At 56.8% G+C, this 57,671-nt stretch carries 44 protein-coding genes, 1 tRNA gene and 1 CRISPR repeat array (1 of these 46 running past the window's edge); of the genes, 24 read left to right on the top strand and 21 right to left on the bottom strand.

Annotation, left to right across the window (positions count from 1 at the left end; genetic code table 11):
* Positions 1-403: the 5' portion of a hypothetical protein gene (locus GM608_RS00535; RefSeq protein WP_333644817.1), read on the bottom strand. Its footprint begins 269 nt before the window's first position; only the first 403 of its 672 coding nucleotides appear in the window; its start codon is at positions 401-403; the stop codon falls past the left edge of the window.
* On the opposite strand from GM608_RS00535, the gene GM608_RS00530 reads away from it, so the two are divergent.
* From GM608_RS00530 to GM608_RS00490, 9 genes are read left to right on the top strand one after another with little or no spacing between them, the layout of a single operon-like run.
* Positions 380-703, top strand: a complete 324-nt coding sequence (locus tag GM608_RS00530; protein WP_333644816.1) for a phosphopantetheine-binding protein — start codon at positions 380-382, stop codon at positions 701-703. The two genes, GM608_RS00535 and GM608_RS00530, sit on opposite strands and share 24 nt — an antisense overlap.
* The gene (locus GM608_RS00525) at positions 703-2,343 is read left to right on the top strand and encodes an AMP-binding protein (RefSeq protein WP_052349227.1); all 1,641 of its coding nucleotides are present in this window, start codon (positions 703-705) and stop codon (positions 2,341-2,343) included. The genes GM608_RS00530 and GM608_RS00525 overlap by 1 nt, the downstream gene beginning before the upstream one ends.
* Positions 2,343-3,254: a hypothetical protein gene (locus GM608_RS00520; protein ID WP_081562526.1), complete on the top strand. Its 912-nt coding sequence runs from the start codon at positions 2,343-2,345 to the stop codon at positions 3,252-3,254. Before GM608_RS00525 ends, GM608_RS00520 begins: the two co-directional genes overlap by 1 nt.
* Positions 3,255-3,258: 4 nt before the next feature.
* Positions 3,259-3,879: a LolA-related protein gene (locus GM608_RS00515; protein ID WP_103765733.1), complete on the top strand. Its 621-nt coding sequence runs from the start codon at positions 3,259-3,261 to the stop codon at positions 3,877-3,879.
* Positions 3,876-6,194: an MMPL family transporter gene (locus tag GM608_RS00510; protein ID WP_248630799.1), complete on the top strand. Its 2,319-nt coding sequence runs from the start codon at positions 3,876-3,878 to the stop codon at positions 6,192-6,194. Before GM608_RS00515 ends, GM608_RS00510 begins: the two co-directional genes overlap by 4 nt.
* Positions 6,191-7,396 carry a beta-ketoacyl-[acyl-carrier-protein] synthase family protein gene (locus GM608_RS00505; RefSeq protein WP_103765731.1) on the top strand — a complete coding sequence of 402 codons (1,206 nt, stop codon included), beginning with the start codon at positions 6,191-6,193 and terminating at the stop codon, positions 7,394-7,396. The genes GM608_RS00510 and GM608_RS00505 overlap by 4 nt, the downstream gene beginning before the upstream one ends.
* A complete protein-coding gene (locus GM608_RS00500) occupies positions 7,393-8,190 on the top strand; it encodes a beta-ketoacyl synthase chain length factor (protein ID WP_333644815.1) in 798 nt (265 codons plus the stop codon). The genes GM608_RS00505 and GM608_RS00500 overlap by 4 nt, the downstream gene beginning before the upstream one ends.
* The gene (locus GM608_RS00495; protein ID WP_043561832.1) at positions 8,177-8,602 is read left to right on the top strand and encodes a hypothetical protein; all 426 of its coding nucleotides are present in this window, start codon (positions 8,177-8,179) and stop codon (positions 8,600-8,602) included. Before GM608_RS00500 ends, GM608_RS00495 begins: the two co-directional genes overlap by 14 nt.
* A 6-nt stretch (positions 8,603-8,608) precedes the next feature.
* Positions 8,609-9,874: an NAD(P)/FAD-dependent oxidoreductase gene (locus GM608_RS00490; protein ID WP_333644814.1), complete on the top strand. Its 1,266-nt coding sequence runs from the start codon at positions 8,609-8,611 to the stop codon at positions 9,872-9,874.
* Positions 9,875-9,884: 10 nt separating this feature from the next.
* Here GM608_RS00490 and GM608_RS00485 read toward each other — a convergent pair whose 3' ends face one another.
* The gene (locus GM608_RS00485; protein WP_154980887.1) at positions 9,885-10,781 is read right to left on the bottom strand and encodes a LysR family transcriptional regulator ArgP; all 897 of its coding nucleotides are present in this window, start codon (positions 10,779-10,781) and stop codon (positions 9,885-9,887) included.
* 72 nt (positions 10,782-10,853) lie between these two features.
* Here GM608_RS00485 and GM608_RS00480 point away from each other — a divergent pair, with 72 nt between their 5' ends.
* Positions 10,854-11,480, top strand: a complete 627-nt coding sequence (locus GM608_RS00480) for a LysE/ArgO family amino acid transporter (protein ID WP_086431683.1) — start codon at positions 10,854-10,856, stop codon at positions 11,478-11,480.
* Positions 11,481-11,563: 83 nt separating this feature from the next.
* Here the strand turns inward: GM608_RS00480 and GM608_RS00475 are convergent, their stop codons facing one another.
* On the bottom strand, positions 11,564-15,154 hold the full coding sequence (locus GM608_RS00475; protein ID WP_333644813.1) for an autotransporter domain-containing protein: 3,591 nt from the start codon (positions 15,152-15,154) through the stop codon (positions 11,564-11,566).
* A 298-nt stretch (positions 15,155-15,452) separates the two neighbouring features.
* Positions 15,453-15,908 (bottom strand): Rrf2 family transcriptional regulator, encoded by a 456-nt coding sequence (locus GM608_RS00470; RefSeq protein ID WP_043561842.1) that lies wholly within the window; start codon positions 15,906-15,908, stop codon positions 15,453-15,455.
* Positions 15,909-16,095: 187 nt separating this feature from the next.
* Here GM608_RS00470 and cysK point away from each other — a divergent pair, with 187 nt between their 5' ends.
* Positions 16,096-17,097, top strand: a complete 1,002-nt coding sequence (gene cysK / locus GM608_RS00465; RefSeq protein WP_043561845.1) for a cysteine synthase A — start codon at positions 16,096-16,098, stop codon at positions 17,095-17,097.
* A gap of 135 nt (positions 17,098-17,232) precedes the next feature.
* Here cysK and GM608_RS00460 read toward each other — a convergent pair whose 3' ends face one another.
* Positions 17,233-18,003, bottom strand: a complete 771-nt coding sequence (locus GM608_RS00460) for an SDR family NAD(P)-dependent oxidoreductase (RefSeq protein ID WP_043561847.1) — start codon at positions 18,001-18,003, stop codon at positions 17,233-17,235.
* A 486-nt stretch (positions 18,004-18,489) separates the two neighbouring features.
* On the opposite strand from GM608_RS00460, the gene tauD reads away from it, so the two are divergent.
* The 3 genes from tauD to GM608_RS00445 all read left to right on the top strand — a co-directional run bounded on the left by tauD (position 18,490) and on the right by GM608_RS00445 (position 23,340).
* Positions 18,490-19,389 (top strand): taurine dioxygenase, encoded by a 900-nt coding sequence (gene tauD / locus GM608_RS00455; RefSeq protein WP_081562534.1) that lies wholly within the window; start codon positions 18,490-18,492, stop codon positions 19,387-19,389.
* An 8-nt stretch (positions 19,390-19,397) separates the two neighbouring features.
* Positions 19,398-20,753 carry an amino acid permease gene (locus tag GM608_RS00450; RefSeq protein WP_086431680.1) on the top strand — a complete coding sequence of 452 codons (1,356 nt, stop codon included), beginning with the start codon at positions 19,398-19,400 and terminating at the stop codon, positions 20,751-20,753.
* Between the two features lie 82 nt (positions 20,754-20,835).
* Positions 20,836-23,340: a TonB-dependent receptor gene (locus tag GM608_RS00445; protein WP_333644812.1), complete on the top strand. Its 2,505-nt coding sequence runs from the start codon at positions 20,836-20,838 to the stop codon at positions 23,338-23,340.
* 80 nt (positions 23,341-23,420) lie between these two features.
* On the opposite strand, the gene GM608_RS00440 is transcribed toward GM608_RS00445, so the two are convergent.
* From GM608_RS00440 to cysG, 4 genes are read right to left on the bottom strand one after another with little or no spacing between them, the layout of a single operon-like run.
* The gene (locus tag GM608_RS00440) at positions 23,421-23,825 is read right to left on the bottom strand and encodes a DUF934 domain-containing protein (RefSeq protein WP_333644811.1); all 405 of its coding nucleotides are present in this window, start codon (positions 23,823-23,825) and stop codon (positions 23,421-23,423) included.
* Positions 23,812-25,494 (bottom strand): nitrite/sulfite reductase, encoded by a 1,683-nt coding sequence (locus tag GM608_RS00435; protein ID WP_154980885.1) that lies wholly within the window; start codon positions 25,492-25,494, stop codon positions 23,812-23,814. The genes GM608_RS00440 and GM608_RS00435 overlap by 14 nt, the downstream gene beginning before the upstream one ends.
* Positions 25,491-25,832, bottom strand: coding sequence for a DUF2849 domain-containing protein (locus tag GM608_RS00430; protein WP_052349231.1), 342 nt, complete (start codon positions 25,830-25,832; stop codon positions 25,491-25,493). Before GM608_RS00430 ends, GM608_RS00435 begins: the two co-directional genes overlap by 4 nt.
* Complete coding sequence (gene cysG, locus GM608_RS00425) at positions 25,832-27,277, bottom strand: siroheme synthase CysG (protein ID WP_333644810.1); 1,446 nt, start codon at positions 27,275-27,277, stop codon at positions 25,832-25,834. Before cysG ends, GM608_RS00430 begins: the two co-directional genes overlap by 1 nt.
* Before the next feature lie 331 nt (positions 27,278-27,608).
* Between cysG and GM608_RS00420 the strand changes: the two genes are divergently transcribed.
* Both GM608_RS00420 and GM608_RS00415 read left to right on the top strand, forming a co-directional pair.
* A complete protein-coding gene (locus GM608_RS00420) occupies positions 27,609-29,711 on the top strand; it encodes a TonB-dependent siderophore receptor (protein ID WP_333644809.1) in 2,103 nt (700 codons plus the stop codon).
* A gap of 562 nt (positions 29,712-30,273) precedes the next feature.
* Positions 30,274-31,077 (top strand): hypothetical protein, encoded by an 804-nt coding sequence (locus GM608_RS00415; protein ID WP_333644808.1) that lies wholly within the window; start codon positions 30,274-30,276, stop codon positions 31,075-31,077.
* On the opposite strand, the gene GM608_RS00410 is transcribed toward GM608_RS00415, so the two are convergent.
* The 9 genes from GM608_RS00410 to cas3 all read right to left on the bottom strand — a co-directional run bounded on the left by GM608_RS00410 (position 31,078) and on the right by cas3 (position 40,307).
* Positions 31,078-31,374: a hypothetical protein gene (locus tag GM608_RS00410; protein WP_154980881.1), complete on the bottom strand. Its 297-nt coding sequence runs from the start codon at positions 31,372-31,374 to the stop codon at positions 31,078-31,080. It abuts the gene before it with no gap.
* Between the two features lie 5 nt (positions 31,375-31,379).
* A CRISPR array of direct repeats spans positions 31,380-31,775; the repeat unit is 30 nt; unit sequence CGGTTCATCCCCGCATGGGCGGGGAACAGG.
* Between the two features lie 89 nt (positions 31,776-31,864).
* On the bottom strand, positions 31,865-32,146 hold the full coding sequence (cas2e, locus tag GM608_RS00405; protein ID WP_081562540.1) for a type I-E CRISPR-associated endoribonuclease Cas2e: 282 nt from the start codon (positions 32,144-32,146) through the stop codon (positions 31,865-31,867).
* Positions 32,146-33,096, bottom strand: a complete 951-nt coding sequence (gene cas1e / locus GM608_RS00400; protein ID WP_086431675.1) for a type I-E CRISPR-associated endonuclease Cas1e — start codon at positions 33,094-33,096, stop codon at positions 32,146-32,148. The genes cas2e and cas1e overlap by 1 nt, the downstream gene beginning before the upstream one ends.
* Positions 33,093-33,776, bottom strand: a complete 684-nt coding sequence (gene cas6e, locus GM608_RS00395; RefSeq protein ID WP_043561868.1) for a type I-E CRISPR-associated protein Cas6/Cse3/CasE — start codon at positions 33,774-33,776, stop codon at positions 33,093-33,095. Before cas6e ends, cas1e begins: the two co-directional genes overlap by 4 nt.
* Complete coding sequence (cas5e, locus tag GM608_RS00390; protein ID WP_333644807.1) at positions 33,773-34,465, bottom strand: type I-E CRISPR-associated protein Cas5/CasD; 693 nt, start codon at positions 34,463-34,465, stop codon at positions 33,773-33,775. The genes cas6e and cas5e overlap by 4 nt, the downstream gene beginning before the upstream one ends.
* Positions 34,465-35,529 (bottom strand): type I-E CRISPR-associated protein Cas7/Cse4/CasC, encoded by a 1,065-nt coding sequence (gene cas7e / locus GM608_RS00385; RefSeq protein WP_081562543.1) that lies wholly within the window; start codon positions 35,527-35,529, stop codon positions 34,465-34,467. The genes cas5e and cas7e overlap by 1 nt, the downstream gene beginning before the upstream one ends.
* A gap of 53 nt (positions 35,530-35,582) precedes the next feature.
* On the bottom strand, positions 35,583-36,131 hold the full coding sequence (gene casB / locus GM608_RS00380) for a type I-E CRISPR-associated protein Cse2/CasB (protein WP_086431671.1): 549 nt from the start codon (positions 36,129-36,131) through the stop codon (positions 35,583-35,585).
* Positions 36,128-37,615, bottom strand: a complete 1,488-nt coding sequence (gene casA, locus GM608_RS00375) for a type I-E CRISPR-associated protein Cse1/CasA (RefSeq protein ID WP_333644806.1) — start codon at positions 37,613-37,615, stop codon at positions 36,128-36,130. The genes casB and casA overlap by 4 nt, the downstream gene beginning before the upstream one ends.
* 166 nt (positions 37,616-37,781) lie before the next feature.
* A complete protein-coding gene (gene cas3 / locus GM608_RS00370) occupies positions 37,782-40,307 on the bottom strand; it encodes a CRISPR-associated helicase Cas3' (protein WP_333644805.1) in 2,526 nt (841 codons plus the stop codon).
* A 1,636-nt stretch (positions 40,308-41,943) separates the two neighbouring features.
* Here cas3 and GM608_RS00365 point away from each other — a divergent pair.
* The 8 genes from GM608_RS00365 (at position 41,944) to GM608_RS00330 (ending at position 55,409) form a co-directional block, all read left to right on the top strand.
* The gene (locus tag GM608_RS00365; RefSeq protein WP_143539963.1) at positions 41,944-42,510 is read left to right on the top strand and encodes a hypothetical protein; all 567 of its coding nucleotides are present in this window, start codon (positions 41,944-41,946) and stop codon (positions 42,508-42,510) included.
* A 53-nt stretch (positions 42,511-42,563) separates the two neighbouring features.
* Positions 42,564-45,785 (top strand): virulence factor SrfB, encoded by a 3,222-nt coding sequence (locus GM608_RS00360; RefSeq protein WP_333644804.1) that lies wholly within the window; start codon positions 42,564-42,566, stop codon positions 45,783-45,785.
* A 48-nt stretch (positions 45,786-45,833) separates the two neighbouring features.
* Positions 45,834-48,476 carry a virulence factor SrfC family protein gene (locus GM608_RS00355; RefSeq protein ID WP_333644803.1) on the top strand — a complete coding sequence of 881 codons (2,643 nt, stop codon included), beginning with the start codon at positions 45,834-45,836 and terminating at the stop codon, positions 48,474-48,476.
* Entirely contained in the window at positions 48,473-49,480 is a 1,008-nt protein-coding gene (locus GM608_RS00350) for a hypothetical protein (RefSeq protein ID WP_333644802.1), read from the top strand. Before GM608_RS00355 ends, GM608_RS00350 begins: the two co-directional genes overlap by 4 nt.
* A 71-nt stretch (positions 49,481-49,551) precedes the next feature.
* Positions 49,552-51,438, top strand: coding sequence for a vWA domain-containing protein (locus tag GM608_RS00345; RefSeq protein WP_166651637.1), 1,887 nt, complete (start codon positions 49,552-49,554; stop codon positions 51,436-51,438).
* 116 nt (positions 51,439-51,554) lie between these two features.
* Positions 51,555-52,199 (top strand): ATP-binding cassette domain-containing protein, encoded by a 645-nt coding sequence (locus tag GM608_RS00340; RefSeq protein ID WP_333644801.1) that lies wholly within the window; start codon positions 51,555-51,557, stop codon positions 52,197-52,199.
* 37 nt (positions 52,200-52,236) lie between these two features.
* Positions 52,237-53,541: a hypothetical protein gene (locus tag GM608_RS00335; protein ID WP_333644800.1), complete on the top strand. Its 1,305-nt coding sequence runs from the start codon at positions 52,237-52,239 to the stop codon at positions 53,539-53,541.
* A 47-nt stretch (positions 53,542-53,588) separates the two neighbouring features.
* Positions 53,589-55,409: an SUMF1/EgtB/PvdO family nonheme iron enzyme gene (locus GM608_RS00330; RefSeq protein WP_249109164.1), complete on the top strand. Its 1,821-nt coding sequence runs from the start codon at positions 53,589-53,591 to the stop codon at positions 55,407-55,409.
* Positions 55,410-55,477: 68 nt separating this feature from the next.
* Here GM608_RS00330 and GM608_RS00325 read toward each other — a convergent pair whose 3' ends face one another.
* From GM608_RS00325 to GM608_RS00315, 3 genes are all read right to left on the bottom strand, one after another.
* Entirely contained in the window at positions 55,478-56,008 is a 531-nt protein-coding gene (locus GM608_RS00325) for a hypothetical protein (protein WP_143539960.1), read from the bottom strand.
* 113 nt (positions 56,009-56,121) lie between these two features.
* Complete coding sequence (locus tag GM608_RS00320) at positions 56,122-56,637, bottom strand: hypothetical protein (protein WP_333644799.1); 516 nt, start codon at positions 56,635-56,637, stop codon at positions 56,122-56,124.
* 910 nt (positions 56,638-57,547) lie between these two features.
* Positions 57,548-57,624: transfer RNA gene (locus GM608_RS00315), tRNA-Met, on the bottom strand.
* Between the last annotated feature and the right edge of the window lie 47 nt (positions 57,625-57,671).

Below are 57,671 nucleotides of genomic sequence, written 5' to 3'. Positions count from 1 at the left end.
CCGCCCGCAGGGGAGTCCCATGCACGACCCCGGCCAGCCGGGTCACCAATGGGACCTGCCCCCGCCTGAGAGAGCGGACAAACAGCCACAGCATCCCCCACAACATCAACCCGTAAATGGCCAGCTGGTCACACACTCTGGACAGGGCCGGAGCATACCACCCCAGTACCCCTACAACAGGTACGAACACGAACCAGCCCGGATGCCGTCCGGACAGCAGAGCGGCCAGCTGCATCATCAGGCCAAGACAGACACAGCCTGCGGACCAGCCAGCACTTTCCGGCACCAGACTGACCAGCCCAACACCCCCGAGCAGCAGGACCAGCCGCCATGACCGGGTTGCCCACCTCTTGCTGAAGGATAAACCCGATGCTAAACTGTGATAGACCTTCCCTATCATCAATGGATTAACCTCTTAGTGACGACAGTTTCCGCTTCTCACGATCAGACGCCTCTGGAACGTGAATTGGCTGCCCATTTGACAGAGGCCGTCCAGCTGGACATGGATCCCCTAGACATTGATCCCGAAATGCCCCTCTTTGGTGAAGGGCTGGGGCTGGATTCCATCGATGTGCTGGAAATAGCCCTCATGGTCAACACACAATACGGGATCAAGCTGGAATCACATGATGATGACAACCGCAAGATCTTTCACTCCCTCCGGTCTCTTGCACACCATATCAGCACACACCGTCCGGGCTGATGCCTGCCCTGCCTGATCTGTCCCTCATCACGACGCCGGGCCGCCCCGTCTTCCATACGGCTGCGGGGCCTCTGTGCGGCACGCAGCTTCTGTCCCATGCCTGGGCATTGGCCGAGCGGCTGCCAGAGCGCCCCATCATCAACCTGCACACCAATCTGGTCCAGTTCACGCTCGTCTTTCTGGCCGCCATGATGAAGGGGCAGTATTGCCTGCTCTCCAGCAATCATGCCGTTTCCCAGCTCATGGCCCTGCAACAGGCCCATGGAGCCCTCTGCACGGGGCCGTCCCTGCCTGAATCCCTGGCCAGCCTGACCCTGCCCCCCCTTGCCGAACTGACATCATCCCGTCAGGACAACATCCAGCTGCCTGCGGGGCACGAAGCAGCGCATGTCTTTACATCCGGCAGTACCGGGCAGGCCAAAGTCCATAAAAAACGCTGGGGAGAACTGGTTGCCCGCAGCCATGCTGCCCTGCCCCTTCTGGCACCGTCCCGTCCAGACGGGACAACCCTGCTGGGTACCGTACCCCCCTACCACATGTACGGTTTTGAGACACTCATCCTGCAAAGCCTGCATACACCAACCGCCACAGCCAGCGGCCCCTGCTTCTTCCCCGGGGATGTGGAAAAGCTGCTGGACAGCACGCCATCTCCCCACACGCTCATCACCACCCCCATCCATCTGCGCTCTCTCACGACGGCCAGAGCCAGACTGCCTGGGCTGGAACGCATCATCTCGGCATCTGCTCCACTCCCCCGGGAACTGGCTCTGGAGGCTGAAGAACGCTTCCATGCGCCGGTCATGGAAATTTATGGTGCCACCGAGACTGGTTCCATCGCCAGCCGCCGGACTGTCAGCCCCGATCCGTGGCAGCTCTATGACGGGCTGACCCTGACAGCCGACCCGACTGATGACCAGACCCATATCTGCATGGCTCCCCATGCCACGCCACATCCTCTGAATGATGTCATCACCATGCAGGGAGACCGCCATTTCCATCTGGTCGACCGCAAGGGGGACCTGCTCAAGATCGCTGGCAAACGAACCTCCTACGGAGCACTCAACAAGGCCCTGCTCCAGACGGATGGCCTCCTGGACGGCTGCTTTGCTCCCCTGTTCAGCGAGGAAGACCTGAAGGAAGACCAGCCCGAACCGACACGCCTGCAGGCCTTCATCGTTGCGGGAACCGAGGTGACCACCACAGCCATCATGCGGGCCCTCCGCCAGCATGTGGACCCGGTCTTCATGCCACGACGGCTTGTCCGCCTCTCCCGCCTGCCCCGCAACCCTGTCGGCAAACTGACACGGCAGGCACTGGAAGGTCTCATCCGGGACCATGCGGAGAAACGGGCCCATCCACCTTTTTCCATCCCGGCCAGCCATCCGGCCCTGCCCGGCCATTTTCCCGGTAACCCCACCGTACCGGGCATTACCCTGCTGGAACGGATATTCACCCTGCTGGAGCTGGACGTCCGTACGATCAGCACCGTGAAATTTCTCTCCGTCGTCCGGCCGGGCGACCCCATGCAGCTGCTTTCCAGCGCTCTGGGCAATGGACAGATACGCTTCACCCTCCATCACCTTTCCGGCCCCCTGAAAGGAACCGTCATTCTCCGGGGGCAGGCCGGGAGCCAGCCCTGATGCAGCGCAACACATGGCTCCGCCCGGAGAAAGGCAACAGCCTGACCATCCGGCTGCTGATATGGGTTGCCCTGAATCTGGGATACCGGGTCACCGCCCTGCTACGCTGGCCAGCCACACTCTATTATGCAGCTGTCTATTCCTCGGTCCGCCGGGCCTCGTGGCAGTACCTGTCCCACCTGCACCGTGCCGGCGCACTGCGCCGTCCTCACTGGGGCATGGTGCTGCGCCATATCCACGCTTACAGCACCAATACTCTGGACCGCATATACCTGCTCAGTGGCCGCTTCCCACGGGAAAACATCCACATCACCGGGCAGGACATCCTCCATGAAGCCCTGCACCAGAACAGGGGATGCATCATCATGGGGGCGCATATCGGATCATTCGATGCCCTGCGTCAATGCGGCCTGAATGCCTCTGTTCCGTTCCGCATGCTGATGTATCGCCGCTTCATCGGGGCCACATCCCGTTTCATTGAGGCCCTGGCACCGGGCTTCAATGCCGACATCATCGAGCTGGGGCAGCCAGACAGCATGCTGGCAACCCTCAAGGCCCTGCGGAACGGTGAATTCATCGGAATTCTGGCAGACAGGGCCCATGATGGTGGCCGCTCCATACCCATCCGCTTTCTGGGCGAGGAAGCTCCCATTCCCGCAGGTCCATTCCATCTGGCCAGACTGACCGGCGCACCGGTTGTGCTCGTCTCCGCCATAAGGCAAAAAAATGGCACCTACCATATTGCCTGCACAGGTCTGGCTGATACTCTTCTCCCGGAAACAGAGCCAGCCCCCGCACGGGAGGCGCTGCTCTCCCCCATGCAGGCTTATGTCCGCTGGATGGAAGAGCTGTGCCAGCGCCATCCCTACGCATGGTTCAATTTCTTTGATTTCTGGGAAAAAGGCCTCTGACATCATGAAATGCCTGCCCCTCTTCCTCCTTGTGCTGCCCCTCTTCTGGCGGGAGGCACAGGCAGACACTGCGGCCATGTCGCCTCCTGCCAGTGCCATCACCTCGCCCACCGCAGAGGAGGAGGCTCTGGCTGTCAACATCCTGCACCACATTGGTCTGGTCTCGCAGAGGGAAAACCACTTCACGGAGACACGCCAGCTGCACGCTCTCAAAGTGCCACTTCACAGCGAGGGAACACTCCGTTTCATTCCCCCCGATCGGGTGGAAAAACTCACCCTCACCCCTGTGCAGGACAGTTTCATCATGCAGGGGGACACGGCATGGCTCCGCCATGGCCAGACCCCCGCGCGGGCCGTACCACTACACATGAGCCCGGCGCTGCAGGTCATGGCCGCCACAATCCGGGGGCCGTTGCAGGGAGATGTCGCACTGCTCCAGCAGTATTACACGCTCTCCGCCACGGGTGACATGGGACGCTGGACCCTGACAATGACACCCCGCACACACGACACCGGCCAGATCGTCCGGCTCGTCCAGATACAGGGCCGCAACAACTCGCTGGACAGCCTTCATCTTGTCCTGGCCAATGGCGATGTGACCGATACAGCCATCACCTCACCATGAAACGCCGTCTCCCCCTTCTGCTGGCCCTGCTCGGTGCCATCATGGTGGCGGCGGCAACATTCTCTGCCATCCCCCTCCGCATGGGGATGCAGGCCTTCCTGCCCCGCCCCCATGACGCAGCGTCCCAGTTTCTGCTGGATGAGCTGAACCACGGGCCTACCCAGTCCATCATGATCGCCTCCATCAGGGGCAACGATACGGCCAGCCTGCTCCAGACCGGGCACAGATTCCATGAGGCTCTGGCCGCAACGGGGCAGTTCAGCCTCATTCTGGATGGCCCGGCCTCCCTCTCATGGCAGAAGGACCAGCCGCTTTTTTTCGCCCACCGTTATGGACTGGCCCCTCATGACCGGACACGCCTTTTCTCCCCGGACGCCCTGAAAGCCGATACTGCCCGGCTTTATGACCTCCTCCAGTCCATGGCGGCTCCACTGGTGGAGGATATCGGACTGAAAGACCCGACCGGCGCCTATGCCGACTATCTGGCCAGTCTGGAAAGCAGCACACCCCCCGCCAGCCTGGATGGCCTCTGGCTGACAGCAGACCACCATGCCACGCTCATGCTGCTCCAGCTTCGCCAGCCGACACTCGACCCCGCACAGCTGAAACACCTGCACCAGGCCATCCGGCAGGCTTTCGAGAACAGCAGGCCACCCCATGGCGGGGACTGCCAGCTGCTTCTGACAGGCTCCCCGGCTTTCTCCTTCATCGCCGCCCAGTCCCTCCGCCAGGACATGGACCGCCTCGCCCTTCTCTCCCTTCTCGTTGTGGTCGGCATCCTTTACTGGCGCTTCCGCTCTCTCTGGGTGCTGGCCACACTGGGCGTACCTTTCCTGCTCTCACTGTCCCTCTCCATGCTGGTAGTCCAGCTCTGTTTCGGCTGGGTTCATGGCATTGCAGTCGGCTTCGGCATGACCATGCTGGGTGTGTCGCTGGACTACCCTGTCCTTCTGCTGGGGCACCGGGACAGGGGGGAAGCCATTCCTGTCGTTCTGGGCCGCATTGGCACCAGCCTGAAACTGGCCACCCTCACGGCCATTGTCGGGCTGCTGAGCATGATCTTCTGTGGTCTGCCCGGCCTCATGGAACTTGGCCTTTTCTCCGCCACCGGGATTCTGACCGCCGCCTGCATCACTATCTGGATTCTGCCCCATCTGGTCACACAGGCTGACCTGGCCGCCCATCATCAGGGTATATCCCCCTCGCTGCTGCGCTGGGAGGCACTCCGCCGTTACCGTGTGCTCTGCCTTATGGTAGCACCTCCCGCCATGGCCGTGCTTCTGCTCCATCCCTTCAGGATCGAAAGACAGGGGGAAATCCTCAACCCCATCCCACCAGCCCTGCTGGAAGTGGACCATCAGCTGCACGAGCAGCTCGGCTCCCCCCAACCTGGTCTGATTGCCGTTGTCCACGCCCCGGACAGTGAACACATCCTGCAACAGGAGGAAGAGCTGCTCGGCCACCTGCCCGCCAGCCAGGACATGGACGATGCGGCCCGCCTGCTGCCCAGCAGAGCCCGCCAGCAGCAGCGGCTGGCCACCCTGCCCGCAGCGGACAGCATCCGGGCCAACCTCCAGACAGCCCTTCAGGCCTCCCCCTTCCAGCCCGAGGCTTTTGCCAACCTGCCAGAGGATGTGGAACAGGCCCGCCATCTACCACCTCTCGGGCTGGACGACATCGCCCATACAGCCGTGGGCCACCGCATCGATCTGCTGCTCATGGCCCGGCATGGTCTGTGGTATGGCCTCATCCTGCCCCGCTCACCTGCGGCATCTGCCTCTCTCGAGCGGCTTCACCAGCAAAAGCCTGACCTGCTGCTCGTCAACATGAAAACAGCCGTGGGAGACCTGCTGCGCCCCTATGTCCGAAAAGCGGCTTTCTGGCTGGCCACAGGGATTGCCGTTGCCCTGCTTACGCTGCTCGTCTGCCAACGCAGCCCGGCCTGCACGGGGCGTCTTGCCCTCACCCTTGGCCTGACAGGCCTGAGCGTGCTGGCCCTGCTGCGCCTTCACGGCCCTGTCTTTTCCATCATCCATATCGTGGCACTGGCCTTCGTGCTGGGTGTTGGCATAGATTACGCCCTCTTTTTCGGCCGCCCCCAGCTTGATGCCGCTGAGCGGACCCGGACACTCCGCACCCTGCTGACCTGCAACATGATGACCGTTCTCTCCTTTGCCATTCTGGCAAGCTGTCAAACCCCTCTCCTGCGGGAGCTGGGTCTCACCATTTCTTCTGGAGCCTTGTTCGCCATGATCTTCAGCTTCCTGCTGATGGGCACCATCCCAACCTCCTCCCAGCAGGGAGACCACGCATGACCGCATTGATCATCACGGCCGGAACAGCCATCAGCGCCATGGGGCGGGGCATGGAAGCCACCCGGACCTGTCTGCTGGAACAGCGCCAGACCCTCCAGCCTGACACGTTCCAGTCTCCGGGGCATGGCTATATCGGGCGCGTTGCCGGTGTGGAAGACCATCAGCTGCCAGGAGCCCTGCACCGGTTTGACTGCCGCAACAACAGGCTGGCCGACATGGCCCTGATGACCGATGATTTCATGGAGGCTGTCGCCGATGCCCGGGCCCATTATGGCCGCCATCGCCTTGCCGTTGTCATGGGCACCAGCACATCCGGCATCCTGACAACGGAAAAAGCCTATGCTGCCCGCAAAGACCGGGATGAAGCCCTGCCGCCGGATTTCCCCTATGACGGCACGCAGGACCTCTCCTCCCTGCCACGCTATGTGGCAGCCCGGCTGGATGTCACCGGGCCGATGCTGACAGTCTCCAACGCCTGCGCCTCCTCTACCCGTGCTTTCATTGATGCCGCCCACCTTCTGGCTACCGGTCTCTGCGATGCGGCCATTGTCGGCGGGGCGGACAGCCTCTGCCGCATGACACTCCAGGGCTTTGCCTCTCTCGGGCTGGTCTCGGCCCATCCCACCCGCCCCTGCGATGCCGGGCGCAGCGGTATTTCCATCGGCGAAGCCGCAGGCTTTGCCCTGCTGGAACGGGCCGATGGCCGGCCACGCCCTGCCCGGCCAGCCGGTTACCGTCTCCGCCTTCTGGGATATGGAGCCAGCAGTGATGGCCACCACATGTCCTCACCCGACCCGACAGGCAGCGGCGCCGCTCTCGCCATACAGAAAGCCCTGGCCCGGGCCAGCCTGCCACCAGAGGCCATAGGGTACATCAACATGCATGGCACGGGGACACCGGCCAATGACCAGATGGAAGACAGGGCCATGGCTTCCATCTTCGGCCGGGCCGTTCCCTGTTCTTCCACCAAAGGCTGGTCCGGGCACACATTGGGGGCCTCCGGAATTCTGGAGAGCATGATCTGTGCCATAGCCATACAGGACCAGTATCTACCACATTGCATGAACAGTCAGACGGTTGATCCTCTCTTCCAGAGTGATATTCTCCTTGCACCCCGCCACGGCAAGCTGAACTTCGTCATGAACAATTCTTTTGGTTTTGGTGGCACGAACAGCAGTCTCATCTTCGGACCACTGACATGATCATTTCCATCGCAGGTATCGGATGCTGGGGGGACGGCCTGCATGGTTGGGCGGAAGCGAAACCTGTCCTGCGAGGGGACACCCCCCATGACGGAACCAGCCTGACACTGCCCCCACCCGCCAGTCTGCCCGCCAATGAGCGCCGGAGAGCCAGCCAGGTCATCCGGCTGGCCATGCTCTGTGCCGAGGAAGCCTGCCAGCAGGCTGGGTGCCATGCCGGGGACCTGCCTGCCATCTTTGCCAGCTCCAACGGCGATGGTTTCATCATCAACCGTATTCTGGAGTCCCTCGCCAGCCCGGCAGGAGCTGTCTCACCCTCTCTTTTTCACAACTCCGTCCATAATGCGCCTGCCGGATACTGGATGATAAGCCACAAGAGCCACCAGCCTGCCGTCTCACTGGGGCTGCATGACGAAACCCTGCCAGCCGCCCTGCTGAAAGCGGCTGCCGAAGCCCATGCAGAGGAAAAGCCCGTTCTCTTCTGCCTGTATGATGCGCCCATTCCCGGGTCACTCGGCGCGGTCAGGCGGACCAGGGGCTCCTTTGGCTGTGCTCTCATCCTGACACCAGGCCGGGACACGTCACTCCAGCTTGCACTGTCCCTGAAAAATGGCAGGGATGTGCGTGACCCTTTTTCCTCCCTGCCTGAAAGCCTGGCAGACATGGCCCGCCACAATCCTGCGGGCCAGATACTGCCCCTGCTGCAGGCCATTGCCTGCGGGCAGGATCAGTCCATTTCCCTGCCCTACGGGGCCAACCATATGACAATTGCGCTGACCCATGCTCAACCGTGATGCCATCCTCCGCCATATCCCCCACCAGGGAGCCAGCTGCCTGCTGGATGCTGCGAACCATTGGGATGAAACACAGCTTGAAGCCACGACCCACCTCCATAACGACCCGGCCAACCCCTACCGGGTGGCGGGCCAGCTGCCCCCCGTCACCGGCGTGGAAATGGCCATGCAGGCGGCTGCCCTGCATGGCGCGCTGACAGCCCATGAGGCACGGCAGGGGTGGCTGACCAGTATCCGGGATGTCCAGATCCACTGTGACCGGCTGGACAATCCCGACTGGCCGCACCTCATCATCACCGTCATCCAGAAGCACCAGGCCCATGGCGGCATGATCTACGATTTCACCCTGCGGACCCCCTCTGCCAGACTGCTGATGGCCGGAACGGGTACCGTCATGCTCCCAACGGAATAAACCACCATGACCCAGTCCCCTCTCCCCTGTGATGTCCTGATCATCGGCGGTGGCCCCGCTGGCAGCACGGCTGCCACCGTTCTGGCCCGACGCGGGCTGGATGTCATCATGCTGGAAAAAAACCAGCATCCCCGCTTCCACATCGGTGAATCCCTGCTGGCCTGCAACCTGCCCATACTGGAGACGCTCGGTGTGCTGGACGATGTCGCAGCCATGGGGGTCTACAAACCCGGAGCCGAATTCGTGACAGATACCGGGGAAGGACGGCTTTCATTCCCCTTCCGTTACGCCATCGACCCGCAGGCAGATCATGCCTATCAGGTTCGCCGATCAGAATTTGATGAGCTGCTCTTCCGCAATGCCGCCAAAGCAGGCGCAAAGACCTTTGAAAAAACCCGTGTCACGAAGGTCACCTTCCCGACACCGGATGCTCCCCTCGTGGAAGCAAAAACGGATGGAGAAAATCCCCGTTTCTTCACCCCACGATTCATTCTGGATGCGTCCGGCCGGGATACGCTCATGCTCCGCCAGCATGGAAAGAAATACAGCGACCTCCGCAACAACAAGGCCGCCATTTTCAGCCACTTCCGCAATGTCCCCCGGGCAGAAGGCGAAGGAATGGAGGGCTATATTTCCGTCCATCTCGTCAAGGGTGGGTGGTTCTGGATGATTCCCCTGCCGGATGACATCATGAGTGTCGGCTTCGTGGGGGACCATGACAGCTTTAAAAATCACGGTGGCTCGCTGGATACTCTCTTCTGGAAGACCGTACAGTCCAGCCCCAGCGTACGGGAACGCATGAGCCAGGCGGAAGCACTGGCACCACTCACCACGACCGGCAACTACTCTTACAAGGGGAACAAGGCCTGGGGAGAGCGCTATTTCATCATCGGTGATGCTTTCGGCTTTCTGGACCCCGTTTTCTCATCAGGAATCATGCTGGCCATGCAGGGAGCACTCCGCGGCGCCGATGTTGCCAGCGCCTGGCTGCTTGATCCAGCCCGGGGGCGCAGGGCCGCCCGCCAGGCTGAACGTAAAACAAGACAGGAAATGCGGCTGATCGGCTGGCTCGTCTATCGCATCAACGACCCGCTGCTGCGCTACTTCTTCATGCGGCCAAAGAACAGTCCGCTCCGGATGCGGGATGCCATCATCTCGCTTCTTGCAGGCAACTTCTCGCCCTCATGGCGGATCATGCTCCCCTTCCGGGCCTTCACGGCCATTTTCGCTTTTGCCAAGCGCTTCGGCCGCCAGCAGGGGAAAAACGCCTGATCAGACCGGATCAATCAGTCAACCACTCTGCCGCCACACGCTGCACGTTCTGGCTCAGCCGGTTCAATGCCGAACCATAAAGGCGGGGGACTGACCAGAAAAGCGGCATGGAAGGCCGGTGCGCTGGGGGCAGTTCCACCAGGGCACCGCTGCGCAGGTGATGCTCCACAAGCGGCAGAGGATGCATGGCCCAACCAAGACCATGAAGGCAGAGGTCCAGAAACGCTGTGGAAGAACGTATCCAGCAGGCGGGAGCACCCAGCGTGACGCCATATACTGCCTCTGCCCACCGGGCCTGAAACATATCCCGCCGATCGAACCGCAGATAGGGAGCCTTCTGCACGGTTTCGGCCGTCACGCCCTGAGAAAAATGCACCCCCATGAAGGACGGGCTGGCGCAGGCCACATAAACCATGCGCCCCAGCGAGACCGTTCTGCACCACGGGAGCGGATCGGACGATGCCGTCACAGCAGCCATGACATCCCCGGACCGCAGCCGCTCCGCCGTACAGCTCTCATCATCAATGGAAATATCCAGTGTTATGGCAGGGTCCTGCCGGGCAAAGGCCATCATGGCATGAGAAAACCACGTCGTGATGCTGTCTGCGTTGACGGCAAGTTTCACCGTAGCCGGAAGTGTGGCCCCTCTGTCCTGCCAGGCCAGCCGGGCGGCCAGATCACTCTCCAGCACCCTGACACAGTCGAAATGACGGCAGAGCATCGTCCCGAGTTCTGTCAGCCGACATGGCTGCCCACGAATGACCAGAACACCCCCCAGACGTTCCTCAAACCCACGGACACGCTGTGAAACGGCAGACGGTGTCAGCCCGAGTACAGCGGCTGCCCTCTCGAAACTACCTTCCCGCACGACAGCACTAACAGCTGTCAGGGCGGCGTAATCGAACATGATGAAGTTTTCCTTCATTCAGTGAAATAAAATAAGCTGTTCTGTATATACCCTGCCTGTCATAGACGGGCCATGCACACGATCATCACCCCCATCATGACCGGTTTCTGCCTTGGCGCCTCTGCCATCATCGCTGTTGGAGCCCAGAATCTTTTCATTCTGCGACAGGGCCTGAAGCGGGAGCATGTCCTGCCCATCATCCTGCTCTGCGCCAGTGTGGATGCGGTCTTCATCACAGCCTCCGTCCACGGCGTTGGAAAAGTTGTCGCCGCCATGCCGTTCTTTACGGACATCCTGACCTATGCTGGCGCTGCTTTCCTCATCTGGCAGGGCCTCTCTGCCTTACGCCACATGACAACCAGCAGCTCTGTCACACTGGAAGACCAGCCTCCGCAGAGCCTGCGCAAAGTCATTGCCATGACCTGCGGCTTCACACTGCTGAATCCTCATCTGTATCTGGATACGGTGCTTCTCATGGGGTCTGTCAGCCTCACCCAGCCTGAAGGCAGCCGCTCATGGTTCGGACTTGGTGCCGTACTGGCCAGTTTTGTCTGGTTCCCCCTGTTGGGTTACGGAGCCAGAGTGCTGCGTCCCTTTTTCAGCAATCCACTCTCATGGCGAATTCTGGATGGGGTAACTGCCGCCATCATGCTCACCCTGGCAGGAACACTGCTCTATCACGCTGGCCTGGCAGGGTAAGCCTGCGCCCCCCCTGACACGGCAGACACAAAAAAGGCCGCCCATGATGGACGGCCTTTTTCCTGATCCATTCCTGACGCCTGTCAGAACTGCACTTTGACGGACCCTGTAGCACCACTGTCCATGGCATGCTCGCCATACTGCCCCGTGTAGGACAGGTCGAGATCCACAGAATCCGTGACCCGGGCAGCTACACCCGCCTTGATCACAGCAGCATCACGGGACAGCAGCACGCCATTGACATTCATGCCACTGCCATCACCCATGAAACGTTCCGTCCTGCTGGAGCCGAGGCTGCCATAGGCACGGCGGTAAGCCCCCATGGCATGGGCCCGCAGCCACATCTCTCCAATCTGGAAGCTACGTGCCACACGGAAACCAAAGCTGGTGAAGCCCACGCTACGATCCTTGGACTGACCATACAGGGCAGCCACGCCATGCTCCTGGAAACGGCCTGCGTACTGGTTGACGTAGGACCCCTCGAAGAAAGGTTCAAACTGGAACTTGTCAAAGTCAAACTTGTAGCTCAGCTCCGTAAAGGCACGGGCCGTCCCGTTACGGTAATTGCTGGTCTGCCGGCCACCAAAATCAGCCACCTGCACATGCCGACGCATGTTCATCAGGTTCCAGGTGTAGAAGGCCCCCAGACGCAGATTGAAGCGTCCCCAATGAGACCCGGCATAACTGCCCAGGCTGATGTTGTTGCTGTTACCAGACGAGTTGCTCGTCCCATTGGCATTGAACATGGAATGCCCGTAGGCAATCATGCCACCCACACGCCACCGGTCATCAACTGGTGTATCCACACCCATAACGAATCCGGCTGTCTGATGGTGCAGCAGGCTTGCGTTCCCGCCGCCACCATTATGCCCCAGGCTGCCATAAGCCTGACCCCACATGATGGTGTGGTCGCTGTGGCACTGGGATTCCTTGCGCCGCGTGTAGAAATTGTAATGCCCCTGGGCGGACATTTTTCCATCACCATCACAGCCTGCCTCAACCAGACGGTCCAGCACGGCCTGTTCCAGCAGATAGCTGTCCTGGATCAGGGCAGTCCGGGCAGATGCGTGGATGTCACCAGAGAGATTACCCAGTGCACGACGGGCCTCACCAGCGGAACTGACGCCTGTCATGGCCTGCACCACGCTACTGCCACTGGCCATGCCATCAAGTGCATGGCCAACTTCACGCTCGTTCTGGTTCCCCGCCACGCTGCTGAAGGAGACCTTATTACGGGCATAGACCACGTCCACGGCCTGATTCTCGAACGCCAGATAAGGCGACACGAACAGGCCATCTGGCAGATTGCCTGTCAGGGCGTTGTCATGATTGGCACTGACCGTCCCTGTTGCTGTGAGGATACGATAACCATCCCCTGCATAGATACGGTCATTGTCGTTCTTCACAACATTGAGGGTCGCACTGTTCAGCTGGGCATCACCATTCACATGGATCAGGCCACTATTGAGCTGACGGTAGGAGCCTGTCAGCGAACGGCCGGTCGTATCGATCGTACCATTCTGGCGGCTATACCCCTGAACGTTGTTCAGCGTGATGTAGGAGTTGGACGAAACCGGTGTGGAGCTTGCGCCCACGGACAACACAGACTGGTGACCCGCAGTGCCATTCATTGTCAGGGCCGTTCCCTGATGCCCGGCAGCACCGATATTCAGGGTTCCGCTGCTCTGGTTCCAGTTAGCCTCAACGGTACCACCTGCCGCAACTGTCGTGACGGCAGCAGCCCCATTATCTGTTGTGTTACCTGTCAGACGGGCACCATCCTCAACCGTGATCCCGGAAGAAGAAGAATTGTTGCTGTCAGACGCCTGACCATACCCGGAAGCAACGGCCAGCGTCGTGTCCTTGCCCGACACGACCGTCTCACCCTGGTAGCTGTTGTCATGATTGGCCACATACAGCGTACCGCCGCCTGTTGCCGTCAGACCGCCAGTCCCCGTCAACTTGCCTGTCAGATAGGTGCTCTGCTGGTTTGTATCGAATGTCCCATGCCGGACAGCCTCCCCGGAGGGAGTCCCATCGGACAGATAGACATTGGAATCCACATGCAGGTCGCTGCCCTGACGGTTCTGGATGACGCCGTTACCGTACAGGACCACGCCACCATTCTCCTTGGCAGACGTCCCATTCGTCTGGGTGGCATCACTGCTGATACCACTGCTGCCGTTCGTGTCGCCAGCAACCAGAGTACCGGTTGCTGCCCCGGCATTGGACTGATCCTCACCACCAACCCGCAGCTGACCATCGCTCATGATATGAACATTGCCAGCATTGTTGATGGTACCACCAGCAGTCACACCGGCATAATAGCGGGGTGCTGTACCATTGCCCTCACCAATGACCATGCCACCCTGACCAACATTCAGCTGACCACCGGGCTGGGTCACACCACCTTCGGCAGAACCAACAGTCAGAGAGCTGTTAGAGGCCAGGTGCCCGTCCGTGTCCTCGCCACTAACGGCCACGCCATAGGCTGTCACCTCACCACCCTTCTGGATGCTCAGATGACCGGTCCCCTGCTGGCCAACAACGAGGTTCCCCGTGTCGCCGCTACCCGTCAGATCCATTCTGGACTGGACATTGCCACTGGCATTCTGCCCGTCACCGACCGTCACATACCCAACGGACCCAGCCTGATTCCCGAGGGTGACATTGCCATCCGTGGTGACCGTACCGCCATTCCGGACATTCAGCGCCCCCTGGCCCTGGTCACCGACAACCATCTGTACGGCCTGGTCCCCATCCTTCTTGGCTGTCAAGGACGAACCGGAGCCATCAACCGTCACGCTACCCTGGGAGCCAGCACTGCCACCGACAACCACATCGCCACCCACAACGGCCTTGCCGCCCTGCGTGACAGACAGGTTGCCCTCGCCATCAGCCCCAACAAACATGCCACCAGCACCAACGGTCAGACCGCTGCCTGCCCCGGTAACAGACACATCACCCTTGCCGGAGGCCTGGTTGCCGATAGCGACAGTCATGGCACCCACCTGGCCACCATTCTGGACAATCAGACGGTTTTCCTGCCTCGTATCGCTGGCACCGTAGCTCTGATCGCCATTGCCAACAATCAGCTGACCATAAGGCTGCATGACCTTGCCATCACTGTCTGTCTGGCCACGCAGCAGCAGGATGCCATCCTTGTCCACTGTCAGCGTACCAGAATCGTTGGCGGCCAGACCAACTATCGTTGCCCCCCCGGAAGTGATGCCACCAACCTTGCCATCACTGCCTGTCAGGGTCAAAGATCCATTACCACGGACAAACGTACGCCCATTATAGACATTCTGCCCCGTGAACGTCACGTTGTTGGGCTGGGTCTGCTGCGTCTGATTGACAGTCTCGCCCGTATTGACATCAACACCACCGGCCTGGTCGATGGCGGCTGTCTGATCAGCACTCCCACGGATGGAACCCGAGAAGGTCTGATCCGTTCCATCTCCTTTGACACGATAGATATCGCTGCCCGTATTGATGACGCTCCCCTGATCGGACAGGTTCGTCACTTCCTTGACGGACGGCTCCTGACCATTGATCGATACCGGCGTGGCCGCCGAGACCGTGTCCGCAGCCTGGGCAGGCGTAAGGACAGGCCCGAAAGGCGTTACCTCCACACAGAACAAAGCTGCTGTAAAGAAAAGTTTATTCCGCATGACTTTCCCCGCACCCGTACTCCATTGCAGTCCTCTCCTCCCAACAATGCCAGAAAACAGACTGCCCCCCCGGAAGGGCACAGTCCAATGAGAAGAGCGACTATGTTCATCGAAAAGTAATATAAAATTAAAATTAATACAAGTTTTTTGTTAAGCCAATAATAACCATAATGAAACCATATTTTCACTCTATTATGACCGAGCGAGCTCGTGATGCCGACATGACAGAGCCCCTCCGGAATCAGCAGAAATGCTGTCCGGACATGGAGAAGCAGTCTCATCAAAAAAGAGAGGGATCTTATATGGTGAAGGAAATGGGCGCCTGTCTGGGCCGCTCCAGCCCTTCACGCTCGGCCTTCTGGAGAAGATCAGCCAAGGTGATCGCTGAAAGCCGATCCTTGATTCCTTCATTCAGATCAGCCCACAATGGTGCAATCACCAAAGACTGGAGGGGACTGCCATCCCGCTCCTGCAAGGCAGCCACCTGGTCCCGCACACCAACAGCACAGACAATCTCGTGCAGGCTGACCACCCGTGGGGACCGTCCCAGCCGGTATCCCCCTTTTGGCCCACGAACACTGTCCAGAAGCTCCGCCCGTGAAAGAGCCTGGAGCACCGGCTCGATTCCACGCCTCAACAGACCGCTGCGCCTGGCTATGTCCGCGCCACTCACGACCCCGGACCGTCCGGCATAAAAGGCCACATCAAGCATGATGGACAGGGCCGTCAGGATACGATCGTTTTTCAGATACATCATTCACTCTTCAGCCATCAAAGCGTCAGCCTCCTTTTAGCCCATCTCGCGTTATAAGAAAGAAAATTATGCGAATGTTTCGCGATCCTTTACCGTTTCTTCTCCAGTCTTTCCAAAGCGACATGACGAATACCGGGCAGACCTGCTAGTCTTGTTCTTACATTCATCATGGCAAGGAGTACCAACGATGACAGAACCTCGCTCATCAGATTTTCCTTTCCCTCTTTCCACGACCCCGTTCGCAGCCCCCCGTGGGCATGTCTATCCTTCTTTCATGGAAGTCGTGGGCGGCACTCCGCTAGTGGCCGTTCCCCGACTGACAGAAAAGGAAGGGTTGAAAGCCAACCTGCTGCTCAAGCTGGAGTTCTTCAACCCTCTGGCCTCCGTCAAGGACAGGATCGGCGTGGCCATGCTGCGGGAAGCACAGGAAAAGGGACTGATCACACCGGGCAAGTCCGTTCTCGTGGAGCCGACATCCGGCAATACCGGCATCGGCCTCGCTTTTGCGGCAGCCTCCATGGGCTACCGGATGATTGTCACCATGCCGGAAAGCGCCTCGATGGAGCGGCGTAAAATGCTGGCCCTGATGGGAGTGACCCTGGAGCTGACCCCCGCCCCACAGGGCATGAAAGGGGCCATCAGCAAGGCACAGGAAATCCTTGAAAAAACCGAAAATGCCTGGATGCCCAGCCAGTTCACGAATCCAGCCAATCCGAAGGTTCATGCCGAGACAACCGCTGAAGAAATCTGGACAGACACGGCCGGTGCCGTAGATGCCGTCGTGGCAGGTCTGGGTACTGGAGGAACGGCGTCCGGCATTGCCCATGCTCTCAAGCCACGCAAGGAAGGGCTGAAAGTGTTTGGTCTTGAGCCCTCCGAAAGTGCCGTCCTCAATGGTGACGATCCTGGCCCGCATGGCATCCAGGGGCTTGGCCCGGGCTTCAAGCCCGATACGCTGGACATCCGTGCGCTGGACAAGGTCATCCCCGTCACCGAGCATGATGCCCTGACGACAGCCCGCCTCTGCGCCCGCACGGAAGGTCTGCCCATTGGCATTTCCGCTGGAGCAGCCCTGTTTGCCGCCATGGAGCTCGCCAAAAAAGACGAATGGGCTGGCAAGACCATCGTAGCCATCGTGCCTGACTTTGCCGAGCGTTACCTTTCAACGGCTCTGTTCTCCGGCCTTTGAGAGACCTGATCCCGCCTGCCAGACCGTAGGCTACTCTCCGGCTGGCAGACATGCAGCGATGAAAAAAGCCTCCGTTCCCGGCATGGGAACGGAGGCTTTTTTTAAAGACTCGCGGGCCTGCTTCGGCCCTGCGCCTTACTCGGCGGTATAACCACCGTCGATCACCAGCTCGGTTGCCGTGACGAACTTGGATTCGTCAGAGGCCAGGTACAGAACACCGTAGGCCACGTCTTCCGGCGTGCCCAGATGACCGACCGGATGGATGTCCACCAGATGCTGATAGGCGGCCTTGTCGGTACGGGTCAGCTCATCAACCAGCGGTGTCTGGATGTAACCCGGGCAGACACTGTTGATGCGGATCTTGTACCCGCTGCGGGCACAATGCAGGGCAGCAGACTTGGTGAGCATCTTCACGCCGCCCTTGGAGGACCCATAGGCAGCCAGATTCGGGATACCAACCAGTGCAGAGCTGGAACACATGTTGACGATGGAACCGCCCTCACCGCCATTCAGCTCCCGCATGATCTCGACGGCATATTTGGTGCCGAGGAACACACCATCCAGATTGATGGACTGCACACGGCGCCAATCCTCCAGAGACGTGCTCTCGATGGTCCCGTCATAGGCGATGCCAGCGTTGTTGACGACAATGTCCAGACGGCCATCATGCTCCTTGATGGCAGCCATCGTCTTCTTCCACTCGTCTTCCTTGGCCACGTTCAGGGGCAGGAAGCAGGCCTTGCCGCCAGCCTTGCGGATTTCTTCCACAACCTCTTCACCACCCTTCGGGTTGAGGTCAGCCACGATGACCTTGGCACCTTCCTTGGCCAGAACCTTGGCAATCCCCTTGCCAATGCCGCTGCCGGCGCCTGTCACGAGTGCAATCTTTCCAGCAATCCGTCCCATCTGTCATCTCCTCAGATAAAGGTGTCTGTTGTCACGCTACTCTCTTTGCATGAAAGGTCTTTGATTTATATCAAATTAACTACTGCCCTCTGCCACTCCATTACTGTTTCCCGTCATCGACTCCATCATGCTCCGCAGTCTTCAGCGCTTTTTCATTCAGCATCCATTAATGCATATCATCCATGCCCTTACAGCACTCCCACATGGCCCGATGGGGAGCCGGTCCCCCATCGCATGCCACAATAACCGGGCCATCAATTAATACGAAATAATATAGTTGTTTATAGAGAGCTGGAAAAAGCACGCTACCAGGCCTTTCACTCAGCAGGATCACTTCACAAAAATATATATAAAACAGTATGTTATGAAAAAATTTACTCAAAATGACATTTTTCACTTTCAAATAAGATGAAATACCCCATTATGACATTCGGATATGTTGTTTTATAAAATAACTATCATAATTCGTTTTATGGAGTTCCTACCATGGCTTCCACCGCTGCTGCTTTCGCTCCGCTACACCATGCCCCGGTCACCCTGAAGGCCATCCCCCTCAGCCCGGCCATCGGCGCCATCGTAGAAGATGTGGATATTTCACAACCCCTGTCTCCGTCGCAGAAGAACGACATCCACGAGCTGCTTCTGCGCCATCAGGTCCTCTTCTTCCGTAAACAGACCATCACACCCAAACAGCAGCGGGACTTTGCCCGCAACTTTGGCAAGCTGCATCTCCACCCCATATTCCCGACCGTCCCCGACGTGCCGGAAGCCATCGTGCTGGATACCGCCAAGAACGACCTGCGGGACAATGCCCTGTGGCATACGGATGTCACCTTCCAGCAGGAACCGCCAAAAGCTGCCGTGCTGACCAGCCGCCTCCTCCCGGAAACAGGCGGGGGAGATACGATCTGGGCCAGTGGTACCGCTGCCTATGATGCCCTTTCCGACGGCATAAAACAGCGCATCGACACGCTGACAGCCCAGCACGACTTTCTCCGCTCCTTTCCTGTCTCCCGTTATGGCCGCACGGATGAAGAACGGAAAAAATGGGCTGAAACACGCAACAATTTCCCACCCGTGACCCATCCTGTCGTCCGCATCCACCCGGAAACGGGAGCAAAGGGGCTGTTTGTCAGTGAAGGCTTCACGACCGAAATCAACGATGTGGACCCCGAAGAAAGCGCTGCCCTGTTGGCTTATCTGACCCGTCATGCCACAAAACCTGAGTTCTCCGTCCGCTGGCGGTGGGAAGAGGGTGACGTTGCCTTCTGGGACAACCGCATCACGCAGCATTATGCCGTGAATGACTATCTCCCCGCCCGGCGGATCATGAACCGCATCACCATCATCGGGGACCGCCCCTATGGCCCCGGTCAGAAAGGATAACGTACCCGATGAGCCAGCCTCCTGCGTCACCGTCATCCTCGTCCGGTGCCCCTGCCGCAAGCCGTTTCAAAGGGCTGCATGTCGCCATGATCTCCATTGGCGGCATCATCGGGGCGGGGCTGTTCGTCGGAACGTCCGCCACCATCGCCGCAGCCGGTCCTGCTGTCCTGCTGTCCTATCTGGCAGCGGGAATCGTCGTCTGGCTGGTGATGCGTCTGCTGGGAGGGCTGGCCATCAACGCACGGGGGCAGGGGTCCTTCATCACCCACATCGCCACCCATAACGGCCCCAGGGCAGCCTTCATTACAGGCTGGAGCTATGCCTTCCTCTGGGCCGTGACGGCCGGAGCACAGGCCGTTGCCGGTGGCATGATCATCGGACGGCTGGCAGGCGTTGCCCCCCTCTGGGGAGCGCTTGTCCTTGTTGCCATTGCCTGGACGATAAACCGTCTCTCCCTGCGCCATTACGGGCAGGCGGAAACAGGTCTCTCCATTTTCAAACTGCTCTTTCTGGGCGGTTTCATCGCCCTCGGCCTGGGCTGGCTGGCTCTCTCCGGCCATCCCTTCGCCATAGCGCTCGACAACATCACCGCACATGGAGGCATCTTCCCCAAAGGAAGCTGGGCTGTCATCGGGGCTGTCCCCATGATCGTGCAGACCTTCACCGGCTGCGAGATTGCCATCATCGCCGCAACGGACAGTGACCGCCCCCTGCGGGCCATTGCCCATACCATGCGGCGCCTCCCTTTGCAGGTCCTGTTCTTCTACGCCGGGTCGGTACTGGTCATCATCTCCCTGTTGCCGTGGAATGGTGTGCATGTAGGGCAGTCCCCCTTCCTGAGCGTGCTGGAATATCTCCGTGTTCCGCTGGCCCGCTACGCCGCCATTGCCGTAACACTGGTCGCTGTCCTCTCCTGCCTCAATTCAGCTGTTTATGTCGTGTCCCGCACCTTGCGGGAACTGGCCGATCTGCGCCTCGCCCCGCAGAAACTGACAGAAGAAACAGACCGGCAGGTCCCCATCTGGTCCCTGCGCCTGACCACCCTGCTGGAGCTGGCTGTCATCGCTGCTGCCATCGGCTCGCCGGAAACACTCTATCCCGTTCTTCTCGGCTCATCAGGCGGGCTGATCCTGTTCATCTATTTCATGATCGCCATCGCCTACTGGCTCTGGGCCCGGCAGTCACAGACAGCCACGGCCCTGCCGCTGGCCAAGGGACTGGCCGTGCTCATCCCCGTTCTTGGAGCCATCCTGCTCATTCTGCCCTCCGCACGCGGGGATGCCCTGCTGTCACTCGCCGTCATTCTGCTTCTGACGCTGACCAGCCTGACTTTCATCACCCGGCGATGTCTGAACAGGGCCTGATACCTCTCTCATAAAACCGGGGTGCCCCAAAGATGGGGCACGACTCCGGCACCTGCCCTTTCACCGTCTCAACGGATCCGTCATGCCATCATATCGCCATCTGTTCTGGATGGGCCTCACCGGCCTGTCCGCACCCTTTGTCGTGCCTGCTTCACTCCAGGCCGCCGGTCTCCATAACAGCCCGGAAACTGACCATCACACCCAGCATCTCACGTCTCGCCATGCAGACGGCAAGACGGGTCGTCTCCGATCATCAGCCCCTCATCCGGGGGGCGCCGCCACAGCTGGGGCCAGCACGAAACGCCATGCCCGCAAGGCCGTTCATGGCGGGTATGAGACCCTGTCCGTCCGCACCCGTCACATCGTGCAGGGCACGCAGCTCGTGCTGGGACACAAGCAGCTGGAACAGCAGGTACCCGGCACCAACCCCCTCCGCACGCTGGCCCAGATGCCGGGCGTGCAGTTCCAGTCCGACGACCCGCAGGGTGTGGACACCTACTCGACCCAGATTTACATGCATGGCTTCATCCAGAACGAGATCGGCATGACGCTGGATGGCCTGCCCCTCGGGGAGCCGACCTTCCGCAACTATAACGGGCTGAACCCGCTACAGGCCATTTCCTCGGAGAATGTGGAACGGCTGGAGGTCACCCAGAGCGCCGGGGCGGAAAGCACGGCCAGCACCAACAATCTGGGGGGCAGCATCAATTACGTCTCCAGCAACCCCAAGAACAGAACGGGAGGGCTGGTTGCCCAAACCTTCGGCAGCAATGCGCTGTTCCATTCCTTCTTCCGGTTCGACTCCGGCAGGCTGAATGAGAGCGGCACGAAGTTCTACGTCTCCTACATGCGCAATCAGGGCGACAAATGGAAGGGCGGCGGAGACCAGTTCATGCAGCAGGTCAATGCCAAGCTGGTCCAGCCCATCGGGGACCGGAGCCAGGTTTCCGCCTTCTTCAACTGGGATGCCCTCCAGATGGTGAACTATCAGGATTACGCCCCCAGCTGGCTGGACCAGGCTGGGTCCCGGCTGGACAATTTCTACGGGCGGCCCGGCGCATGGGCCAGAGCCTACCGGGCCGCACGGGGGCAGTACCCTGCCGCCTATGACCGGCTGTCAGACCCCAAGGATGTTTCCTACTACGACAGTACGGCCAGCTCGTCCGACCTGTTCGGAGGCATCAAGGCTGACCTTGCCCTGACCGACCGCCTGACATGGAAAAGCAGCCTCTATGGCCATAGCGAGACCGGCCACGGCACCTATGCCAGCCCCTATGCGTACCAGAACGGTATCAATACCGTTCAACTCAATGGTGGCCCCATTTTCGAGCAGGTCCGCCATCCTTCCATCGAACGGTTCGGCGGGCTGACTTCCTTCGATTACCGCCTGAAGCGGCATGATCTCTCCGTGGGGTTCTGGTACGAGAACAACCGGTATGATTCCTACGCCTATGCCTACCAGCAGCCCGACAGCCCCAACGGCACACCCCTGAATCCATTCAAAAGCTTCAGGAACGTTCCCGGCCGGACCCTCTGGGGGCAGCGTTACAACACCAACAGCTTCACGGCCTACGTGCAGGACACCTATCACCCCATCAGGTCCGTTGCGCTGCATTTTGGCTTCAAGTCCATTCTCAATACGACCCGTGTGGGCCATGCCACCAACTGGGAACCCCGCTTCCCGGCTCTGGCCAGCGGAGAAAGCCTGACGACCGCCAAGGCCTTCCTGCCCCATATCAGCGGGGACTGGCACTTCCTCCACCATCATGAGCTCTTCTTCGACATTTCCGAGAATGCCCATGCCTACAGCCAGTCCGGCTACAACTCCAGCAACTCACCTTTTGCGGTGTCCCAGCTTGCCTACAACGCCACGAAGAACAGCCTGAAGCCGGAAACGGCCTGGACCTTCGCCGGAGGCTACCGCTACACCGACCATCTCATCCAGAGCAGCCTGTACCTGTACCGCACCAACTTCCATAACCGCCTCCAGCAGATTCTGGGCAGCGCGGGGGCCGGGTCCATCCTCACCAACAACACCTCCACCGTACAGAATGTGGGGGGCGTGACCATGAATGGCGTGGATGGGGCCATCACCATCATGCCGCTGCCCGGCCTCGCCCTGCTCAACAGCATCAGCTACGACAAGGCAACGTACGACCAGAACATACGCAGCGGCGGAACGCTCTATGCCACGAAAGGTCGGCAGGTGGTGGCGTACCCCCGCTTCATGTACAAGGCCCGCCTCTCCTATGAGTGGCGGCATCTGCAGGCCTATGTCGATACCCAGTATTATGGGAAGCGCAGCTATGACTATGTGGGCGACTACAAGCTGCCAACCTACTGGCTGGCCAATTTCGGCCTGATCTACACGCTGGACATGACCCGTCTCGGAATGCGCAACCCTACGGCCGTGAGGAATCTGGTCTTCGCCTTCAACATCTACAATCTGGCCAACACCAGATACGCCTCCACCGTGGGCCAGAACGGCTTCACGATGGATAACCAGGGCGGAGCGGCCTACAACAACCAGTCCATCCTTCTTGGCGCACCCCGCCAGTTCTTCGGCTCCGTCAAGGCGGAGTTCTGAGACACCCCACCTGCAAGAACGGGCCGGAAAGGACAGTCCCTTCCGGCCCGTTTCTGTAGGCTCTCCCAGAAGCCGCCCCCTCAGGCGGGGCTGACGGCGGTATTCTGATAGTAGAACTGATAGCGTCCCAGCTGGTCTTCCCAGTCCTTCACGTTGGCCCCATCCGGCAGAACCACGCTGTCAAACCCGCAACGTCTGAAATGAATGGCCTGATCCGGCAGAAGATGGCCGGACGCCCTGATTTCCCCTTCATACCCCTCATATTCCCGCAGGGACCGGGCCTGCGTGAAAGCCCGCCCGTCCCGGAAGACGGGGAACTCCAGCACGATCAGTGTCAGGCTGCCAAGATGGGAGCGCAGCTCCTCCACCTCGACATCCGGCGCCAGAGAGATGGCCGTGCCCTGCCGGGTTTCCTTCCACTCCGCAAAAGGAACGGGAGAGGCCGCCTCCAGCGGTTTACGCCCGCTGAGATCAAACAGTTTCATAAGCCACCTCCTTGAAAGCCTTCAGGCCACACCGCTTGAGCATCGCAGCGAAGGTCTCCCCCTTCTGACGCTGCCCGAGATAGAACTCCACGATGCGGGCCACGGCATCCACGGCTTCATCCTCTGCAAAGGACGGACCCAGAATTCCGCCAATGGCCGCATTCTCCCCGGCATCCCCACCAAGAAGAATCTGGTAGGTCTCGGCCCCCCGCTTGTCGACCCCCAGAAGACCGATATTGCCCACGTGATGATGCCCGCAGGCATTGATGCAGCCCGACATGTGGATGCTCAAGGCCCCGATCTCGGCCTGCAGGTCGGCATCACCGAAACGGGCCCCCAGCTTCTGCGCCAGTGGCAGGGAGCGGGCATTGGCCAGATTGCAGTAATCCAGCCCCGGGCAGCTCACGATGTCGCTGATGAGACCGACATTCGGTGCGGCAAGGCCCAGTGCCTTCAGGCCCTGCCACAGTTCATGCAGCTGGTCCTTGCGGACATGCCCGAACACCAGATTCTGAAGATGCGTGACCCGTACCTCACCAAATGAATGACGCTCGGACAGATCAGCCAGACCGTGCATCTGCTCGGCCGTCACATCACCGGGAATGGCCCCCGGTGTCTTCAGGGAGATGACGGCACAGATATGGCCTTCATCCTGATGAGGATGGGTATTGCTGGCCACCCAGCGGGCAAAGACGGGATCAGCCTTCTTGTGCTGCTCCAGCACGTCGGCCGCATCTGCCGGGGCCTTGAGGTCCGGCAGGGCGAAACGGGCACGGATCTGCGCCACATGCTCCGGTGTCAGCCGGTAGGCGGCACGGTCCATGCGGGCCAGCTCTTCCTCCACGGCCTTGCGGAAGGCCTCCAGACCGATGGTCTGCACCAGAATCTTGATGCGGGCCTTGTAGAGATTGTCCCGCCGACCGAACGCATTATAGACACGCAGAACGGCCTCCAGCGTGGCGATCAGGTCTTCTTCCTTCACGGAATCGAAAAGTTCCTGCCCGACAACCGGCGTCCGCCCCAGTCCACCGCCCACGAAAAGACGGAACAGCGGACCATTCTCACCAGGACGGGCCAGCAGACCGATGTCATGGAAGCGGGCCGCCACCCGGTCTTCCGGGCTGCCGGAAATGGCGATCTTGAACTTGCGGGGCAGAAAGGTGAATTCGGGATGCAGGGTGGACCACTGCCGCACGATCTCGGCATGGATACGGGGGTCCATCAGTTCATCCTTCGCGGCCCCGGCAAACTCGTCCGACGTGACATTACGGATGCAGTTGCCGCTGGTCTGGATGGCGTGCATGTCCACCTCGGCCAGCTCCCGCAGGATGGTCGGGACGTCCTTCAGCGCAATCCAGTTGAACTGGATGTTCTGCCGGGTGGTGAAATGACCGTAATTCCGGTCATACCTGGCCGCAATGTCGGCCAGCCTGTGCAGCTGGCGGCTGTCCAGCACGCCATAGGGAATGGCCACCCGCAGCATGTAGGCATGAAGCTGGAGATAGACCCCGTTCATCAACCGCAGGGGCTTGAACTCTTCCTCGCTCAGCTCACCGGAGAGACGACGACGGACCTGCCCTTCGAACTCGTTGATGCGCTCCTGAAGGAAGGTCCGGTCCCGCTCCTCATACTGGTAATGCCCGACAGACCGTGACGCAGGCTGTGTCATCCTACCTTCTCCTTTTCCCGCACCGGGGCATGATCGTAAGAAAAATCCGGGTGAACGCTCGGCCCGTGGGCCCGGATGGCTTCCCGTGTCGTGACAGGCTCGGGAGGCCGGGTATCCCTGGCCACGACCTCATATACGGCCACGACCTCTTTCTGTTCCGCCTCGGCCAGGGCACGCTCCAGAGCCGGACCGGCCTCCTCATAGGTGAAGCGGACAGCCTCGGCGATGGATTCATGCCAGTGATCCCCCTCGCCAAGCCAGACAATACGGCCATCCAGCAGACGGCTGGCCGTCAGCAGCAGGATTTCCCCTTCTCCCGGGCGAGAAAGACGTTTCATCAGGCACTCTCCTTCGATGTGCTGTAACCGGGCACAGCCTGCACCACCTCGCCACGGTGATGCACCACTTCTCCCACAATGATCAGTACGGGACTCTGAAGCCCCTGACGACGGACATCTTCAGCAATCGTGCCCAGCGTGCCCGTCACGCAACGCTGGTCTGCACAGGACCCCCGATGGACGACCGCCACCGGCCAGCTTTCCGGCAGGCCATGATCCTGCATCTTCCGGCACAGCTCCGCCATCGAGCTCAGTCCCATGTAGATGACGACCGTCTGCCCTCTGCGGGCAAGGCTGGGCCAGTGCAGGTTCAGCGTTCCATCAGCCCGGGCATGGCCTGTCACCACCACGCAGCTCTGGGCGCAGTCCCGATGGGTCAACGGAATCCCGGCGGCGGCGGCACAGCCATTGGCCGCCGTGATGCCGGGCACGACCCGTACCGGCACATTGGCAGCCAGCAGGGTTTCCATCTCTTCCCCCCCACGGCCGAACACGAAAGGGTCACCCCCCTTCAGCCGCAGGACACGTTCACCCCGCCTGGCCCGGCGCAGCATCTCGGCCTCTATGTCGCTCTGCGGCAGGGTGTGATGGCTCCGCTTCTTGCCGACATAGACACGCTCGGCATCACGCCGCACACGGTCCAGCACGTCCGGCGCCACGAGATTGTCGTACAGGACACTGTCCGCATTCTGCATCAGGCGCAGGGCCGCAAGGGTAAGCCAGTCCGGGTTTCCCGGTCCAGCCCCCACGAGCCAGACCTCACCCTGCGGGCAGTCCGCCTCGCCTTCGGCCTCCGCCACGAGCTGCTCCAGCTGCTCCCGTGCCCGGTCTTCCTCCCCGGCCAGGGCGGCCTCATAGGCCGGACCATCCACGAAAGATTCCCAGACACGCTGCCGCTGCTTCATCCCCGGCAGGCGGTCCTTCAGCCAGCCCCGCTGCTTCTGCATGAAACGGGCGGCCTCACCCATTCTGGCCGGGAGCATGGCCTCGACCATCTGCCGGACACGACGGGCCAGAACCGGAGAGGCCCCGCCAGTCGTGATGGCCACCTGCACGGGGGACCGGTCTACCAGAGCCGGAGTTATGAAGCTTGAAAGAGCCGGGGCATCCACCACACAGACGGGTACCCGCAGCGCATGGGCCTGACGGGCCACCATCTCATTGACGGCCTCATCATCCGTGGCGGCAAAGACCAGTGCCATGTCTGGCAGAACGGCCTGAAGGGCGTCTTCTGCCACCCTGCCCTGACGGAACACGGCCTGCCCCTGCTCCACCAGAGCTGCCAGCTCGGGATGCAGTGTTTCTGCCCAGATGTGGATCATCCGGCATCGCCCCTTCAGCAGACGCATCTTCTGCACGGCCACCTGCCCGCCCCCCACAAGGAGGGCGTCACGTTGGTCCGTCCGCAGAACGATGGGCAGATAGAAAAAGGGCTTCGTCATCATGCGGGGAGCATGTCAAATCTGGGATAAAAATCAACTTTTTATTTTGTTGTTTTTATAAATCACTATACTTTTTAGTTTTAATAAATTCCCAAGCTCACAGGGGGAAAAACCGCCATTCTGCCCATAATGGATGGCTGCCTGTCCCGCTTTATCTTACAGCCCTGTCATCTCATCACAGGAATGTGAAAGCGCTTGCGAAATTAAACTACTTTTTATATTTGATTATGATAATCATTCTCATGTTAGAGAGGCCATTTTGCTCCGTCCCGTTTCATCCAGATCATTCCGGGGGCTTCTCATTCTGGGAGGTTTCATCCTTCCATCATGCGTCATGGCAGCCGAGGCACCGCCCCCGCCAGAAACACGGAAAAACACGACACACAAAGCGTCCACGCCCCCCAAACCACCTGTCGAATCAATCCTTGTCCGTGGCAGGGCCCGTGCCCTCCTTGCCGGTACGGGACAGGCGGCCCTGAAAACGGCCACGCCGCTGGAAACCACACCCCAGAACCTGACGGTCATTTCCCGGGCCAGAATGGACATGCTCAACAGCCGCACCCTGACGGAGGCCATCCGCTACAGTGCGGGTGTCTCCGACTATGGCGGGAAAGATGACCCACGGGGCTATTTTGGCACCATCCGTGGCTTCACACCCGACATCTATCTTGATGGCACACGCACGCCCAACGCCGCCACGTCGCAGTCCTTCTCCATAGAACCCTGGGGGCTGGAGGAGATGGACATCATCCGTGGCAGCAGCTCCGCACTGTACGGGTCCGGCCAGCTTGGCGGCATCATCAATGCCGTCAGCAAGCGTCCCACACAGCACCAGACCAACATCATCTCCGTACAGGGAGGCAGCTATGCCCGACGGCAGGGAGCCGTGGACATTGGAGGCAGCCTTGACGGGCAGGGCCACTGGCTGTGGCGGTTCAACGGGCTGATCCGCAAATCGGGCACCTTTGCCCGCCACATCAAGAACAATGAAATCTATGTGGCTCCCTCCCTGCGCTGGCAGCCTTCCTCCCGTACGGACTTCACCTTCCTGAGCAGCTATGAGCAGCTGGATGCGGGGTCCAGCTCGCAGTTCCTGCCCTATGTCGGCACGGTCGTGCCCACCCGGCATGGCTATCTGCCCCGCAACTTCCTGTCCGGCGACCGGAATTTTGATGTCTATTCCAAACGTCAGCTTTCAGTCGGCTATGCGCTGAGACAGGAACTGCTGCCGGGCTGGACGCTCTCGCAGAACATGCGTTTTGCCCACATGGACGTACTGTACCGCACGGTTGCCCAGCCAAAGCTGGTCAACACGGACACGATATCCCGCACGGCCCTTTTGCAGTCCGGCAATTACAACACCACAACGCTTGATACACGATCGGAATGGAAAGACCATTTCGGTTCCCTCCACAGCATTCTGCTTACCGGTGTCGATTTCCGCAGCGACTTCATGGCGGAACGGCGTGGCGAAAGGAAAGCGCCCAACCTGTCCCTCTATCAGCCAGTCTATCGGGCCATCGCCATGCCCGCCTATGCGTCCAAACGAAATTACAACACGACTGGAACACAGACGGGCCTTTACGGGCAGGAGCAGGCTGACTGGCACCGCTTTTTCCTCACCCTCTCCGGTCGTGGCGACTTCACCCAGAGCGTGCAGGTCAACAACAATACGGGCAAGCGCACACCCCAGAAGGACAACGCCTTCACCGGCCGGGCGGCCCTGCTCTATCAATCGGTCTGGGGTGTGGCTCCCTATGTCTCCTACGCCACGTCCTTCAGTCCGCAGCTTGGCACGACCTATGATGGCACCGCCTTCTCCCCGACACGGGGACGGCTGCTGGAGGCCGGAATAAAATACAGGCCCCGCAAAGACTCCATCTTTGGCGACCGTTTCCTGCTCACACTGGATGTCTTCACCCTGAAAGAACGGAATGACCTGGTGCAGGACCCTCTCCATTCCAGCGACAAGATACAGCTCGGTGCCCAGCGGACCCGTGGTTTTGAAGCAGAATTTGTCGGGCGTCTCCCCTACAGGATCGACCTCCTCGCCTCCTTCACGGTGCAGGACCCACGCATCACCAAAGGCAGTGCCGCCACACAAAACCAGGTGGGCCAACGCCCCGTGACGGTCCCCTCCCGCATGGCTTCCTTCTTCATGCGGCGCAACTTCATCATCACACGCACCTTCAGTGCCGGAATTGGTGGGGGCGTCCGCTATACGGGCACAACGGCCGGTGCCCTGCCAGCCACCATCATCGTACCCTCCCAGCTGGTTGGCGATATTGAGGCCCATCTTGATTACCGGAGATGGCACCTCCAGCTGAATGGCACAAACATTGCCAACTCGAAATATGTTTCCGTATGTACCAGCATGACCAACTGCTCCTACGCTCCTGGCCGTGCCCTGTTTGGTGATCTCTCATATCGATGGTGAAACAAATCAGAAAAACTACAGGAAATCTGTCTTGCCGTACAGGATAACAGCTCTTAACGTCACGTTCCCATTAACATCAACTGCTGCCGATGCGGTGCGACACGGTGACAATCTGCAGGCCGTAGCTGTGGCAACCCGCCACGTGGCGCTTTGCGGGGTTCATTGCAGGCCCCGCCACCGCATCACCGGGCGAAGCTTCCCGAACACAAAAAACCAAGACAGCGTATGGGTGGGGCCTGCCGCAAACCCCACAATAACGCAACTACCCTAACGGGCGGCCCAGGCCGGCAGAATATCGCCTGATCACCATACGCTGCACCATCGATAATAGGTAAAACCACAGCCTTCATCAAGACATTCAATAATGGTGAGACCCCGCATGGGCGAAGGATAGATAGTATGCCGCCTGCTGCTGGAGACAGAAACAACCCATACCCGCTCCGCCATTCAAGAAGTGCGGTATATGACTGGCCGGAAAGAGTGACCCCGAAAGTCTGGCTAGCAGAACTGGTGAGAGGGATGGCATACTGAGACATGACGATGACCTGATGAGGCTGGAGAAATGCTGAAAAGACGTGTGCTGTATGCCGCCATGGCGGCTTGTGCCGTGTCATGTTCTGCCCATGCCGCACCGCCAATGACAGACGCTGAGTGGACCGCCTACGAAGAATCGCACACACGGTTTATCCTTCAGCAGTTCGGCGCTGATCCAGAAACGGCACGATGGGCAGCATGGGCGATGAAGTATCAGCCATCATCACGATGCGCCATGTCTGCACGTCCTGTTGTCCACGCCGTAGAGGGAGGAATGAGTCTCTTCCCCGGCGAGGGGGAAGGCATGGTGGTCGACCATATCTGCGAGCCAGAAGCGTTGAAGCATGATGCTCTCACGATCCCACCATTTTCAGCCATCGAGGGAGAAAATGAACGCCTGCAATGGGGCGTGACCAGCACTGCAAGGAACAAGGTGATAGCCGCCATATTGGAGAGGCAGAAGAAGAAGCAGAAGCAGGACGCCAGAGAGTACCGCAAAAACCTGCGACCTCCTACATATCTCACTTCCCCTGACAGCAAGTATTTTGTGAATCCATGCCAGTCTGTTGAGCTTGACTTCCCCGAAACCGCACAAGATGAAGGTAGAGAAGGACATGTTGACGCAACATGTCATTTCCAGAAAGGAGAAGACAATTATTGGCGGGCAGATTCATGTCACTTCTCGGCACCAAAAGGAACCGGGAAGGATTTTATCCAATCGGCAAATAGTTTTATGGCAGCAAAATGCTGGGGTCAGAATGACTTTGATATAAAGCTTGATAACTCTGGCATTGGCACTGCGGGGATTGGGTTCAGGTTCAATTATCAATAATTACCCACTTACTTTCTTGGGGATTTTCTTACCCATATTGTCAGCTTCAACAGGTGTCCCATTCTTCATTACCACCCATTTTTTCGCCCCGAAACGCACTTCCTGCAAAGTCATTCGGACGACCAGAAGATCGCACCCTGATTGAGATGTGCGGTCGAATTCGTAGCCGGATAGGGTGACTGCACTGGATTTATAACCCGGCATCCTCAATATGAGGCTGTTGGCCTCTCTGCGCTGTTCCTCAAGTTTTTTAAGGACTTTCCCCTGATCCCCAGCTGTTCCTAGGGAGTCTTTCATGAAGACAGCTCATCCCCGCATGGGCGGGGAACAGTATGGGGGGACGCCACCCGCCGCAAGCGGCGGCGGTTCATCCCCGCATGGGCGGGGAACAGATACCAGCTCTCAGTTCTGCCCGAGCCGCATCCGGTTCATCCCTGCATGGGCGGGGAACAGCCGACGGTTGAGAGCCACTATCAGAAGGTGGCCGGTTCATCCCCGCATGGGCGGGGAACAGGTGCATCAGATGTCGGGGTTTCCGATGGCATACGGTTCATCCCCGCATGGGCGGGGAACAGGGCAGGTAAGCCCGCCACTGGTCCCCGTGTGTCGGTTCATCCCCGCATGGGCGGGGAACAGGTAGCGATAGACCTGTGCGGCGCTGTCCATGCCGGTTCATCCCCGCATGGGCGGGGAACAGACTTCCTGCAACGTACTGTAAGACATGACTTTTTTTATTTTCAAAGACCGTACCAACTTAAACCAGAATTTAATACCTCACTCCTTCGCTTTATTCCGGTCGAAAAGCAACCAGTTTCAATCCATCGAAATCAACCGGCATCCGGCGATTGTGACCAGCTGTACGGAACTCATATCCCTGATCGTTGGGAACATGCCAAACCATGACAGCATCACCCTCAGGCCCAAGGCCAAGCAGTACCTGCTCCCAGACCATCTCCCTTGTCCGTCTGGAGTAGCTGCCCACATAGACCCCAGCCCGTATTTCCACCAGCCATGCTGCCAGACGGCCACGCAGGCGGGGTGGCGCATTGGTGACCACCACAACCAGCATCAACGGTGCCCCGGATCGCCAAAGGTTTCATCTTCAAAAGCGACGGGCACGGCCTCCGGTGGGGGCTCGGGGCGAGGCAGACCGCCAGCCGAAAGAACCTGCTCAATGGTCGGAATGATTCTCTCCAGCAGCTTTTCCTTGCGGAACCTGTCCCGGCAGGCCAGGCGCACGGCCCGGTCTGGGGACATATCCAGCCGCCCCTTTTCCGCCTTGCCTGCAATACGGAAAGCTTCTGGCACAACGGTTTCCATCTTGAAGATGTCTGCCACATCATACACGAAAGAAAGAGGCTTCCCGCTATGCAAGAACCCCACTGCCGGGGCATAACCTGCTGCCAGCACAGCAGCCTCGGACAAACCATGCAGGCAGGCCGTGGCCGCTGAGAGGCAACGGTTGGGAATGTCCGAGCCGTCCCAGTCCTTCCGGTCGTAAGAGCGGCGTTTCCAGCTGACACCATATTGAGCAGCCAGCAGGGCGTAGCTTTCCCTTACACGAGCTCCCTCAATACCACGCAACTGATCCACCGACCGCCGGGCAGGTGGCTCCTCCTTGAAACGCCGCTTGTACATCTCTCGCACGACACGCAACCGGGCCTCATCATTCAAAGCCAGACTGGCCTGCCATAACAGACGGTCCGCCCGTGCTCCACCAGGCTGACCGGAAGAATATAACCGCACGCCAGCTTCCCCTACCCATGTGACCAACGTGCCTACACGGGCGGCCAGCGACACGGCTGCATGAGAGATACGGGCACCCGGCTCCAGCATGATGCCCGCCAGACCGCCAACGGGAATCTGGGTTCTCGTACCATCAGCGTTCACCGCTACGAAGGCACCATCCAGCACATCCAGCTGCGCCCGTTCGACAAAAATCAGGGAAGCCCGATCTTTCAGGGGGATGGGTTTTGGCGGGGCCAGACCGGGTAACCCGCCTTTCCCCGCCCCGCTCATGAAGCCCGCCGGATCAGCATGAGGCCGCAACCAAAGGCCTTGGCCCGGCCAAAGCCCCGAACCAGCTGGGCCAGAAACGCTTCCGGGTCTGTCACCTCCAGCTGGCCTGAGAGGTCCAGAATACCGAAATCAGGCCGATTGCTCCTCTTCCGTTCGTTTCCAAAACGTGGAAGCGTCTCGGTATGATAATCATCGACAGATACATGATGCGGCACAAAACCCGCTTTCTCACCCTGTCGTGTCAGCCAGGCAAGACCTGCTTCTTGGGCAAGGTCCATGCGTTTCTCTGCCCGTTCCTCCTTCGGAATAGCGTGAATCGCATCCAGAACGACATCCACACGCTTGCCCGTATCACGCTTCATCCGTGTCGCATTGACCTGAAGCTGAAACTCGAGCCTGTCCCCTGCCTTCAGTTCAGGGGCAAAAAGCTTGCACTGAGGAGGCTCGAACAGCTCGTTATCATCCCGTGGAAGGCGTGGAGAGAGGGTAAGAAAGCTCCCGTCACTTTCTGCACGCCAGAGAAAATCCCGCTTCTGGTTGGGATCAGTCGCAAAGGCAGACCAGAGCATATGATGCTGCGATGACCGCCTCAGCCCCGTATCCGGCTCTCTCAGGGCAGCCTCCAGAACACGGACGGCAGGGCTGCGGGAAAGGCGGATTCTACTTAGATACCAGCTCATTTCATCGTCTTCCCTGGCAGTTCAACATGCCGTATTCCGACATCCCGTGCAGCAAAGTGCCAGCGTTGCCGGTCCAGTGGGACATCATGCACGTAATCCCGCTGGCTGCCCTGCTCGCCGACAACCATGACCTTTTCAGAAAGATCAACATGTCTGGAAAGCCAGAAAGGCACTTTCACCTGCCCCAAGGCCTCCTCGACCGTATCGGCCTGTACGACCTGAGGATTCAGAGGGGATGAAAGCGGGCAGGATTTACGGCCAAGATAGAGCGTAAAATGCGGTTTGCGTAACGCTGCCGCTATCTCCTCCAGCCCTCCACCCTGCACGGCCACGCCATAGAACACGCCCGCCCGATAATCGCGCAGAGTGATGCTGGTTGTCAGCCGTCCTCCCGCTTTCCGAATTGCCTCCGGACGGGAATTTGGCTTCTTCACCGCCGCCGCAGGGACGGACTGAATGGTATGGAAGTCACGCAGAGCCGTGCCGCTGTCAAACACCGCCACGTCAATCTTCAGACTGTCCAGCCCAGAGAAATCGCCATCACGCCGTATGCCTAACGCAGCTCCCATCAATCCGATCAGTGCGGAATGGCCCGGCCAGAGCAGCGACCCCCGCCGCTCATGCCCGGCCAGCTCGCCCATCGACCCCAGGGAGGCCGAGAGCGAAAACACCAGATAAGGGGAAGCCATCACTCACCCCGCACGGCTTTACCTGCAAAGGCGACCAGTTCATCCAGTGTTCCGGTTTTGCCCACACACAATTTAGCTTCGGCAGCCCAGCACGGCCCGTAGGCATCATCAATGGCCTTCCGGGTCTCTTCCAGCTTTTTAATGGAGCTTTCCAGCAGATTCTCACCTTTTACAGCATGGAAGAACGCACCTGAGAGATCACGGGGTGCCTGCTCACCCTGTTCTGCCAGCATGTAATGTGCCCGTGGCCGATGGGCATAGCTGTTCTGCTTGCCACGAGGCGTGGCCTGAGACAGCGCCCGAGCCAATGCTTCCATGGCCTTGGCTGCAAGTTCCCTGTCACCGGCCAGATTCTCAACCAGCAGGTCCAGATTGACGCAGACATACTGGTAGAACACCCCCGTACCGAAGGCGCTTTCACCGATATGGCCAGCACCACGCTCATCATCCTTGTTCAGATCATCCACAGCGGAGAACCAGTCTTCCTGCGCTACTGAACGATGGGTCGTGAACGCATGAGCCACCTGCACGGCGGCATCCCGGTTGAAGTCGGCATCGGAGGCCAGCATACGCCCGAACATGGCAATATCCACCGCCCCATCAGCCCGACGCAGGACCTCTTTCTTCAGGTCTTTGTCTTTGGGCAGTTTCTCCCCGGCAGCGACTTTTTCGGCCAGCTCTTTTGCCAGTTTCCATTCATCTGGTGAAATAAAAGCGAGCGTCGTGGCGATCTGTTCGCCCGTTTCCTTGTCAGCCGCTTCCAGTTTGCCGAAAATGCCAGCAACAGTACTTGCACTCTCCTGAGCCTTTTTCTCGGCAACGCCCTTACTCAAAAGATGCTGCACCAGCCCACCATGCAGGCGTTTAGTCCTTGTCCCCATATGGTCTGCAAGGTCGTTGCTGAAGAACGTGCTTTCCCGCAAGGCCCGTTTGACCGACTGTGAGGAATGGCGCATACGCACCTCCCCACCAATCACGGCCTGTTTGGGGCGGCCCATATCGTCACGATTGGGATTGGAGAGACCATAAGTTGTCAGAACATGGAACTGGACAAAATTTGTCATGACACAAAAACCTACTTGATAAATGGATAAAAACGAGACCAGCAACACATGTGCTATTCTGTCTTGTCTCCCGAATTCGCAGCACCAAAATAATCGAGACACCAGCGGGTCTTGGTCCGATCATTCCAGAACATGACATCCCGTGCGAGGGCTGCAACGTTGCAGCGATACTCTGCCATCTGCACAGCACGCCGCAATAACGCAGCCAGCTCTTCATCTTCCGCTGTCATTAACTGCTTGAACCTTAGAGGAGACAATAATGGCTCCTTATCTGCCCCTCTCAACCGCTCTGCCAATGTGCTGTGGCTATTGGTCCGCACACTGCCCAGTATCTCAACCAGCCGACAAAAACGTTTCAGCTCATGCTCCCGCACATTCAGCGTACGCACCAGATGATGCACTTCCGGTTCAAACAGAAGATCAGGGAAACCCCCACGACGCAACTTCGCACTGAGCGTGCGTGCCGCTGTTTGGCCCGGCATCTTTTCCGTTTCGCTCTTCCCGCTTTCTTCTGCATCCTTCGACGCAGACTGCGTGCGTGGAGCAAGATTTTTCTGCCACCACTCAAAGACCTTCACGCCAATGTCTGTTTTTTCACTCATGCGGCCTTCCTCTTCTTCTGCGGGACGGGGAGACCCAATGCTGTAAACAGGGCTGGACCTGCCTTCTTGCCGTATCCCCACAACTCTATGTTCAGAAGCTTCCGGGCTTCGGCAATTTTCTTCATGCTCTGCATGTCACGCTCGGAAAGCCCCGGCAGAGCAACAGCTTCAAACTGACCCAGAGCCTGCTTTCGCAATACCTTCAGCCACTCTTCAGAGGGTCTCTCGCCGGCGGCTATCTGATGGAAGCAATGATAAAAAGCGGGTTCAGTTTTCAGGTAAAACTCTTCACGTTGCGCTTCCCGTGCTTCACCAGCATCCAGAACGGATGACAATGCCCAGTTCAACATTGCCGCCACCATCTCGGCAGCTTCAATAAAACCTCGCAAAATCTCTTCAGCATCCTCGGACAGGCGAGAAAGCGGCTGACGGGAATAGACAAAATCTCTCGGACTCATGTTGTTCATGGCCCAGCCCGCTACAATTACGGACGCCTCATCCCCTCTCTCTCGTCCACACCACTCTCTCACGATCAGTGCCAAACTGGCCAAACGCTCTTCATGCGCTTTCTTGGGCTCACCTTCAGCAATGATACCCAGCCAGTTACGATAGCCAAACCGTCCAGCCCGTGGATGGCGTGGAAGCCAGTCCTCTGTGACCTTGAGCCGGTAATAGGGGCTTAAAGGATGCCGCCACCCGGCATAGTTCGTGCCATAGGGCCTCTGTATGACACCTGTTATACCCTCGTCATCCCCTACAAGGCGCAGACGGCGGGGCATGCCAAAAAACGCTTCCACGTCAAAGTGTCTCTTTTCATCAGACGGATAGACGGATGCCCGCCCAGGCTCCGATGTCCGTGTCGGCCTCATCCACGGCAGGTCTTTCATGTCGGATGGCTGACCGAACGGAACATTGAGCCAGACGAGGTCCCATAATTCTTCGCCGGGATCGAGAAGTGTCACGAGTGGCCCACCACCACGCATGGAGGTACGGTTTCCAGCCCCACCAGATGGGGCGAAGTCCTGCAATGTGTAAAGCGCCATCGCCGCTTCCGGCAGAGAAAGACATGAATAACGGCTGCGATGCACCATGACGTCAATGTTATTGCGCATGGTCTGCCCACCCGCACTATCGATGAACAGCATGTCAACCGGATTAGGGGAACCTGAAAGCTTCTCCATGTCCTGAAGAAAGCGGGGACCATCACCCAGAAGATGAAAGGCCGGCTCATAAGCAGCCAATTTCGTTTTCAAACGCTCTGGATCAGCCCGCCTGCGGGCCCGCCAATCCTTCTTGTTCGCTGGTGGATCTGCCAGATAGACAAGCCCAACCAGCAGCTCCAGACAGGCAACATTCAGGTCAGGACGGACCCAGTCCGGGAAGAGCATACCCTCTTCTGCCATCTGCCATGGTGCAATAATCCGCCTGCTACCATCGTCGCATCGTACAGGGATCCACGGGTCTGTTATCAGATTTAGAGACACCAGAAACCTCTAGGGGTTACAAGATCAACCATCTGCTGCGTCTCCGTGCACCAGCAGAAGAATACAGCACTCCGACATCACTCTGTGTCATTTCCAGCCCATTAACAAGTCACAAATCAAAACAGATGAGGAATAATGGGCTGGAAAAATCAATGAAATTACCAGATCAGGAAGAATGGTATATAAGCAGTCCTATATCATTCCTATAATAAACACCCTGACAGATAGCTCCATCTATTTCATGAACCGGGCAGATCGTGACGGCTTTCTTCTTCCATTGTGGCCAATATCTTTGAGCTTCCTGAATATCGGCCCTGTCCTGATCTGGAAGGTCCAGCCCCACAAGCCGCTTGCTCCTCACAGAAACTTCCGACAATGCCCATAGAGCTGCCAGCTCACTCCTGCCCAACTCATCCGAAGGAACTCCTTCGGCCTGTGCCCATGGGACAAGGCCATGGTCCGTCTGGCGGGCCAAAGCAAGAATCCGGGTTTCATCCCCAAGCCGGGTAGGATAGGTCGTATCATCCGCACCGCAGCCGCCCTTCCGGTAGCCATCTTCAATAGTGGCAAGATTCTGAAGAGCACGATGCCGCGCAGCCATGGCCTTTCCGCACCCTTCTGCCTCCGCCCCATCCAGTACGGAGGGCAGGTTTTCCACCTCATCGCCATGTACAGCTTCTATCAGGGAGCGCAAACCATCTGGGGTCCTGATCTGGCCAGCCTTGAACAGAACCGAAGCCGTCCGCCACATATCCGGCAATGAGTAAACCCAAGCCCCTCTCTCCAAAACTTTCTGCAACCAGCGGTCATCCTGCACTTCGGCAGGGTCTGGTGACAGGACCTTCAAAACAGGTGCCGGGACGGGACGCTGTGTGGCAGGCCGCACATCCATATGCCGCCATAGACGGCCAACACGCTGTATCAGGGAGCCAATCGGGGCCAGATCGGACACCATGACATCAAAGTCCAAATCCAGCGAGGCTTCAACAATTTGTGTCGCAACCAGAACAAATCCCTTACGGCCAGTCCCATTCCGCCCCACACGATCCAGCACTTCCTGTTCCAGCTTTTTGCGATCACACAAGGCAAAACGGGCATGTAGCAGATGGGCCTGCACCCCCTCAGCCCGCAACGCATCAACCGCAGCAATGGCATCATCCACGGCGTTGCGAACCCATACACAGGCAGCTCCACCTGCTGCAGATTGGGCAATATATCGCACCGCCTCATCCATCGTGGAAAGCCGCTCCACCATGACAGGCCCTTTCTGGGGCCGGGCATCATCATCAAACTGTGTTACGGTCTCACCTCCGGCGACAGTTATGGCCGGATAGGCGTGAGATTCAGAAATGCCGCCGTACGTCTCCAGAAGGCGGGCCCGTAATTTGAGTGGCAGAGTCGCTGTCAGCAATATAGCTGAGCCCCCCATGGCCCTGTGCATCTGCAACAGAGCCACCAACTCTTCCGCAATATAGGGCTCACCCATTTCATGAACCTCATCAACCACCAGTATCTTGGAAGCAAGGCCATAATGCCGCAATGTCTGAAACCGTACCGGCAGAACGGACAGCAAAGCCTGGTCAATCGTGCCGATCCCAACATCAGCCAACAGGGCCCGTCTATTATCTGAAGCCAGCCACTCAGCACTTGTCACGCCGGACTGATCATCAGATTTACCCGTCCTGCTTCCTTCATTGACAAGGTCACGAAACGGCACGGACAGACCGGCCCGACCGTGAGCGAGGGTCAAGGACGGGTTTGTAAACATCGTCTCCATGACCCGCCTGGCCCGCCCAAACATGGCATCAGCTGTGGCCATAGTAGGCAGAGCAAAAAACAACCCCCGCCCCTTCCCTGCCAGTATCATACGATGCACCAGAATAAGAGCGGCTTCCGTTTTACCAACCCCGGTTTCGGCTTCCAGCACAACCAGTGCGGGGCCTTCTGGCAAGGTCAGAGAAACGCATGCCTCTTGCAGTGGCCTCAGTGCAAAATCAAACAACTCCCCTTCACGGGCTGTTGTTCCACTCAAGCCAGCTTCTTTCACGGCTTTTTGGGCAATTGCACGTGCCTCTTTCAGGTACGCCTCCGGTTCCAGCTCCAATTCCTTTGGAGAGAACCATGTCGTATTGGACCCTATCCAATCGGCTGCCGTACAGAACCCAGGCAGCCACCAGGAAAAACTTGTCGCCGCTTCTTCATCCAGGGAATCAAGAGAAGCCTCTGGCCAGAGCTGCCTGAAAATCTCCAACAAACGTTGTGCTGCTTCATGGCCATCTCCGACAGCCCGCAGGCACTTCCTCAGCTCCCGTCTCTGCAAGTTTGTCTGAGGAGGGCGGCCATGATGCCCGGCCACGGCCGCATATAAAACTTCCCGAACGTCTTCGGTACCGCCCAGCCACTCCGCCAACCAGTCATCTTCAGTCAGCAGAAGAATTTCAGTCAGTTCCCAGTGCGTGAATGGTTGATATGCCCCCTCACGTAACATTCCTCGAAATGTTTCACTGAATTTTCCTAAATCATGCAGGCCTGCCAGTGCAATAAAAGCCTGTTTCAATGCAGATGGCCAAGGCGATTCCGCAAGCAGCTGCTCAGCGACAGCCGCTACATCGAGCATATGATAAATTGCCGGATGTTCAATAGTTTCAGGAGGATGAGCACTCTTGGCGGGCCAATCAAGCCATTCTTTCATCTGATTTCTCTCCCCTGGACATACAACTATCGACCATGTCGAGCGTAACAGGCGATTGGAGAAGTTCAAATGAACTTTTGGGTCGCCAGACAAACACCAGCATTATTCCGGGCGGTTTTGATCATGTTGGGCTGAAACTGACTGGGAAGACGCATGAATACAAGGCGTTCCGTGACCTTGCTTCCCCCTCTGACATATCCTGCAGCCCCCCTCCTGACAGCTCCAGCTGCCTTGTGATGGGCACAAATGGTAGTTCCATCAGGACATGTCAAAAATGCAGTGCCAGACAGGTACGTCTCTTCCTCTCTAAGGACTTGAAAGCTCCAAGAGCATAGAAGGTCTCATAAAGAAAATATAAAATAACTTCACTTTTTTGTAAAAAAACAGAACATGTCAATCTCGTCATGACCACTTTCTCCACAGGGGAAACTCATGCCATCCATTGCAAAGTTAACAACACAACAATATTATGACATGATCTGTCTTGGAAGATTATCAACGTCCCTACACCGAGAAGCCCCTCCATATGCCTTTTTCACGCATTAAAACTACACGAAATGGCCAATTTGAAACCTTGCGGGTGCAAGGCCAGCCCGTCACGGAGCTCTGGGAAGATATCCAGGATGTTCTGCAGGCATATGCTCAACAGTTTCCCAAAGCCCAGCATCTTTCCCTGGCACAACCTTTTGGCAACCCTGCCGATGGCACCATAGATTGGTATGGCCCTGCATGCTCTCCCATCCCCCCGGAAAAACAGAGCCAGATCAACCAGATTTATACACAGACCCGCGACTACATCATCCAATGGGCGAAACAGAATAGTGGCCGCAACATCGACCCGGATATCGTATCCCTACTTCCAACAGCCCTAACAATCCCCAACATCGACAACCTGTATTATAACCCCCATGGGCTCATTCTTACGGCTTGGGGGCATCGTGCAATTTCCGGCATGCTGGCCAAAGGCAACCTGCAGGGTAAAACCCTTCCCGACGTTCCCTCAGCAGCGCCCGACCCCGAGCCCCGCCCTGAACCAGAAGAAAAAACCACTTCCGAAGAGCCGGCATCCCGGCCCTCTTCCCCCCATGCATCAGCATCCAATGACCAGACCACCAGTCAGCAAAGAACCTCCCAGAGGTTCACCAGCAGCCACACTTTTACGCAAGAAAGACTTGTCATCCTTCCATGGTACCGCGTGTGGTACACACGATGGCTGGCCCTCTTTCCGGCCTGGCACTGGTTCCCCGCCCTGACATTCGGTCTTCCTCTTTTTCTCCTCCTCCTCCTTGCCCTGAGCACATCTCTGGGGCCTGCCTTGTGGGGAGTCGGACTGGGCTGGGCGCTTCTTGCGTCACTTCTTATCGGCCTGGGGCTCTGGATGCGACGTTTCTGGCGGTGGGGGTTCGTTCTGCTGGGCCTCCTCCTGCTCTTATGGCTTCTGAGCACCTTGCTCATGGGGCTCTTTTCTGCACGGCACCTGTCTGCCCCTCCCGGCCTTGGCAGCATTAATGGAGTATCCTCCTCCATCGGAGGTGCTTGCAGTAACGGTCAGCTCCCTGTCCACACTCCTTTGGCACCCCCTGCTGCCCCTGTTCACACAGCAGTGCCCCTTGACGCACCACACAGACAGACTGCCATGAATGACCTTCAGACAGCACGCAGCCGGGGAGGCAACAAGGGAGCTCTGGAAATCTCTCTGGCCTGGAACGACCCCAGCGACCTGGACCTGCATGTCCAACCTCCTGCCGGTCAGGAAATCAGCTTCTCCAAGCGTGCATCACAGGGAGGCGTGCTGGACGTGGACGCCAACGTGGGAACGCCGACCTCTCCCATCGTACAGCATCCCATCGAGCATATCACCTGGCCGGTCCGTCCACAGCCCGGTACGTACAGCATCAGGGTCATCCCTTATCACATGCGCTCCAACGGCGAGCCTGTCCCATACCATGTGACCGTCTATGAAGACGGGCAGCCCGTCCAGGAATACAACGCAGAAGCCCGCACCGATAACGACCGGCAGAGCTTCAATTTCACCCTGCCCGAACCCCCGGCCGGTACGCAGGACCAGGGTGCTGGTCAGGCTCCTTCCCCTGCCCCCGATCAGGCCCCGCAGGCACCAATCGACGGGGATCATGCACCCCACCCAGGAACGCAGTCTTTGCCTGATGGCGGCAGCTCTCCTCCTCCTGCTACCTCGTTGTAAAAGGCACTCCCTTCCAAACCCGTCCATTCCTTATCCGATTTTGGGTTTTTATCATGACAGAACTTCTTCTCGTTCCTGACAGCCTGTTGCAGTTTACTACCCTTCATTTCGACCTGGCTTCATTCCGTGAGCGGGTAGAACAGGACTATATCTTCAGTCTTGTCTCCAACCCTGCCTCAAAAGAGCAGGAAACTCTGGTCATCACTCGCAACTCGGCAGGAAAACGGGTTGAAGGCGAAGAAATTTTCCTGAACCTCGAAGGAACCGTTGCAAAACTCTTTGAGGGGCGCTGGATTCCACTGCCCTGGCTGAACACGTTCAGCGACAGTGACTCCCAGAAGAGACCTTCCAGCACAGAAGATCCAACAGACATAGTTGACCTCCAGGGCGGCCCTTCCAACTGGATTCGTGGTCGTCTCAAAAAAGATTCGACAACAAAACAATTCTTCATGGAAATTGTCATCGATACCACGATGGAGCGTACCCCCTCCAAGGACCCAGAAGGCAATCCCATCTACAACGGCCCCAAGCCGGATGACAACGGAGCAGCAACCTACGCACTGCCCCCCCTCACCAGGATCAAAGATTGGCTGAGTGTCAATCACTGGGTCCAGAATATCATCTTTGCCGCCCAGGCTGAGAGCGTGAAAGCGTATCTGCCTTCCTTTGATGATGATACACCGCCGCCTCCACGGCCTGGAGATCTGGATCACCGCCTTACAGCTCTTGCTGCCTATCTGGCCTTGCTTCAGGGGCTTACCGCCGATAAAGACCTGCCTGTCATCAAGTTTGTTGACAATGCAACAAAACCAATCGATGTCGATCTCGTCCTGGACCTGGGGAACTCCAGAAGCAGCGGTATCCTTATCGAGCAGAACGCCGATCAGGCACTCTCCAAAAATGGCCGGTTCGGCAACTGCCGTGTGCTTGGCCTCCGGGATTTGCGTGCTCCACAGACCATCCATTCCGGGCTTTTCTCAAGCCGGATCGAATTCAGCAACATAACATTTGGAGATGTCCGGCTTTCCCGGGAATCTGGGCGCGATGATGCATTCCTCTGGCCCTCTCCTGTCCGGGTAGGCGGAGAGGCCGAAGAAATGATGGCCGCTCGGGAAGGAACCGAAGGCTTTTCCGGCCTCGCTTCCCCCAAACGCTACCTTTGGGATCGCACTCCTACATCTCAGGGATGGTATTTCAATGATGCTCTCACCAGCGCGGAAGCCATTCCCCCCCATCCCGCCCAAAACCCACGGGTATCAGGCTCATTCCGAAGCAAACTTCATGAAATCCTGATGCGGCAGAACGAACGGGGCATCACAACATTCAGCACTGATTTGAAGGAAGAGCTATACGATGGTGCCAATGCGGGACCGGACATAACAGCCGCCAGAAAGGTGAAAGTCTGTCAGCTATCCAAAAGCGAGATTTCCATCCTCATGCTCAATGAGCTCATCCTGCAGGCCATAGCCTTCATGAACTCCCCGCAGGAACGCGAAAGTCGCGAGCAAAGCCGGACACCACGCCGGCTGCGTTCCCTTGTACTGGCTTTCCCGCCCGGCATGCCTCTGGCTGAGCGCCGCATCCTTACCAAACGTGCCCGGACGGCCCTCACCATGGCCTGGGAGAGCACCAGGCAGCAGGAAACATGGAAACAATTTGGGGACGCCTACACACAGCCACCTGAGCTTGAATGCAGCATAGATGAGGCAACAGCCACTCAGCTTGTCTGGTTGGAGAATGAAATAAACAACAAGATGGGCGGCAGTGTTGACGAATTTTTCCATCTCTATGGCCATGCTGCCTCCTCCGATGGCAAAGAACGCCTCCGCATCGCCAGCCTTGATATCGGCGGAGGGACAACAGACCTCATGGTGTGCGATTATCGGCGCAACAAACATGAAGAAATGCTCCACCCGCATCAGCTCTTCCGCGAGAGTCTGCGCATTGCGGGTGATGACCTGCTTGAAGACATAATTTCAGGGCCAATTATCACAGCCTTCATGAATCATTTCAGAACATATCATATTCCTGAGCCACGAGCTTTTTTTAATACCCTGTTCAAACTGGGTGCCGCAGACTCAACCATTCAGGAGGCAACGCAGCGACAGCTTTTCATTTCCACAATTCTTGAACCTGTCGCACTGAGCATCATTAATGCCTACGAAAATGTGGAAACATTCTTCTCGGGAGAGCTGATAACAGGCCGCTTGCACGAGCTTCACCAGATTTCTCCGAAAGCCGCCGAACGCACACGTGATTATTTCAGGGCAGCCCTCAAAAAACACCTTTCCATTCACGGCACGCCTTCCTCTTCCGCTCTGACCAGATTTCTTGACCAGAACGATGACACGCAAGCTGCCAACGAAGATATTTTCGACCCTCTGGATGCCAGCATACATGTAACAACCGATGACATGGAAGGTATTATTACCAGAAGGCTGGGCCAACCCCTGCAGATACTGTGCAGTATTGTTCAGGCCTATGGCTGCGATGCCCTCCTGCTTTCCGGCAGACCTTCCAAACTGCCACATGTCTGCAGCCTGATCCTGAGCGCTCTGCCCGTGGCTCCGCAGCGTGTCATTCCCATGCATAACTATGTGATTACTGGTGACTATCCTTTCTCTGACAGCAGCAACCGGATTGGAGATCCCAAAAGTACTGTCGTGATGGGCGCCGTCATCTGGAAGAAGGCTTGCCGTGCGGAGATCGGCAATTTCAAATTGGCCTCCAAAACCAGATATGAAAAATCAACGGCACATTTCATTGGCAACATGAAAATCAACGAAGGAACAATCATCCGTCTCTTCAACCCTCAAGAGGAAGACGGATCCCCTATCGCTTACGACCTCTCGAATGTCACAGCGGAAGACAAGCTGGAAATAAAGATCGATACATTCGAAGGCAGCATGATACTCGGGACAAAACAGCTCCCCAACAAGGACTTTCCCAGCAGTCCATTCTACAATCTTGCCCTGACATCCGCAGGACGGGATTTCCTTCAGCAGCGGCGCATTGACCTTAACAGCCCCCTGTCCCTTACACTCTCCCGCACCAGAACCCCCTCCACCAGCGAAGCTGAACGGAAAGAGCTCTGTGAAAATCTGGTCATCACGGAAATTGAAGGCCAACCCACCACTCATGATGGCCCTCCCATAAAAGTGCCAGCCAGAGACTTCATCAGCGCAACACTACAGACAACCCTCACCCCCCAGGGACACTGGCGTGACACCGGCGCCATACACCTGACAACCATCCAAGACCAATCAACAGTCTGATCCGCCCTATCTCCCAGCCTCCCTCACCGCCCCAAGAAAGTCTACGCCATGGATGCCATATCTCCCGACGCCCTGAAGCGCGTATCTTCAGCACTTGCCACCACTGCAGAAACCCTTTCTGCCTGGATGGAGCACAACAAGCCTCATGCAAGGGAAGGGAGAGAGGTGCGTGCTTGCCTGCGTGCTGCGCAGGCAATCGATCACACCGCTGATGCACCCCAGACAATTGCCGTTTATGGAGCCTCCCAGGCGGGAAAATCCTTCCTGACCGGCGCCCTGACCTCTCCCGAGACCGGCCCCCTCATCATCGACTTTTCAACTGACCACCAGCTGGACTTTCTGAGGGAAATCAACCCGCCAGGCGGTAAGGAATCCTCCGGTCTTGTCTCCCGCTTTACCGTAACCCCTCCCTCACTCCCCACAAACGTGGGTGCGGACACACCGATTTGCGTCAAACTGCTCTCGGCAAGAGATGTGGTCTGTATTTTAGGGAATACCTATTTCAGGGACTTCAAGCTTACCGAAGATGCTGTTAAAACCACTGACATACTTGAAACCATAAAAAACATCATCCCACGTAAAAAAAACGATCCACAGCAGGAACCATTTTTTACGAAAAATGATGTCGAAGCATTGCAGGATTATTTTAACAGCTCGTTCCTCTCTGAAAAAAGCTATACGCCATTTTCATCAGACGGGACTGATAATGAATATTGGGCTTTTCTCGCAGAGAACATATCTTCATTTGATCTCGATACAGCCATAAAAGCTCTTTCTCCATTATGGGGTGGTCCGAGCTCGCCTTTCACCGATTATGCGCACAAACTGCTCAAAGCCCGCTTCAGTCTCGACAGGGATGAACTGGCTTTTTGTAATCCCGATGCCCTGAACGCCCCCAATAATGGCAGCATACTGAATGTTGAAACCCTGTGGGGTCCGGGAGCCAGCATGAATACCGCCCTGAAATCCCCCAGTGGAAAACTGGTTGGAATGGGGCGTGACGTTGCAGCGGCCCTCATCTCAGAGCTTATTCTCCCCTTGAAGGCAGCACGGTGGGAGTTCCAGAAAAAGCGGATCGATTTACTTGACTTCCCCGGAGCGCGATCCCGTGGGGAATATCCATCACTCAGCAAGGCCACGAACATCCCCGAGCTTTTTCTCCGCGGGAAGGTCGACTATCTGTTCCACCTCTATAAGAGCAACAATGACCTGACATCTGTCCTGTTATGTATTGGCGACAGTAACCAGGAGGTCGTTAGCCTGCCGGCGATGATTGATGGTTGGGTCAACACGACCATTGGCGCTACGCCAGAAGAGCGCAGCACCCAAGATAACTCCTTATTTATCATCCTGACCAAATTCGACACGGCATTAGCCTCCACGCCAGGACGGCCAGATGATGGAGTTGAACGCTGGGACACGCGGCTCGATGCTTCTATCATCAATTATTTCAAAAACTCTCCCTGGCTTAATGCGTGGGAACCCGCCCAGCCAATATTCAATAACATCCAATGGCTGCGCTCCCCCACCTATGGGGATACGATCTACGATCGCGATGCCCAGAAAAATGAAACTACCATGCTCCCTGGCTTCAAGAGCCGGCTGCCAAGCCTCAAAACAGGGTACGACAGTTCAGCAAAAGTCAGAACCTACATCAGGAACCATGACAAAGCCTTCGATGCCGTACTCAAGCCCAATGATGGCGGTGTCAGCTATCTTGCCGAGCGTCTCCTTCCTCTCGCAGAAAAAGATATCAAGACCAGCAAGCTGTATCTGAAGCTGCGCAGGATACTCCAGAACCTGCAGGAGACAGGGAAGAAATTCTACTTTGACAATTCGCAGGAAGCCGTTCACGCCGAAGCAGAGCGCTCCGTGGATAATTTCATCAGGGCAACCTGCCTCCCTCTCGCCCAGAAAGGACGGTTTGGCGTACTGCTCCAGCAACTCTCCCTCAGTGCAGAGCTTGTTACTCGGGAATGGATTGCCTTCAACAAAACCAAACCGCAGACCACTCACCAGGAAATTCAGTTACTTGAAAGTCTCCTCTCACCCTCTCCAGCCGAGAAAAACGTGTCCGCTGACGCTGCACCAGAGGAAGATGATTTTGACCGTTTCGCCGCACATATCCTAAAATATTGGGAAGACCATTGCCGGGAAAAATTCTCTTCTGACAACATGAGTACCGAAAGGGAACGAAACTGGCTTCATGTCAACAACGATGCCTTCTCGCCTTTCCTGGCACAACTTTTCAAGTTGGCTGAAACGAACAATCTGGCTGGAGACATTGCCAACATTTTGCGCAACACATGTAAAAATGTCAGCAAGCTTGTCCAGAATGGCGAAAAACCTGGAATCCTTACGGCCGAGACCATCAGCAATTTTGTGACATGGCTCGGATATCCCCCCATTGACAGAAAGGACGCCCCAGCAAACCGGCCGGTTCGTAAAGAAACGGGTATGCCAATCTTCCTTCTTCCCGAAGATCCAGCCGGGAAGCTCTATCCAGATCTTCCGAACATAGGCAATAGCGGCGTACTTTTCCTCTTGGACTGGGTCACCGCATTGAAGGCCCGTTTCCAGGAAGCCGGTCCGCAGTATGACGTGGAGGAGAATGCCAAACTGGGCCAGTACCTGGAGACACTGAGCAGGCTCGACAATGCACATGATAACGGGAAAGACATAAACAGATGAATCAAATTACCCTTGCCGACAAAGCCATTCCATTACAAGAAGAAATGACTCTTGGCCTGGTCATTGCATCGGGTGACGTCTCGACGCAACAGAACGTCACTGTGCAGGTTGACGACACATTCCTGCCGGATTGCCCAATAATCTCGCACGACGGGCATATGGTCATTGCCCTTCTTCCGCGCAAGCAGGCCGAAGCCTGCATTGACCCGCTGGCCGCTTCCGCTGTCAGTATTCCGGCGCTCGGCATAACAGAAGCAGAAATCGACTGGGTTGGCTTCCCTGCGAACAGACAGCCCCAGACGGCTTCACAAATCCTGCAAATGGCATCGGAGACAGAAGAAGAGCAATCCCAACAACAGGCAGCCTTCTCTCCGCCTCCTGCCGCCCCCCCCGAAGCCGTGCCTTTTCCACCACCTGATGCAACGGCCACCCAGCATCCTGCCGACGGGACGCCTGAAGACAAAAAGCCGGAGGATGCACCCGAGACAACGCAAGCGATGGATAAAACGCCTTCCTCCTCCAGGAAGAAGGGACTGCTCATCCCGGCAGGGGGGGCAGTGATCGCACTCTGTCTTGCCACGGCAGGAGGATGGTTCTGGTTTCACAAACCATCTTTTCTCGCAACGCCTGCTTACCAAAACATGAGTCCGGCAGATGCCGTCAAGCAGCTGGTCACCCCGGCCGCCATTGGTCAGGAGGGGTGGCGACGTATCCGTGCAGGCCAGGGTGACGCAGGACTGCGGCTGCTTGGGTATGCAGCAACCAAACATGACCCGGTCTCCCTCCAGAGAATGGGAGAGCTGTATGATCCTGCCAGGTTCCGTACCGACGGCCCCATTCCTCAGCCCAATCCCCGGGAGGCAGCACGCTACTACCGCGAGGCCCTTCTCGCAGGAAATCAGGACGTTCGCAGTGAACGGGACAGCCTGCTCGCAGCCCTTCGCAAGAAAGCCGAAAATGGCGACCAGGAGGCCGCTTTCACCCTTCAGGAAGACGCACGATGACCCCAACATTTCTTTCTGCCAGCACGCTGTTCTCCTTTTCTTCCAAAAAAGCCAGGATCATCACAAGACTGATGGGGTCCACCCTGTGCGGAATAATCGCCCTCACCGGGCAGCACGGCTTTGCCGCTCCTTTGCTGCAAAGGGCAGGGGGCACTCTTTATCAGCAAATACTTACACAGCCTGGGGCCATCATCACGCCAGATGAACACACCGAACAGGGCACCCCTTCTCCAGGATTTCTGGCCTATTACGTCTTTGCCAGGGCGAATGACAAACTTCAGATTGGCAGTACGAAAGATCATCCCAATGGCTGGATCAAGGCATCCCAGACACTCAGCTGGAATCATCGCCTGAATGCCCAGTTTGCTCCGCTGGCAGGTCGATCGCGCGCCATCTTCATGAGCACCCGGCAGGCCGAAGAGAATCTGCTGAATGGGAATGACCCTGCCGCCGATGCCCGGGCCATCCTCAGCGCCGGAGATCACCAGCCTCCCAACAGCCAGGCTGCCGCACTGGAACCTGATGCCTGGATTGATCAGAAAAAACATTTTTATCTGCTGCCCATCCTGGACGCCCATAATAGCGAGCCCGATTATACCGGTGCCATGCTGATGCACGTCGCCGGGGCCACCTTGCCTCCCCCCCACGAACAGAAAAGCGACGCAGCACCCCCATTCCGCGCAGGTCTGGTCTTTGTCATTGATACGACACAGAGCATGCAGCCTTACATCGAGCAAACTCGCAATGCCATCAATGACATTGTCTCACAGATCAACAACGCTCCCCTGGGGCACAATTTCCGTTTCGGGCTTGTAGGCTTCAGGGATCAGTCCAGAAAGGATGATCCCAGACTTGAATATGCCTCAAAAATTTTTGCAACTCCCGATTTCACCCAATCGAGCGATGCCATCACCAGTCAGATCGCTTCCGTCAACGAAGCACATGTCTCCTCCTTCGGCTTCGACGAAGACCCCATCGCTGGCCTGAAAACTGCCATAACGGATATTGACTGGTCCTCCATGCAAGGCCGCTATATCATTCTGGTAACCGATGCCGGTGCCCGCGATGAACACAACCCTCTAAGTTCAACCCACCTTGGCATCACCGACCTCAACCGTTTGGCCGAAAAACACGATATTGCCCTCTTCGTGATCCATCTTCACACACCCGCCGGGAAAAAGTTCAACGATACTGACCGGGCAGAAGCGCAATACCGAACTCTCTCGGCATTCCCGAATACGTCCAGTCTCTATTATCCCGTCGGTAATGGTACATCCGATAATCTGACGAATGATTTCAACCTCGTTGTCCGACAACTGACACAGGCGATTCTGACCCAGGCAAGTCACATTTCCGGTCAACATGGCAGCCAAACGACACCTGAGGGCCCCTCCAATGACCGCATGGCCATTGTAGAGCAGGCCATGCGTCTGCGCTACATAGGCCAACGTGACAATGCCAGCCTTCCGCCCATGATCGAAGGCTATGTTGCAAGCACCGATCCTGTCAGCAATAAAACTGCCTTGCGCGTCAATTTGTTGATGAAGCGAAATGAAATGAGCAATCTCGCCTCTTCGCTTGAAACCATTCTGGACCAGGGTGAACAAAGCCAGCTGGCTCCCGAGCAATTTTTCCAGCGGCTGCAATTTGCCTTCGCAGCCTCGGCCCGTAATCCGGATGCCCTCTCACATGATGGCGATGCCGCCCATGGAACACTGGGCAGCCTGCTGCCGGAATATCTGAATGGCCTTCCCTATCGGTCTCGGATTGCCCAACTCACCCAGGAGCGCTGGAATAGCCTGAGCGCCGGGGAACAGGACGCCATACTCAGCGACCTGCGTGCGCTTATTGAACGCTACAAGCTTTATGAAAGTGATACGGACGGCTGGCATTCCATCAACGGGGGCAATGATGAGGATGAAAAAGTTTATTCCGTAGGGTTGGATGACTTGCCTTGAACACGGCCCCAACCATGGTTCAGAGTGAAAGCTGCCCTGCCGATCCCCCCCTTCTCCACGCCGAAGCCTTGACCTGGCAGGCACCGGGGGGGGATTTTACGCTCGAGATCCCCTCATTGACACTGCACAAGAGAACATGCCTCGGGGTTATCGGACCATCAGGATGCGGGAAAAGTACACTGCTTGGTCTACTTTCGCTCGCCCTTCTTCCAACAAAAGTTCGTTGCCTCTCTTTGCTCGAGAGGCAGCTCGCCCTTTATCTTTCCCCCGGGTCACACACCACAAACCGCAAGCGTAAACGGCTATTCACTACATTACGGGCCGAGCATGTCGGTTTCATTCCGCAAACCGGCGGCCTTCTGCCGTTCCTGACAGCGCGCGAAAATATTGCCCTCGCTTTGAATGTGCTGGAAACTCCCCCCTCCGGGCAGGGTGCTGGGCACATCGACATGCTTGCCGAGCGGCTCGGGATCATATCCTGCCTTGAAAAACTGCCCTCTCAATTATCTGTCGGTCAAAGGCAGCGTGTTGCCATAGCACGAGCCTTAATTCACACACCCCCTATCCTTCTGGCTGATGAACCAACAGCTCCCCTTCACCCTTCCCAGGCTGCGATCGTCCTGGATTTACTACGCAATTATGCAGAAACACAAAACGCCGGCGTCATTGTAGTAAGTCATGACATAGACGCCCTACAGAAGGCCGAATTTTCACTGGTTCAGGCTCAGATGAAAGGGAATAAAACTATCATCCACAATTAACAATTTTCATATATAACTTTCTCTAAAGGAAACGCTCATGCCGTCCCGGGGTCACACGCACTTTCGTCACCTTCTTTTTGCCTGTCATCTAGCCTGGCGGGACCTTTTTTCCAATAAAATACTTGCCCTGTGTATTGTAAGTGGTCTTGCCAGTACTCTGCTGCCCATGTTGCTCCTTGCAGGATTGAAGGCAGGTCTCGTTGATCATATGCAACAGACTCTGCTGCACGACCCCTCGGCATTGGAAATTTCAAGCGCCCGAAATTATCCTTACTCCGAACAACAACTGGAGGCCTTGAGAACCGACAAGAGAGTGACCTTTCTCCTTCCCAAAACACGCACACTCGCCGCAAGCGTACGGTTACAGGCAACCAACACAACGTCAGTATTCGAGGGAACAGACGCCGAACTCCTTCCATCCTCTCCCGGAGATCCTCTTCTGGGAAAGAGAATTGAAATGCGCCTGGCAAAATTACATGCGCAGATTTCATCTCCAGATATCCCGGTTGTCATGTCCGCCCATCTGGCAGAACACATGCACCTTCAACCCGGGGACACCTTCGTCATGCTCATTGACCGACATGCCGCAGGCGCTGCAAAAATGGCTCGCATACAATTAAACGTTGCTGCTATCGCAGACGAGACCGTTACATCCCGCTTCCAGCTATTCGTGTCACTTCCTGTAGCGCAAGCGGCCGAAGAATGGCGCGAGAACACCAACCTCTCCTCCTGGCAGGAAGCCCTGACCCTGGGCGAACAAAAAGCAGCTGATTTCCTGAAAGCACGTACACCAAAGGCAACATGGCCCGGTTTCAGACTTTATGCGCGTTCACTATCTGACGTCATCACATTGGACAGAGATCTGACACATCAGGGGTTAAGCATAACCAGCGAGCTTCCCCGTGTTAAAACCATTCTTAATATCAATCAGCAAACAACACATCTTTTTCATCTCATGGCTTATATCGGGGCCATAGGCTTTGCCGTTACTTTGGGTACGGCCATCGCAGCGGAAACTGAACGAAAGAAATTCCATCTCGCAAGCCTGACATTTCTTGGACTGAATAACGCTCGTATCATCCCTGTCGTGCAGACCATTCTCCTGGCCACTGGAGGAACCTGCCTCGCCTTTTGCATAGCCTGGGGATTAAGCTGGCCCATGAATCGCATACTTCACAACACGTTTCTACAAGACGAAACGTCAGCATCCTCCATAAATATTACAATCGCCTTTGCCTTGCAGCTAGTTGCTTATATTATCCCAGGATCGACCATCATGGCCTGGGCAACAACACGCTCCCTGCACCGGGTTTCACCATGGCAAGGCATATGCAACTCCTGACAGCCTGTCATCATGATTGACATGCCTTTATAAGCAAAGGACCACCAATGTCTTATTTACATTTCACTACAGCAACAGAATTTTTAGCATTACGGAAACCATCCCTGCGCATCATGGCTCAACTTCGCCCATCAGCGCCCGTCTTTGTCTTGTCAGCCCTGCTCTGTACAGGTCTCTCCAGCCACACAGCACGGGCACAGTGCACAACCTCCACTCCAGCACAGATCAGCTGGAACAAAGCCATCTATGACCCCAAGCCTTCACCAGATTCCGATGCCGAGGAACTGGTTCTTCCCATGCCCTGCGGAGGGGCCATGGTTTTTCGCCGTGTTGAAGTACAACCTACATCAGCCAGCACAGGAGATGCCGCTTTCATGGCAAACCGGCGGATCACAATTGGCCAGGCCATGGATTTGAAAAGTACTCAGGCCTCCCATAGCAATGGCTATAACCTTTTCATACATGAAGCCAATCTTGCCGCTCCCTTTACTGATAAAAATCAGCACCCTGTCTACTATATCGGAAAATATGAGGTAACCGCGGCGCAATATAAACTTGTCATGGAAGGTCAGGGGGCTCCTCCCCCTCAGCGCAGGAATTTTCCTGCCAGCAATATCTCCTTCCTGGAAGCACAGCAGTTTGCAGAGAAATGGACGAGCTGGCTCATGAAGAATGCTCCTGACCGTCTGCCGAAGCGAGGAGACAAGCCCGGCTTTATTCGCCTGCCAACTGATGCTGAATGGGTTTTTGCCGCTAGTGGAGGGATCAAGAACAGTTCCCTGAACACACAACCTGCCCCTTGGCCACAACCGGGCAGCGATTGCCAGAATCAGATTGATGATTGCATTGTTGGCAGCAGTCAGGGGATTTCTACCGATCATGGCGTCATCCCCAAACCGATTGGATCACTCAATATAGCCAATCCCCTCTCCCTGTACGATATAGTCGGCAATGTCAGTGAGATGGTTCTTACACCCTACCAGATGAGGGCTTACCTGCATTACTGGAACCAGGGACTTACAGGCGGGACGCAAGTTTTCGGAGGCAGTGTCCTGAATTCCGCCAGAGACATTTCCAGCGCTTATCGTGCGGAATTTGCCCCTTATGACGACAATGGAGACGCAAAGCGTGCTCCTGAGGTCGGGTTCCGTGTTGTCATCGGTGCCATGACAATGAATAGCCTACAGGAAGCTTTGAAAGCACAAAAAGGGTTCGCTGCGCTGGTCAATGATGCTGCCAACGCTGATACCAGCAAGGTCAAAGAAGAGCATGCCAACGAAAATGATGCTCTCAAAAACCTTCAGTCTGCCCTGAGCCAAAGTGACCAGAACAAAGCTGAGCTACAAGCCCGTCTTACCCAATTGAACCAGGCTATGGAGGCTGCACGGGAGGCACAAAATCAGGCCAATGCAGAACGTAACCAAGCTGACCTGGATAGCGCTGTCGCCAACCTGACTACTCTGTTGACACTCAGCAAGCAGATCGCCTCGAACAGGATTGACATTGTCAATTATACGGCTTTCGTCAATGATCCTGACAATGCCCGTAACCCCAATCTGAGCATCTATAAAACCTCCATCTCGACAGAACAGGTTTCGCTTGATGATACAGTGAACGCTTACCTCGGCCTGTTAAAAACAGTATCCCGTAATAGCCAAAGGGATACCCGTCTGGAGGATGCCAAGACCATCATAGTAAACAATCTCAAAAATAATTATAAAGACCTTCCCCTTTCCAGGCGCCTCGACTGGCTAGACATAGCCATACAAAATACAAAAGACATATCCTCCGGTAAATCCCTCGATGCTGAGCGGGATATTATTGCAAAAATAGAACAGGCGGCTCATATGCATTATTATAACAGATAAAGGAAAAGCACAGGGATACTTCACATCCCTGTGCTTCCATAAAACTAGCAAAAACAATTTAAAATATTTTAAAGTGAATGAGTTTCAGCAGATTTCTTGTTGAGTTCGTCAACTTTAGAAGCATATGCTGCATTATCTATTTTAATGCTATAATCGAAATGACTCTTTATCTGAGACACATTCCTGATTTTTTCGATCAACTCTTTCATTTTATCGGAATCGCCATCAGCTTTTGCCTGATCATACTGCTGCTGCAGGGAAGCTTCCTGTCTAAGAAGATCATCACGCTGCGCTTTTTCCTTAGCAATCTTCTGTTGTAGCTGCGCCATTTCCTGACGTAGTACGGCAATCTGCTGATTGATGGACATTAGATGAGCATCTTGTATCTGAACAGCCTGTTCCTGCACGCTACGCTCATTTGTCAAAGCCTTTGTTCTTTTCTGGTAGCCTCCCCCAAACGAACAAGCCATCTGGGTAAACATTTCATCCTGTTTATTCGGGTCACAATCTGCTGCTGAACAACCAGCCAAAAACAGCATAAGAGATGCTGTTGAGAGAGACACATACAATGAGCGTCTCTTTGAGACCTTAACAATCATAACATACCCCCTTTCATACAGAAAAACGCCTAGTAAAAATAATATACTAGGCGTTCTATCAAGAAAGGGAGCATATAAATATATGCTCCCTTCAAGATATATAATTTCAAATATTAATCGCCATTATTCTGAGCATTAGACTTTGCAAGCGCATCGCTCTTGGTCTGCTGCAGTTTGTTAGCCATTGCCTTATATTCCGCTACACGCTGCTTCTCATTTTCCAAAACAGCATTTTTACGAGCAATAACCTGATCCTGGGCTTTCGCAGCATCGCCTTCAAGACCATTTTTCTTGGCGACTGCTTCATCATAAGCCTTCTGGGCTTTCTGCACATTCGCCTGAGCAATACGCAGCTTTTTCTTGGTCGTGGCAATTTCAGCGTTCAAACCATTTTCCACAGCCTTCTGCTGCTCATTATTTCCCTTGGCTTGAGCATGTAACGTCTGAAAGGCTAGGCCAGCACCGGCACCAATCAAGGCACCTTTCTTTCCCCCGGCAACTCCTCCAATGGCGGCACCGTTGGATGCAGTCCCTGCATTTTCGATATCACTCAAGAATCCTGCATAACTACTCTGTGTCGAAAACACAAAAACGGCACATGCTGTTATCGCAAAAATATAACGACGCATACTCTGAAATCCTTCTTTAATGTTCCTGAAATATCAGGCACAGTCTCATGCTATCATTGTTTTATGTTAACACAAAATTTTATATTTTGACTTAAACAGAAGATCAAATGCAGAATCAGACACTTGATAGAAATTCTCTGGACAAGTCTGAAAGAATGAAGAACAGTGACAACCCACTACGGCGAGGGCATCCTTGCGACGGAAGCCGGTGCCCCCCTTTCATACCGTTCCTCCATATTCAGAAAGAACACGGAGAGAGTATCTCCCTAGGCAACTCTGATTTGGGCAACCAATCAGCCCACTGGCCGAAAGTTACGAAAGCCTGGACATGAAAAAGACACAGTTTTTCGGCTACACAGCCATGACATTGGCTGGCACCGAAGCGCAATCTATGGCGATATCCCTGTTTTCAACGGAGCCTTCAAGGCAAAAGAAAAATACGCCTTAGGATTCCAATCCGATCCCTGACAGGAAAAGCATTTTCCAGAAATGATGGTGAAAAGAATAACCGAACAGCATCTTCCCTAAGGGAAGATTTCATACACGACACGGTTCAATCTAGTTAGAACGGCTGACACTGTTCATGGTTTTCCAAAAGGAGATAGGCCATGGATCACAAGAAAACCCCACTGTTTCGGTCTGCGGCCTAATCCTGAAATCCCATTTCATTCAGTTCCTTGATGACAGGAACAAGCTGCCAGGCATTAACTATTTTAGTTCCAGACCTACGCAGATCGATGCACAGTATCTTAAGCTTGAATGAGGCTGGCACTATCTCTCCGTCTCTGGGCCCATCATGGCAAAAAGGACCGCTAGTCAGCAAAGCTCACCATCATGACACATGGCTGGGGAAGATGCGGACCCACGGGAGGAGCATGGCTATCTGGTTATTTCTGATTTTTTGTGTGTATGGATGCGGGGGTAGGATTTGAACCTACGACCTTCAGGTTATGAGCCTGACGAGCTACCGGGCTGCTCCACCCCGCGTTGGTGGGTGGTTTTTATGGGGGTGGGTGAGCGAGGGGACCTGGCGG

Origin of the sequence: Bombella sp. ESL0380, from assembly GCF_009725805.1 — a bacterium.
GTDB lineage: Bacteria > Pseudomonadota > Alphaproteobacteria > Acetobacterales > Acetobacteraceae > Bombella > Bombella apis.
The sequence above is the reverse complement of the archived record's forward strand: the minus strand, read 5'-3'. Positions and strand labels throughout refer to the sequence as shown.

Bases quoted from the DNA above. Each gene is read 5' to 3' on its own strand.
- GM608_RS00525 (WP_052349227.1), top strand. From the start codon at position 703: ATGCCTGCCCTGCCTGATCTGTCCCTCATCACGACGCCGGGCCGCCCC.
- GM608_RS00320 (WP_333644799.1), bottom strand. From the start codon at position 56,637: ATGCGTCGTTATATTTTTGCGATAACAGCATGTGCCGTTTTTGTGTTT.
- GM608_RS00440 (WP_333644811.1), bottom strand. From the start codon at position 23,825: ATGAAACTGTTTGATCTCAGCGGGCGTAAACCGCTGGAGGCGGCCTCT.
- GM608_RS00435 (WP_154980885.1), bottom strand. From the start codon at position 25,494: ATGACACAGCCTGCGTCACGGTCTGTCGGGCATTACCAGTATGAGGAG.
- GM608_RS00510 (WP_248630799.1), top strand. From the start codon at position 3,876: ATGAAACGCCGTCTCCCCCTTCTGCTGGCCCTGCTCGGTGCCATCATG.
- GM608_RS00430 (WP_052349231.1), bottom strand. From the start codon at position 25,832: ATGAAACGTCTTTCTCGCCCGGGAGAAGGGGAAATCCTGCTGCTGACG.
- tauD (WP_081562534.1), top strand. From the start codon at position 18,490: ATGGCTTCCACCGCTGCTGCTTTCGCTCCGCTACACCATGCCCCGGTC.
- cysG (WP_333644810.1), bottom strand. From the start codon at position 27,277: ATGATGACGAAGCCCTTTTTCTATCTGCCCATCGTTCTGCGGACGGAC.
- GM608_RS00505 (WP_103765731.1), top strand. From the start codon at position 6,191: ATGACCGCATTGATCATCACGGCCGGAACAGCCATCAGCGCCATGGGG.
- GM608_RS00345 (WP_166651637.1), top strand. From the start codon at position 49,552: ATGGGGTCCACCCTGTGCGGAATAATCGCCCTCACCGGGCAGCACGGC.
- cas1e (WP_086431675.1), bottom strand. From the start codon at position 33,096: ATGAGCGGGGCGGGGAAAGGCGGGTTACCCGGTCTGGCCCCGCCAAAA.
- GM608_RS00325 (WP_143539960.1), bottom strand. From the start codon at position 56,008: ATGATTGTTAAGGTCTCAAAGAGACGCTCATTGTATGTGTCTCTCTCA.
- cas2e (WP_081562540.1), bottom strand. From the start codon at position 32,146: ATGCTGGTTGTGGTGGTCACCAATGCGCCACCCCGCCTGCGTGGCCGT.
- GM608_RS00360 (WP_333644804.1), top strand. From the start codon at position 42,564: ATGACAGAACTTCTTCTCGTTCCTGACAGCCTGTTGCAGTTTACTACC.
- GM608_RS00460 (WP_043561847.1), bottom strand. From the start codon at position 18,003: ATGGGACGGATTGCTGGAAAGATTGCACTCGTGACAGGCGCCGGCAGC.
- casB (WP_086431671.1), bottom strand. From the start codon at position 36,131: ATGAGTGAAAAAACAGACATTGGCGTGAAGGTCTTTGAGTGGTGGCAG.
- GM608_RS00520 (WP_081562526.1), top strand. From the start codon at position 2,343: ATGCAGCGCAACACATGGCTCCGCCCGGAGAAAGGCAACAGCCTGACC.
- GM608_RS00415 (WP_333644808.1), top strand. From the start codon at position 30,274: ATGCTGAAAAGACGTGTGCTGTATGCCGCCATGGCGGCTTGTGCCGTG.
- cas5e (WP_333644807.1), bottom strand. From the start codon at position 34,465: ATGGCTTCCCCTTATCTGGTGTTTTCGCTCTCGGCCTCCCTGGGGTCG.
- GM608_RS00450 (WP_086431680.1), top strand. From the start codon at position 19,398: ATGAGCCAGCCTCCTGCGTCACCGTCATCCTCGTCCGGTGCCCCTGCC.
- GM608_RS00470 (WP_043561842.1), bottom strand. From the start codon at position 15,908: ATGTATCTGAAAAACGATCGTATCCTGACGGCCCTGTCCATCATGCTT.
- cas7e (WP_081562543.1), bottom strand. From the start codon at position 35,529: ATGACAAATTTTGTCCAGTTCCATGTTCTGACAACTTATGGTCTCTCC.
- GM608_RS00355 (WP_333644803.1), top strand. From the start codon at position 45,834: ATGGATGCCATATCTCCCGACGCCCTGAAGCGCGTATCTTCAGCACTT.
- GM608_RS00420 (WP_333644809.1), top strand. From the start codon at position 27,609: ATGGCAGCCGAGGCACCGCCCCCGCCAGAAACACGGAAAAACACGACA.
- GM608_RS00335 (WP_333644800.1), top strand. From the start codon at position 52,237: ATGCCGTCCCGGGGTCACACGCACTTTCGTCACCTTCTTTTTGCCTGT.
- GM608_RS00330 (WP_249109164.1), top strand. From the start codon at position 53,589: ATGTCTTATTTACATTTCACTACAGCAACAGAATTTTTAGCATTACGG.
- GM608_RS00490 (WP_333644814.1), top strand. From the start codon at position 8,609: ATGACCCAGTCCCCTCTCCCCTGTGATGTCCTGATCATCGGCGGTGGC.
- GM608_RS00500 (WP_333644815.1), top strand. From the start codon at position 7,393: ATGATCATTTCCATCGCAGGTATCGGATGCTGGGGGGACGGCCTGCAT.
- GM608_RS00495 (WP_043561832.1), top strand. From the start codon at position 8,177: ATGCTCAACCGTGATGCCATCCTCCGCCATATCCCCCACCAGGGAGCC.
- GM608_RS00410 (WP_154980881.1), bottom strand. From the start codon at position 31,374: ATGAAAGACTCCCTAGGAACAGCTGGGGATCAGGGGAAAGTCCTTAAA.
- GM608_RS00350 (WP_333644802.1), top strand. From the start codon at position 48,473: ATGAATCAAATTACCCTTGCCGACAAAGCCATTCCATTACAAGAAGAA.
- cysK (WP_043561845.1), top strand. From the start codon at position 16,096: ATGACAGAACCTCGCTCATCAGATTTTCCTTTCCCTCTTTCCACGACC.
- GM608_RS00485 (WP_154980887.1), bottom strand. From the start codon at position 10,781: ATGTTCGATTACGCCGCCCTGACAGCTGTTAGTGCTGTCGTGCGGGAA.
- GM608_RS00515 (WP_103765733.1), top strand. From the start codon at position 3,259: ATGAAATGCCTGCCCCTCTTCCTCCTTGTGCTGCCCCTCTTCTGGCGG.
- GM608_RS00475 (WP_333644813.1), bottom strand. From the start codon at position 15,154: ATGCGGAATAAACTTTTCTTTACAGCAGCTTTGTTCTGTGTGGAGGTA.
- GM608_RS00445 (WP_333644812.1), top strand. From the start codon at position 20,836: ATGCCATCATATCGCCATCTGTTCTGGATGGGCCTCACCGGCCTGTCC.
- cas3 (WP_333644805.1), bottom strand. From the start codon at position 40,307: ATGAAAGAATGGCTTGATTGGCCCGCCAAGAGTGCTCATCCTCCTGAA.
- cas6e (WP_043561868.1), bottom strand. From the start codon at position 33,776: ATGAGCTGGTATCTAAGTAGAATCCGCCTTTCCCGCAGCCCTGCCGTC.
- GM608_RS00480 (WP_086431683.1), top strand. From the start codon at position 10,854: ATGCACACGATCATCACCCCCATCATGACCGGTTTCTGCCTTGGCGCC.
- GM608_RS00365 (WP_143539963.1), top strand. From the start codon at position 41,944: ATGAATGACCTTCAGACAGCACGCAGCCGGGGAGGCAACAAGGGAGCT.